Origin of the sequence: Pseudomonas sp. SWRI68 (assembly GCF_014269165.1) — a bacterium.
Lineage (GTDB): Bacteria > Pseudomonadota > Gammaproteobacteria > Pseudomonadales > Pseudomonadaceae > Aquipseudomonas > Aquipseudomonas capeferrum.
The window spans coordinates 285,764-341,640 of the sequence record NZ_JABWRU010000001.1 but is presented as its reverse complement, the minus strand read 5'-3'; the positions used below and the strand labels follow the sequence as shown (position 1 = coordinate 341,640).

Sequence of the window (55,877 nt, the reverse complement as noted above, 5' to 3'; positions counted from 1 at the left end):
CCAGAGCCACAGCCCGATCTGTTCGTCTGCCTGACCGGCGCCAACGGTGGGGCCCCAGGTTATGCCTGTGCGGGGATCAGCTACGGCGATTCCGGCAAGCTGTTCAGCGAGTACTACCTGGACCAGAGCCTGGATGAGCGCTACCACATCGATCGGGCACGCATTGCCGAAGTTGGCGCGTTCGCCTCGTTTCATAGCGGTAGCGGGGCCGGGAAGTACCTGCTCAACAACGTGATCAAGACACTGGCCCTGCGAAATTTCGGCTTGGTGGTGCTGACCGCCACCGAGCAGGTGCGGCAGTTGCTGATCCCCCTCGTAGACACCCTCGAGGACCTGGGCGGTGCCGACCGCAACAGGCTCAGGGACCCTGGCGTCAATTGGGGCAACTACTACGACCACGGACCACGGGTGGTGGCTTCGCGCCTGTCTGCGCCGAGTACCTGGGGCAATGCCCCCGCCCTGGCGCTGAGCCAGCCGCATTTCACCTGCCAGGCATCCGCCTGACCACATCTGGCTCCGGGCATGGCCGTGCCCGGAGCACTGGAGGTAACCATGAACGCAAACAAGCGTTACGAGAATTTCATCGTGTTCCTTGCTCCCCTGATCAATAGCGTCGGGGGGATCGCCATCGATCTGTATGCGCCCAGCATGCCGTCAATCGGCCATGAGCTGGGCGCCAGCCCGTCGCTCATGCAGAACACCATCACCATCACCTTGCTGTTCTACGCCATCGGCCAGCTGTTTTTCGGCATCATGACCGATGCACGCGGGCGCCGGCCGGCGGTAATCCTGGGCCTGGCGCTGTTCCTCAGCGGCAGCCTGCTGGCCACCTTCTCGACCTCCATCGAAATGCTCTTGGTGGCCCGCGCACTGCAAGGTTTTGCGATTGGTGCATGCCAAGTGGTTGCCCGTGCCTTGCTGGTCGATATCGTCAAGGGCCCGCGCTTCTATGTGGCCATTATCTATCTGAGCCTGGCGTTCGGCCTCGGGCCCGTCATCGCACCGTATGTGGGCGGCATGATCGAGGTCTACCTGGGCTGGCGCTACAATTTCGTCCTGTATGCGGTCTATGCCGTGATCGTGATGGCGTTCGTTTTGGCCGGGCTCAAGGAATCGCTGCCCGCCACTGCCCGTCGCAGTGCCATGCAAACCCTGGTTGGCTACCGGTGCATCCTGGCTGACGGGCGCTTTCGCTCGTCGGTAATTGTACTGGGCGCGAGTTTCTCGGCGTTTTTGCTGTGGAACGTGATCGGCCCGCATATCGTCCAGGAGCGGCTGGGCCACGACGCACAATACTTCGGCACTACGGCACTGGCGGTGGGCAGTTGCTATCTGGTTGGGACGCTGGTCAATCGCGCGTTGATCCGCAGGGTCCAGGCGGCCACGTTGATGTGGACGGGCATGCTGCTGTTCCTGCTCGGCGTGTTGAGCATCGCCGCCATGCCTGCTGGGTTGAACCTGGTCAGCATCCTGGGTGGCATCATGCTTGTCGCGTTCGGCCAGGGCTTTATCTTCTCCAACGCCATGGCCCGTTCCATGTCCCTCTTCCCCGACCGCGCAGGGGTGGCGGCCAGCCTGCAGGGCTGCCTGATGCTGGTATTCGGGTCGCTGGCTTCGGGCATCGTCAGTGCACTGCCCTTGGCGTCGAACCTGGCGATCGCGGGCGTGTTCGCGGTGCTCTGGCTGATCTCGCTGTCGGGGATGCTGACGGTGCGCCTGCAACAGCGTCAAGCGTCGCCAGCCTGAGCCTGGTGTAGCCCGACAGGCTTGGATGATGTGACCGTATTGATTTCAATACATCGTATTGAAATCAATACACCCCTACTCCGTTGTGTATCTGCAAGGGTTTGCCACGACTAGCGATTTGGGCCGTGGATGTTCTGTATCGATTTCATTCCACCTTTATTTTCAACAGGCTTTCGAATATTTATCAAGCCATTGATTTATAAGCGTTTTATTTTATTGGCCACATTTTTGCTACAGGAAATCCAACAAGTGCGTGGCTAACCACGCCTACCGCCCTGCTTTCGAGGATTTCCCATGAGCGAGTTGCGTTTCACCGAAGATCACGAATGGCTGCGCGTTGAAGCCGACGGCAGCGTCACCGTGGGCATCACCGCCTTCGCCCAGAACGCCCTCGGCGATGTGGTTTTCGTGCAACTGCCGGAGCTGCAGCATTACGAAAAAGCTACCGAAGCCTCCACCGTCGAATCGGTCAAGGCCGCCAGCGGCGTGTACATGCCACTGACCGGTGAAGTAGTCGCCGTCAACCAAGGGCTCGAGGACAGCCCTGAGCTGGTCAACGAAGACCCGATGGGCGAAGGCTGGTTCTTCCGCTTCATCCCGGCCGACATGAGCGAAGTGACCGCCCTGCTCGACCAGGACGCCTACGACCGCCTGATCAAAGCCAACGACGACGCCTGAGGAACCACACCATGACCATCAACCTCGGCACCGCCAACGAATTCATCGCCCGCCACATCGGCCCACGCGCCGCTGACGAACAGGCCATGCTCGCCACCCTGGGCTTCGACTCGCTGGACGCCATGACCGCTGCGGTCATCCCCGACAGCATCAAGGGCACCAGCGTGCTCGGCGCAGAAGATGGCCAGAGCGAAGCCGACGCCCTCGCGGCGCTGAAAGCCATCGCCGGCACCAACCAGCTGTTCAAGAGCTACATCGGCCAGGGTTACTACAACACCCACACCCCGGCACCGATCCTGCGCAACCTGCTGGAAAACCCCGCCTGGTACACCGCCTACACCCCTTACCAGCCCGAGATTTCCCAAGGCCGCCTGGAAGCGCTGCTGAACTTCCAGACCCTGATCAGCGACCTGACCGGCCTGCCGATCGCCAACGCCTCGCTGCTCGACGAAGCCACCGCCGCTGCCGAGGCCATGACCTTCTGCAAACGCCTGTCGAAGAACAAGGGCAGCCATGCCTTCTTTGCGTCGGTGCACTGCCACCCGCAAACCCTTGACGTGCTGCGCACCCGTGCCGAGCCGCTGGGCATCGACGTGGTGGTCGGCGACGAACGCGAGCTGACCGATGTCAGCGCCTTCTTCGGCGCACTGCTGCAGTACCCGGCCAGCAACGGTGAAGTGTTCGACTACCGCGAACTGGTCCAGCGCCTGCACGCGGCCAACGCCCTGGTGGCCGTGGCGGCCGACCTGCTGGCCCTGACCCTGCTGACCCCGCCGGGCGAGTTCGAGGCCGACGTGGCCATCGGCAGCGCCCAGCGCTTCGGCGTGCCCCTGGGCTTCGGTGGCCCGCACGCGGCCTACTTCGCCACCCGTGATGCCTTCAAGCGCGACATGCCGGGCCGCCTGGTAGGCGTGTCGATCGACCGCTTCGGCAAGACCGCCCTGCGCCTGGCTATGCAAACCCGCGAGCAGCACATCCGCCGCGAAAAGGCCACCAGCAACATCTGCACCGCCCAGGTGCTGCTGGCCAACATCGCCAGCATGTTCGCCGTGTACCACGGCCCGGACGGCCTCAAGCGCATCGCCCAACGCACCCACGCACTGACCGCCATCCTCGCCGCCGGCCTCAAGGCCATGGGCATCCAGGTCGTCGGCCAGAGCGCGTTCGATACCCTGACCCTGGCAACCGGCGAAGCCACCGCCAGCCTGCACGCGAAGGCCCGTGCCCAGCGCATCAACCTGCGCCAGGTCGATGCGGGCCATGTCGGCCTGTCGCTCGACGAAACCACCGCCCAGGCGGACGTTGAAGCGCTGTGGCAACTGCTGGCCGGCGACCAGCCGCAACCCGATTTCGCCACCCTCGCCGCCAGCACCGGCTCGCTGCTGCCTGCCGGCCTGCTGCGCCAGTCGGCAATCCTCGAACACCCGGTGTTCAACCGCTACCACAGCGAAACCGAGCTGATGCGTTACCTGCGCCGCCTGGCCGACAAGGACCTGGCGCTGGACCGCAGCATGATCCCCCTGGGCTCGTGCACCATGAAGCTCAACGCTGCCAGTGAAATGATCCCGGTCACCTGGGCCGAGTTCGGCAACCTGCACCCGTTCGCCCCGGCCGAACAGAGCCAGGGTTACCTGCAGATGACCACCGAGCTGGAAGCCATGCTGTGCGCCGCCACCGGCTACGACGCGGTGTCGCTGCAACCCAACGCCGGCTCCCAGGGCGAGTACGCAGGCCTGCTGGCCATCCGCGCCTACCACCGCAGCCGCGGCGAGGCCCATCGCGACATCTGCCTGATCCCGTCCTCGGCCCACGGCACCAACCCGGCGACCGCCAACATGGCGGGCATGCGTGTGGTAGTCACCGCCTGTGATGCCCGTGGCAACGTCGATGTCGAGGACCTGCGGGCCAAGGCCATCGAACACCGCGAGCGCCTGGCCGCTATCATGATCACCTACCCGTCGACCCACGGCGTGTTCGAGGAAGCGATTGGCGAAATCTGCGCGATCATCCACGACAACGGCGGCCAGGTTTACATCGACGGCGCCAACATGAACGCCATGGTCGGCCTGTGCGCGCCGGGCAAGTTCGGCGGCGACGTTTCGCACCTGAACCTGCACAAGACCTTCTGCATCCCCCACGGCGGTGGCGGCCCGGGCGTCGGCCCGATCGGCGTCAAGTCGCACCTGGCGCCCTTCCTGCCGGGCCATGCGCAGCTGGAGAACCCGCAGGGCGCGGTGTGCGCCGCGCCGTTCGGCAGCGCCAGCATCCTGCCGATCACCTGGATGTACATCCGCATGATGGGCGGTGCCGGCCTCAAGCGCGCCTCGCAAATGGCGATCCTCAACGCCAATTACATCGCCCGCCGCCTGGAAGAGCACTATCCTGTTCTGTACACCGGTGGTAATGGCCTGGTCGCCCACGAGTGCATCCTCGACCTGCGCCCGCTCAAGGACACCAGCGGCATCAGCGTCGACGACGTGGCCAAGCGCCTGATCGACTTTGGCTTCCACGCCCCGACCATGTCCTTCCCGGTAGCCGGCACGCTGATGATCGAGCCGACCGAAAGCGAGGCCAAGGAAGAGCTGGACCGCTTCTGCGACGCGATGATCCAGATCCGCGAAGAAATTCGCGCCGTGGAAAACGGCAGCCTGGACAAGGACGACAACCCGCTGAAAAACGCCCCGCACACCGCAGCGGAACTGGTTGGCGATTGGGCCCATGGCTACAGCCGCGAGCAGGCTGTGTACCCGCTGCCGAGCCTGGTGCAAAGCAAGTACTGGCCACCGGTCGGCCGGGTCGACAACGTGTTCGGCGACCGTAACCTGGTCTGCGCCTGCCCGTCGATCGAGAGCTATCAGGACGCCTGAGGCGGTCTGTAGAACTTTGGGGCCGCCGCGCGGCCCCAAAAAGTTCAAATGGAGGCACCACCATGTCACTGAGCGTCTTCGACCTGTTCAAGATCGGCATCGGACCCTCCAGCTCCCACACGGTCGGCCCCATGCGCGCCGCTGCACGCTTCGCCGAAGGCCTGCGCCGCGACGGCCTGCTGGCCGACACGGTCAGCGTCAAGGCCGAGCTGTATGGCTCACTCGGCGCCACCGGCAAGGGCCACGGCAGCGACAAGGCGGTATTGCTTGGCCTGGAAGGCGAGCACCCCGATACCGTCGACACCGAATCCATCCCCGCCCGCCTGCAGGCGATCCGTGACAGCGGCCGCCTGCGCCTGCTCGGCGAGCACGAAATCGACTTCATCGAAAAACAGCACCTGGCGATGATCCGCAAGCCACTGGCCTATCACCCCAACGGCATGATCTTCCGCGCCTTGGACAGTGCCGGTTTGCAAATTCGCAGCCGCGAGTACTACTCGGTGGGCGGCGGTTTCGTGGTCGACGAAGAGGCTGCGGGGCACGACCGCATCGTCGAGGACAGCACGGTACTCACCTACCCGTTCACAACCGCCAAGCAATTGCTCGGGCACTGCACTGCACACCATCTGTCGGTGAGCCAGGTGATGCTGGCCAATGAGGCGGCCTGGCGCCCCGAGGCCGAAACCCGCGCCGGCCTGCTGCGGATCTGGCAGGTGATGCAGGATTGCGTCGAGGCCGGTTACCGGCATGAGGGCATTCTGCCAGGCGGGCTCAAGGTCAAGCGCCGGGCCCCGGCGTTGTACCGCCAGCTCAGCCAACACCCGGAAGCCAGCCTGCGCGATGCCCTGTCGGTGCTGGACTGGGTGAACCTCTATGCCCTGGCGGTCAACGAGGAAAATGCCTACGGCGGGCGCGTGGTCACTGCGCCCACCAACGGTGCAGCGGGCATCGTCCCGGCGGTACTGCACTACTACATGCGCTTCGTCCCAGGCGCCAGCGAAGACGGCGTGGTGCGCTTTCTGCTCACGGCGGCGGCAATCGGCATCCTCTACAAGGAAAACGCCTCCATCTCGGGTGCCGAAGTCGGCTGCCAGGGCGAGGTCGGCGTGGCCTGCTCGATGGCTGCCGGGGCCCTGTGCGAAGTCATGGGCGGTACCGTGCAACAGGTGGAGAACGCCGCCGAGATCGGCATGGAACACAACCTGGGCCTGACCTGCGACCCAATCGGCGGGCTGGTCCAGGTGCCCTGCATCGAGCGCAACGCGATGGGCTCGGTGAAGGCGATCAATGCCGTGCGCATGGCCTTGCGCGGCGACGGGCAGCACTTCGTGTCGCTCGACAAGGTCATCCGCACCATGCGCCAGACCGGCGCCGACATGAAAAGCAAATACAAGGAGACCGCCCGCGGCGGTCTGGCCGTCAACATCATCGAATGTTGACCCGATAACAACACCAAGGAGTCACCGATGTCCGAAACACTGCTCAAGACCCCGCTGCACGCCCTGCACCTGGAGCTGGGTGCGCGCATGGTGCCGTTTGCCGGCTATGACATGCCGGTGCAGTACCCGCTGGGCGTGCTCAAAGAGCACCTGCACACCCGTGAGCAGGCCGGCCTGTTCGACGTCTCGCACATGGGCCAGATCATCCTGCGTGGCAGCGATGCGGCCCAGGCACTGGAAAGCCTGGTGCCGGTGGATATCGTCGACCTGCCAGTGGGCACGCAGCGCTATGCCATGTTCACCAACGAGCAAGGCGGCATCCTCGACGACCTGATGGTCGCCAACCTCGGTGACGACGTGCTGTTCCTGGTGGTCAACGCCGCCTGCAAGGACCAGGACCTGGCCCACCTGCAAAAACACATCGGCAGTCGCTGCGAGATTGAGCCGCTGTTCGAGGCCCGCGCCCTGCTGGCCCTGCAAGGGCCGGCTGCGGTCAAGGTGCTGGAGCGCCTGGCCCCGGAAGTGGCCGGCATGACTTTCATGCAGTTCCGCCCGGTGACCTTGCTGGGTGAAGCCTGCTACGTCAGCCGCTCGGGCTATACCGGTGAGGACGGTTACGAGATCTCGGTGCCGGCCAATGCCGCCGATGCGCTGGCCAGACGCCTGCTGGCCGAGCCAGAGGTGCAACCGATCGGCCTGGGGGCGCGTGACTCGCTGCGCCTGGAAGCCGGCCTGTGCCTGTACGGCCACGACATGAATACCGCGACCACGCCGATCGAGGCCAGCCTGCTGTGGGCCATCTCGAAAGTGCGCCGCGCCGACGGTGCCCGCGCCGGTGGTTTCCCGGGTGCCGAGGCGATCTTCGCGCAACAGCAACAGGGCGTGGCACGCAAGCGCGTCGGCCTGCTGCCGCAGGAACGCACGCCGGTACGTGAAGGTGCACCGATCGTCGATGCAGCCGACCAGCCAGTGGGCGAAGTATGCAGCGGTGGCTTTGGCCCAACACTCGGCGCCCCTGTCGCAATGGGCTATATCGACAGCGAACATACCGCACTAGACACACCACTGTTTGCACTTGTACGCGGCAAGAAGGTGGCCTTGAAAGTCAGCAAAATGCCTTTCGTGGCACAACGTTACTACCGCGGCTGAAAGCAAGACGTGAAGTGTTTGAACAGGTTTGTCATATTCGATTTCGAACCTGTTCAATAACGAATGAACATGGCGCCAGCCCAGGCGCCATGCCGTTTCCGACAAATCGTTCGGCTATCGGCGAACGCCCGTTTTTGCAGACGAGCAAGGGCTTGTTTTTTTCTCGGGAGTTGGCGTAGAGTCACTGCACTGTGTTTGCATGGGTCGCAACAGTTCGTGACCTGGGCCAGTAGCCGCGATCTGCTACAACCCGTTCGACGTCTCTTACTTTCCAGCAACCCAGCCCAGTAAGCTTTCATGCCAATACGACATGAAAGTCACTGTTATCAAATTAATAGATTCATAGGAAATAAGAAAATGGCACAGCGTCAGAACGGTACCGTCAAGTGGTTCAATGACGAGAAAGGTTACGGTTTCATCACCCCAGAGAGCGGTCCGGATCTGTTCGTGCACTTCCGTGCCATTCAGGGCAACGGCTTCAAAAGCCTGAAAGAAGGCCAGAAGGTTACCTTCGTAGCCGTTCAGGGCCAAAAAGGCATGCAGGCTGACGAAGTCCAGCCAGAAGCCTGATAATCCATAAAAAAGAGCCCTTGCGTTGACGCGCAGGGGCTTTTTTTTGCCTGCAGTTCCCTAGAATGAGCCTTTGCCTTCTGGAGCTGCTGCGCAATGTCCAAGCCCCCCCTCATGCCTCAGGGTAACTTTCCACCTGCCGGGCTAGGCCGCCGCCTGGCGGCGATGTTCTATGACTTCCTGCTGTGCACTGCCCTGCTGATCGTGACGGCGGGCGCGTACAAGATGATCCAGATGGCAATCATCGGTGAGGCCCGCATGCGTGCGCTGACCGACGCCGGTGCGCTGGATGGCGACCCGCTGTTGTCGACGATCCTGCTGTTCGCGCTGTTCGGTTTCTTTGCCAAGTTCTGGACCCATGGCGGGCAGACACTGGGCATGCAGGTATGGGGCGTGCGCGTGCAGAACGCCGATGGCAGTGCCATCAGCCTGTGGCAGGCGCTGTTGCGCTTCGTGGTCTCGATCGCTTCGTGGCTGTGCCTGGGCCTGGGGTTTTTCTGGGCGTTGATCGACAAGCGCAAACGCGGCTGGCATGACATCTATTCCGAGACCCAGCTGGTGCGGGTACCCAAGCAGAAGAAATGAAAAAGCCGACCCTGAGGTCGGCTTTTGTGCATCGTTCAGGTCATCAACCCGCTCGGCGTAGTAACCACACCCCTGCCAGTGCACACACCGCGGCCGGTATCACCACTGCCAGCAGCGGCGGGAAGCCGAACACCTGGCTTGAAGGGCCAAGCAAGTCCTGGGCGATGCGGAACACGAAGCCCACCAGCACGCCGGTGAACACCCGCTGGCCCAAGGTTACAGAACGCAGTGGGCCGAAGATGAAGGAAATCGCCATCAACACCAGCGCTGCGGTTACCGCAGGCTGCAGCACCTTGGTCCAGAACGCCAGCCAGTAGCGGGCGTTGTTCAAGCCCTGGTCCGACAGGTAGTGGATGTAATCCCAAAGCCCGGTGATCGACAGCGACTCCGGGGCCAGGATCACGGTGTTGAGCAATTGCGGCGTGACCGAAACGTCCCAGCGCTCTTGCGGCGTCGTCACCACTTCGGTGTGGTCGCCACGGAAATACGTGGTGCGCACATCGCTTAGCAGCCAGTGGTCGTCGTTGTACTGCGCCCGACGGGCAAAGCTGGAAGTGACGATCTTGCGCTCGTCGTCGAAGCGGTAGCGGGTCACGCCCAGCAACAGGCCATTGGGTTGCACGGCGTTGATGTGCACGAACTCCTCGCCCTGGCGGTGCCACATACCCCGCTTGGAGCTCTGCGCTTCACCACCGCCCTGAGCCAGCGAACGGTCTGCCTGGGCCTTGTTTTCGGTAACCGGCGCCACGTACTCGCCAATCAGCACACCCACCAGCATCAGCACCAGCATCGGCTTCATCACCGCCCAGACGATGCGGCCGATGGAAACCCCCGCCGCACGCATGATGGTCAGTTCGCTGCTGCTGGCCAGGCTGCCCAGGCCGATCAGGCAACCGATCAGCGCCGCCATCGGCAGCATTTCATACAAGCGCCGGGGTGCGGTCAGCAGCACGAAGTTGCCCGCTTCCATGACCGTGTAGGTGTCGCTCAGGTCGCTCATCTCATCGATGAAGGCGAACAGCGAGGCCAGGCCGAGGATGATCCCCAGCACGGCCAGAATGGCCATCAGCACGCTTTGGCCGATGTAACGATCCAGCTTACCCATGGGCCACCTCCGCACGACGTGCGGCGCGCTTCAGGCGCAGCGGCTCCCAGTACATCAGCCCAAGGCCGATCAGCAGGAACAGCCCGTGCACCCACCACATGCCCAGGGCGATCGGCAGTTTGCCCTTCTCGAGGGCGCCGCGTACGGAAATCAGCATTGTCAGGTAGGCCATGTACAGAAGAATCGCCGGCAGCAATTTGAGGAAGCGGCCCTGGCGCGGGTTGACCCGCGACAGCGGCACCGCCAGCAGGGTCACGACGAAGACCAGAATCGGCAACGACAGCCGCCATTGCAGCTCGGCACGTTCGCGCAAGCCCTTCTGGCCGATCAGCTGCGAAGTGGGGATGGCCTCACGCTCGGTCACTTCTTCGCTGACTTCAGGCTTGGGCAGCAGTACACCGTAGGTGTCGTACTTGATCGCACGGTAATCGGCCTGGCCCGGGTTGCCGTCGTAGCGGTAGCCGTTTTCGAGAATCAGGTAGCGGTTGCCGTCGGCCTGGATTTCCTGGTGGCCTTTTTCGGCAACCAGCACGGACGGCGCCCGGTCCTTGGTCTTGTCCTGGTTGAAGCGCTTTTCGGAGATGAACACCCCGGCCAGGTTGACGCGATCGTCCGACAGCTCTTCGGTGTAGGTCACCCGCGAGCCATCGCGCAGGGTCTGGAAGCGCCCCGGCACCAGGGTATCGAACTCGGTCAGGGCATCCTGCTGGCTGATGATCTGCTGCACCTGGGCAACGCCCAGCGGCGCCAGGCTCAGGCTCAGCCAGGCGACCAGCAAGGCGACCAGGGCAGCCGGCGCCATGGTCATGCCAAGCAGGCGCTGCTGGCTCATGCCCGTGGCCGAAAGCACGGTCATTTCGCTTTCCAGGTACAAGCGGCCATACGCCAGGAGGATGCCGAGAAACAGCCCCAACGGCAGGATCAGCTGCAAGAAGCCCGGCAGGCGGAAGCCCATGATCAGGAACAGCACGCTCGGGTCGAGCACGCCCTGGGCGGCCTGGGCCAGGTACTTGATGAAGCGCCCGCTCATGATGATCACCAGCAGCACTGCGCTGACGGCGCTCAAGGTCACCAGGACCTCGCGGGAGAGATAACGAAAGACGATCAAACCAGACACTCCTGGGTTGTCAGGGCGGACTGCCAAACAATGGCGCCAAACAATGACTTAGTACAGCCAAGACCAATGCCGGTTCGCCATAGGCGAACCTCCATGTAAAGTGCGCGCATTATCCTGTGATTGACCGCCCCTGTCACTTGGCCGCGCATGAAGCCGCAAAACAGGGTTGTCAGCGGCCTTGCCGCAGGCTCAAACTGGCAGCTTTTCCACGGGTACGCGACCACGCGGCCTGGCCCGCCCAGAGCGCTGGAACACAAAGCGCCAACTGTATCGATCATTCGGGGACCCTGACATGGAACTGGTTGTAAAAAGCGTAGCTGCTGCATCGGTAAAAACCGCCACTCTGGTCGTACCGGTTGGTGAAGGCCGCAAGCTCGGCGCTGTTGCCAAGGCCGTCGACCAAGCCTGCGAAGGTGCCATCAGCGCCGTGCTCAAGCGTGGCGACCTGGCCGGCAAGCCGGGCCAGACCCTGCTGCTGCAGAGCCTGCCGGGCCTGAAGGCCGAGCGTGTGCTGCTGGTTGGCAGCGGCAAGGACGAAGCCCTGGGCGATCGCGCCTGGCGCAAGCTGGTCGGCAGTGTCGCCGGCGTGCTCAAAGGCCTGAACGGTGGTGACGCCGTACTTGCCCTGGACGATGTCGCCGTCAGCAACCGCGACGCCCACTACGGCAAATACCGCCTGCTGGCCGAGACCCTGCTCGACGGCGAGTACGTGTTCGACCGTTTCAAAAGCCAGAAGGCCGAGCCACGTGCCCTGAAAAAGGTCACCCTGCTAGCCGACAAGGCGGGCCTGGCCGAGGTCGAGCGCGCCGTCAAGCACGCCACTGCCATCGCCACCGGCATGGCCTTCACCCGCGACCTGGGCAACCTGCCGCCCAACCTGTGCCACCCAAGCTTCCTCGCCGAGCAGGCCAAGGAACTGGGCAAGGCGCACAAAGGCCTCAAGGTCGAAGTGCTCGACGAGAAGAAGATCAAGGACCTGGGCATGGGCGCGTTCTACGCCGTGGGCCAGGGCAGCGACCAGCCGCCACGCCTGATCGTGCTCAACTACCAGGGCGCCAAGAAGGCTGACAAGCCGTTCGTGCTGGTGGGCAAGGGCATCACCTTCGACACCGGCGGCATCAGCCTCAAGCCAGGCGCCGGCATGGACGAGATGAAGTACGACATGTGCGGCGCCGCCAGTGTGTTCGGCACCCTGCGTGCGGTACTCGAACTGCAACTGCCGATCAACCTGGTGTGCCTGCTGGCCTGCGCCGAAAACATGCCGAGCGGCGGTGCTACCCGCCCAGGTGACATCGTCACCACCATGAGCGGCCAGACCGTCGAAATCCTCAACACCGATGCCGAAGGCCGTCTGGTGCTGTGCGATACCCTGACCTACGCCGAACGCTTCAAGCCCCAGGCGGTGATCGACATCGCCACCCTGACCGGCGCCTGCATCGTTGCCCTGGGCAGCCACACCACGGGCCTGATGGGCAACAACGACGACCTGGTCGGCCAGTTGCTCGATGCCGGCAAGCGCGCCGACGACCGCGCCTGGCAGCTGCCGCTGTTCGACGAGTACCAGGAGCAACTGGACAGCCCGTTCGCCGACATGGGTAACATCGGTGGGCCGAAGGCCGGCACCATCACGGCGGGCTGCTTCCTGTCGCGCTTCGCCAAGGCCTACAACTGGGCGCACATGGACATCGCCGGCACCGCCTGGATCAGCGGTGGCAAGGACAAGGGCGCCACTGGCCGCCCGGTCCCGCTGCTGACCCAGTACCTGCTCGATCGCGCTGGCGCCTGATGCCGTGAGACCGGTGGCGCCATGCGCGCCACCGGCCGGCAGAACCCACCATGAGCAAAGTCGATTTCTACATCCTGCCCACCGATTCCTTGTCGGCGCGGCTCGATTTCGCCTGCAAGTTGTGCGACAAAGCCTGGCGCCTCGGCCACCGGGTCTACTTGCATTGCCAGGACGCCGAGCAGCGCAGCGAACTGGACCAACGTCTATGGCACTTCAAAGGCGAGGCTTTCGTGCCCCACGACCTGGCGGAGCTGCACGCTGATGCCACCGTGGCCTTAGGGCTTGGCGAGGATGCCGGGCAACACCGCGACCTGCTGATCAACCTGGGTGCTGGCGTACCCGCGTTCGTAGGGCAGTTCGAACGGGTTGCCGAAATCGTCGTCGAGGAACCGAGCATCCGCCAATCGGCCCGTGAGCGGTTCCGTTTCTACCGTGAACAGGGCTATGCTCTGCAAGACCACCGCTTACAGCGACTTTGACGACGATGGACAAGCCCTCCCCTTTGCCCGACTCCGCCCACCTGCTCGATGACCTCGAGTCGATCCGCCAACTGCTGGGCGACGCTGACCTGCAACCGCCGCTGCTGACCGAGACGGTAGAACAGATCCCGTTGTTGCTCGACGAGCCTGGCGGCAATGCCGCACCTGCCGTCGCGCCTGCCGTCGCTGAACCTGAGGAAGATTCGCAAACCCGCCGCCAGGACACCCTGTTGCACCTGGAAAGCGAGTTGCGCGCGGCAGCGCAGGCGATCATGCAAGACGTGATCAATGATTTCACCCCGCACATCGAGAACGAGATCAAGCGTCGACTGGATGCGCGCATCGAACGATTGATCAAGCGCTCCGAGTAAACCGGCCCCGCGCACGCCCCTCTTCGCGGTTTTACCGCGAAGTAACCACCGCCCGCCTGCAGATGACAGCCGCGTGTCGCCTGCGGCCCCCACCTTGGTTATACTTCCCGGCTTTCCCGAATAAATGCACAGGGTCCCGCCGCGCATGGATAAGACCTACCAGCCGCACGCCATCGAAACTTCCTGGTACAACACCTGGGAGTCCGAGAACTATTTCGCTCCACAAGGTGCAGGCGAGTCCTACACCATCATGATCCCACCGCCGAACGTGACCGGCAGCCTGCACATGGGCCATGGGTTCAACAACGCGATCATGGACGCCCTGATCCGCTTCCGCCGCATGCAGGGTCGCGACACCCTGTGGCAGCCGGGTACCGACCACGCCGGTATCGCCACGCAGATGCTGGTCGAGCGTCAGCTCGAAGCCAAAGGCCAGAGCCGTCATGACCTGGGCCGCGAACAGTTCCTGGAAAAAGTCTGGGAATGGAAGGATCAGTCCGGCGGCAACATCAGCCGTCAGATCCGCCGCCTGGGCTCGTCGGTCGATTGGAGCCGTGAGCGCTTCACCATGGACGATGGCCTGTCCGAAGCGGTCAAGGAAGCCTTCGTGCGCCTGCACGAAGACGGCCTGATCTACCGCGGCAAGCGCCTGGTCAACTGGGACACCAAGCTGCACACGGCAATCTCCGACCTCGAAGTGGAAAACCACGACGAGAAGGGCCACCTGTGGAACCTGCGCTACCCGCTGGCCGACGGCGCCAAGACCGCCGAGGGCAAGGACTACCTGGTGGTTGCCACCACGCGTCCGGAAACCCTGCTGGGTGATGCGGCTGTCGCGGTCAACCCGACCGACGAACGCTACCAGGCCCTGATCGGCAAGTTCGTCGAGCTGCCGCTGGTCGGCCGCCGCATCCCGATCATCGCCGACGATTATTGCGACCCTGAATTCGGCACCGGCTGTGTGAAAATCACCCCGGCTCACGACTTCAACGACTACGAAGTCGGCAAGCGCCACAACCTGCCGCTGCTGAACATCTTCGACAAGAACGCGATGGTCCTGGCCAGTGCCCAGGCCTTCAACCTCGACGGCAGCGTCAACGAGCAGGTCGACACCACCCTGCCCGCCCAGTACGCCACCCTCGACCGCTTTGTCGCGCGCAAGCAGATCGTCGCCGACCTGGACGCCCAGGGCCTGTTGGTCAGCATCGACGACCACGCCCTGAAAGTGCCGAAAGGCGACCGTTCGGGCACCGTCATCGAACCGTGGCTGACCGACCAGTGGTACGTCTCCACCAAGCCGCTGGCAGAGCCTGCCATCGCTGCCGTGGAAGATGGCCGCATCCAGTTCGTGCCCAAACAGTATGAAAACATGTACTTCTCCTGGATGCGCGACATCCAGGACTGGTGCATCAGCCGCCAGCTGTGGTGGGGCCACCGCATCCCTGCCTGGTACGACGAGGCCGGCCAGGTCTATGTCGGCCGCGACGAGGCTGAAGTACGTGCCAAGCACAACCTGGGCGCCGACGTTGCCCTGCGTCAGGACGATGACGTGCTGGACACCTGGTTCAGCTCGGGCCTGTGGACCTTCTCCACGCTGGGCTGGCCGGAACAGACTGAGTTCCTCAAGAAGTTCCACTCCACCGATGTGCTGGTGACCGGCTTCGACATCATCTTCTTCTGGGTTGCGCGCATGATCATGCTGACCATGCACCTGATCAAGAACGAGGACGGCACCCCGCAGGTTCCGTTCAAGACCGTGTACGTACACGGCCTGGTGCGGGACGGCCAGGGCCAGAAGATGTCCAAGTCCAAGGGCAACGTCCTTGACCCGCTGGACATCGTCGACGGCATCACCCTCGACGCCCTGCTGGAAAAACGCACCAGCGGCATGATGCAGCCCAAGCTTGCCGAGAAGATCGCCAAGCAGACCAAGGCCGAGTTCCCTGAAGGCATCGCCAGCTACGGTACCGACGCCCTGCGCTTCACCTTCTGCTCGCTGGCCTCCACCGGCCGTGACATCAAGTTCGACATGGGCCGCGTCGAAGGCTACCGCAACTTCTGCAACAAGATCTGGAACGCCGCCCGCTACGTGCTGGACAAGGGCGAGGACTGCGGACAGAACGGTGAAGCCTGCGAGCTTTCGCTGGCCGACCGCTGGATCATCTCGCAGTTGCAGCGTACCGAAGCCGAAGTGACCCGCCAGCTCGAGCAGTTCCGCTTCGACCTGGCCAGCCAGGCCCTGTACGAATTCATCTGGAACCAGTACTGCGACTGGTACCTGGAGCTGTCCAAGCCGGTACTGTGGGACGAGAACGCCCCCGTCGAGCGCGCCCGCGGCACCCGTCGCACCCTGGTGCGTGTGCTGGAAGTGGCACTGCGCCTGGCACACCCGTTCATGCCGTTCATCACCGAAGAAATCTGGCAGCGCATCGCGCCGCTGGCCGGCGTCCAGGGCAAGACCATCATGCTGCAGCCGTGGCCGGTGGCCAACGAAAGCCGCATCGATGCTGCCGCCGAAGGCGACATCGAGTGGCTCAAGGAACTGATGGTCGGCCTGCGCAACATCCGCGCCGAAATGAACATCGGCCCGGGCAAGCCGCTGCCACTGTTCCTGAAGAACGCCAATGCCGATGACCAGCGTCGCCTGCAGGAAAACGAAGCCCTGCTGAAGAAACTGGCCAAAGTCGAGTCGTTCACCGTGCTCGGCGATGCCGACGAAGCGCCACTGTCGGCCACCGCGCTGGTGGGCGATCTGCAGGTGCTGGTGCCCATGGCCGGCCTGATCGACAAGGACGCCGAACTGGCTCGCCTGAACAAGGAGATCCAGCGTCTGCAGGGTGAAGTCCAGCGCGTCGGCGGCAAGCTGTCCAACGCGGCGTTCGTCGACAAGGCACCGCCTGCGGTGATCGAAAAGGAACGCGCCAAGCTGGCCGAGTCCGAACAGGCCCTGGCCAACTTCACCGAGCAGCATGCGCGTATTGCTGCGCTGTAACAATCTGATAGACCGCTGGGGCCGCTTTGCGGCCCTTTCGCGACACAAGGCCGCTCCTACAGGGACGGCGCCGGTTTGAAGGGCGCCGCTATCCTGTAGGAGCGGCCTTGTGTCGCGAAAGGGCTGTAAAGCAGCCCCACGGCCTGCAACACCGGATCCGACCATGACCGAAAAACCCACCCTGCACCCGCGCAACCGCCACCAGGGTCGCTATGACTTCCCCAGCCTGATCAAGGCCCACCCCGACCTGGCCCGCTTCACCATCACCAACCCGCACGGCAAGCCCAGCATCGACTTTGCCAACCCCGAAGCGGTACGGGTGTTCAACCGCGCTCTGCTCAAGGCCCAATACGGCATCCAGCACTGGGACATCCCCGCCGACTACCTGTGCCCACCCATCCCCGGGCGCGCCGACTACATCCACGTGCTCGCCGACCTGCTGGGCGATGACAACGCCGGCGAGATCCCCAAAGGCGCCCAGATACGCGTACTGGATATCGGCGTGGGGGCCAACTGCATCTACCCGCTGATCGGCCACAGCGACTACCGCTGGCGCTTCCTGGGCTCGGACATCGACCCCGTGGCATTGGCTTCGGCCAAGGCCATCGTCCAGGCCAACGGCCTGAACAAAGCCATCAGCTTGCGCCAACAGGCCAACCGCACGCACATCCTCAGCGGCTTGCTGCAGGACGACGAGCGCTTCGACCTGACCCTGTGCAACCCGCCCTTCCATGCTTCACGCGAGGAGGCCACCCGCGGCAGCCAGCGCAAGTGGAAGAACCTGGGCAAGCAGGACCCCAAGCGCAAACTGCCCGTGCTCAATTTCGGCGGCCAGAACAACGAACTGTGGTGCGAGGGCGGCGAGATCCGCTTCGTGACCCAATTGGTCGGGGAAAGCGCGCAGTACGGCGCAAGCGTGCTGTGGTTCACCAGCCTGGTGTCCAAGGCCAGCAACCTGCCAGGCATCGAAGCGGCGCTGAAAAAGGCCGGCGCCAAGGCTGTGCGCATTGTCGATATGGGCCAAGGGCAAAAGCAGAGCCGCATGGTCGCCTGGAGCTTCCAGGACGACAACGCTCGCCAGGCCTGGCACGCGCGACGCAAAACGCAAGGATGAAAAAAAACCGCGTTCGGGCAAGCCGGACGCGGTTTGGTCAACGCTTCAACAATTACTTGTTGATGGCATCGGTCAGCACTTTGGCTGGGACGAACTTGACGACTTTCTTGGCAGCGATTTCGATGGCAGCGCCAGTCGAAGGGTTGCGGCCGGTACGGGCAGGACGCTCGGAGACTTTCAGCTTGCCGATGCCTGGCAGGGTGATTTCAGCGCCGTTTTCCAGTTGGTCAGCAACGATCTGGCCCAGTTGCTCCAGTGCGTTCTTGGCGGTGGCTTTTGGCGCGGCGATCGACTCGGCGATGTCGGCAATCAGTTGGTCTTTGGTCAATGCCATGGTGATGTTCCTTCCCTATCAAATTCAGTAGTTATGCAGCGAGCTACGACGTGATCGGGCCAGCCCCTGAATTCTGGAGGGCCGCGCCAATTCGGGTATGTAGATACGTAAATCGGCGTTTGGTTCGACACGACGCTAGCGTGCTGCCAGCAATGCGCCACACGAGGGGCGCAAGACCGCGCAAAGCTACCACAGGAATAGATAAATATCCGCTGCGCACATCGATTTAATGCAGGTTTTTCAGGGGTTTTGGCTTAAAACGCAAAAAACTGAACAAAAAACGAACAACCGGCATTTCTGCCAACATCCGGCCACTGCATCGCCTTGTCTCTGGGGTAAACTGGACGACTTTTGCAGCGCGGCCGTGCACCGCCCCAGACTCGCCGAGGACTTCATGCCAATTCGTCATTGCATCGTTCACCTGATCGACAAGAAGCCCGATGGCAGCCCCGCCGTGCTGCATGCACGCGACACCGAGCTTGGCGCCTCCGATGCCATCGAAAACCTGCTGGCCGACCTCAACGACAGTTACAACGCCAAGCAAGGCAAAGCGTGGGGCTTCTTCCACAGTGAGTCGGGCGCCTACCCACTCAGTGGCTGGCTGAAGCAGTACCTGGATGCGGAAAAAGACTTCGCCGCGTTCAGCCGTGTTGCCGTCGAACACCTGCAAAAGCTGATGGAAGAGTCCAACCTCTCCACCGGTGGGCACATTCTGTTTGCCCATTATCAGCAAGGCATGACCGACTACCTGGCCATCGCCCTGCTGCATCACAGCGAAGGCGTGGCAGTGAACGCCGAACTCGATGTGACGCCCTCGCGCCACCTGGACCTCGGCCAGTTGCACCTGGCAGCGCGCATCAACCTGTCCGAGTGGAAGAACAACCAGAATTCCAAGCAGTACATCTCGTTCATCAAGGGCAAGAACGGCAAGAAAGTCTCCGACTACTTCCGTGACTTCATCGGCTGCCAGGAAGGCGTCGACGGCCCCGGCGAAACCCGCACCCTGCTCAAGGCGTTCAGCGACTTTGTCGAGAGCGAGGACCTGCCCGAAGCGTCGGCCCGCGAGAAGACCCAGACCCTGGTCGACTACGCCACCAGCCAGACCAAGCTGGGCGAGCCGGTTGCCCTGGACGAGCTGTCCAGCCTGATCGATGAGGACCGCCCCAAGGCGTTCTACGATCACATTCGCAACAAGGACTACGGCCTGTCGCCGGAAATCCCTGCGGATAAACGCACCCTCAACCAGTTCCGCCGCTTCACCGGGCGTGCCGAAGGGCTGTCGATCAGCTTCGAGGCGCATTTGCTGGGGGACAAGGTGGAGTATGACGAAGTGGCGGGCACCTTGATCATCAAGGGGCTGCCGACGCAGTTGGTGGACCAGTTGAAGCGGCGTAAGGACTGATATCGCCGGGGGCGCACTCTAAACCTGATAAGACGCCACCAGCGCCTCCTTGGCCGACTTGCGCAGCCGCTTCACCAGGCGCTCCTGGCGCAACGCTTCGCCTTTGTCCGGCCACTGCTCGACATACACCAGCGCCTGCGCCGGGCTGGTCTTGAAGTAACGCGCGCCCTGCCCCTTTTGATGCGCCAGAAAGCGCCGCTGCGGGTCGTCACTGATCCCGCAGTACAGCGACCCATTGGCCGCACGCACCAGGTAGACATACCAGGGTTTGACGGCCTGATTCGGTACTTCTTCGCTCACGACAGCTGCTCTTTGCGTCACGGAGTGGGTACGTTGCCCTGCTGGTGCTGGTAAGCCCGCAGCCCCTTGAACGCCTGCTGGCGTACCTTGTTCTGCAACAGCGGCGTCCAGCCGAGCAGCACACCTGGCGCGCCCAGTGCCTGACGCGACCAGCGCCAGAGGTCGAAACTGTCGTCATGCTGACAGATCAACCCGTCACGGATGACAAACCGCGCCTGGATATCGTTGACCACGGTGCGGCCGGTCTGGCTGAACAGGTAGCTCGCGACCCAGTGCGCGCTACCACTGTGCGCATCCGCGCGAACGTTGTCGAACTTCAGGGTGAAGCCCTTGGCGCGCGTGGTCAGCATCCGCCACATGTCGCCGGCATCCTGACCGCGCAGGGTGCCGAAGACCGGGTCGCTGAACACGATGTCGTCGCTGTAGCAGGCCACCATAGCCTCGGCGTCCAGGCGCTGGAAGGCCTGGTAGAAGCGGGTGATCAGGTCGCGGTTGGCATCGCTCATGAGGGCAGGTCCATCCTGGGAATAGAAGGATGCAAGATAATCTGCCCGCTGCGCTTGCGCCAGTGCTGGCCCTTTCGCGGGGCAAGCATGGACAGAATCAGCATCAGACTTTTTCGCTGGTCACCTGCACATGCAACGCGCGCCCTGCGCCAAGCCCGAAACCAATAGCACCTATGCCCAGCACGGCAAAAATCCACCCCACTGCCGCCCAGCCACCGGTCATATCGTGCACCAGGCCCACTGCAAACGGCCCCATCGACGCCAAGGTGTACCCTACCCCCTGGGCCATGCTCGACAGGTTCGCTGCCACATGTGCATCCTTCGAACGCAGCACGATCAACGTCAGCGCCAGGGCAAAGGTGCCGCCCTGCCCCAGGCCCAGCAGCACAGCCCAGCCCCACAGCCCTGAAATCGGCGCATACAGGCAACCGAACAGGCCGGCCAAGGTAACCAGCATGACGATCACGATAGCCAGGCGCTGATCCTTGCCGCGTGTTGCCAGCCAAGGCGCACTGAGCGAGCTGACCAATTGCACGATTACCGACCCCGACAACACCAGCCCCGCCTCGGTCGGGCTCAGGCCGCGGCCAATCAGAATCGACGGCAACCAGCCGAAGACGATATAGGCCAGCGATGACTGAAGGCCCATGTACAAAGTCACCTGCCAGGCCAAGGGGTCGCGCCAAAGGCCACGCACCCGATAAGCAACCTTGTGCAGGCCGTGCCCCTGGCGCGCCTGCGGTATCCAGACGAGCATGGCCAGCAGTGCCGGCACCGCCCAGAAGCCTAGCCCCAGCGCCCAACTGCCCTCGTAGCGTTGAGCCAGGGGCACCGTGGCGCCGGCTGCCATGGCTGCGCCCAGGCACAGGGCCATGGTGTACACGCCGGTCAACGTCCCGGCGTGCTGCGGGAAATCGCGCTTGACGATGCCCGGCAACAGCACGCCGATGATGCCAATACTGGCGCCGGCCATGAGGCTGCCCAGGAATACCCCGGCCGTCCCAAACGCGCTGCGCACCACAATGCCCAAGGCCAAGGTGAGGAGAATGCCGAAAATCACCCGCTCACTGCCAAAACGCCGCGCCAGGACCGGCGCCAGCGGCGCAAACAAGCCCAGACACAGCACTGGCAAGGTGGTCAGCAGGCCCGCCTGCGACGCGCTCAGGCCCAAGCCCTCGGAAACCAGGCCGAGTACCGGGGCCATGCTCGACAACGCCGGGCGCAGGTTCAGCGCCACCAGCACCAGGCCCAGCAACAACAGCCAGGGCCTGCGCAGTAGCACAGGCTGCTGCTGAACCTGCTCGTCATCGGCTTCGGCGTCGATCAACAGTTCGTCGAGTTCCCGCTCGCCGGTGGGGGTGCTACGGGTGATGGATTCAGCCATGGCCTTCTCTGGGTCAAGATTCGATGAGGGTGCGGCTCAGGCGCTTGGCCCGCTCCGCATCACGTTGCTCGATGGCATCGAGGATTTCCCCGTGCAGATCGAACGTGGACTGGCAGCGTGGGACGGTGGCCATGTTGTGTTGCAGCGCTGCCGCCACCACACCGGAGAAATACCGGTACAACTCGCTCAATGCAGGGTTGTGGGCGGCATCGACCAGGCGCTGGTGGAACACCAGGTCGCAGGTCACGTAGGCATCGATGTCGCCGTGAAAGTGCCCGGCACTGCCTTCAAGGGCTTCACGCAGCGCCTTCAGGTCTGCGTCGGTGCGGCGCAACGCCGCCAGGCCGATGGCCTCGGTCTCGAGGATATGGCGGGTTTCCCGCGCCTGTTCAGGCGTGCAACGCGACATCGCCTGCACAGCCAACAGCGGGTCCTGCACCGCACGCAGATAACTGCCATCGCCCTGCCTGATCTCAACCAGGCCACTGAACGCCAGCACGCGCATGGCCTCACGCACGGTGTTGCGGCTGATGCCCAGCGCCTGGGCCAGCTCAGGCTCGGTCGGCAGTCGCTGCCCTACCTGCCAGTCGCCCTGAAGGATGCGCTCACGCATGCGCTCCACGGCGAGTTCGACCAGGGAACGCTTGGTCAACGCTACGCTCATCACATTCAACCAATCATCCGATGAATTACCGAAGCTTAATGGATGGCGCTCCGGACAGCAAATCACCTGGTATTTCTGCCAGTTGTGAGCAGCGCACTTTATTGCAACGCTCGCTGTAACCTTCCAAGGATGCCTCTCCATGCGACCATCAGCCTTGCTTCTGCTGACGTTGGCCTTGCTGGCAGGTTGCGGCCCGGCGCAAAAAGGGCCTGAACCGAAAACCCTGATCGTCGGCATCCAAGGTGTGCAATTCGAACAGTACGAGGCACTGGGCGATGCCACCCACCTCAAGCAACGTCTGTATTACGCGTACACCTATACCGGCGGCATCACCGGCAAGGCCAGTGAGCAGCCCACCCTCAGCGGCCCAGGCTGGGTCACCTTGCTCACTGGGGTCTGGAGCAACAAGCATGGCGTTGACTCCAATGCCGAGTCGCTGCGAGTCGACCCGGCATTTCCCAGCTTGTTCAAACGGCTGCGTGAGGCACTGCCGACAGCCTACCTCGCCAGTGTGGTGCACAGGTCGCCCATCAACACCGCATTTTTGCTCGAAGATGCCCATGGCAACGATGTGCGCGAAAGCGGCTTGTCCGATGAACAGGTCACCCTGCGAGCACTGCAGATTCTCGGCAGCACGCCTGCCGACTTCACCTTCATTGAGCTGGGCGAACCTGATGAAGCCGGCCACGCTACAGGCTTCGGCGAGCGCTACCAACAGGCACTGCGCAATGCCGATAACCGGCTGGGGAGACTGCTGGACAAGGTCGACGAACGGCGCCGCAATCACCCGCAAGAAGACTGGCTGGTGATTGTCAGTACCGACCATGGCCGCGACTATCGGGGCAAGGGCCATGGTGGCGTCACCGAGCAGGAAAAGACCACCTTCATCGCCAGCAACAAACCGATGAACGAAGAGCTGACCGAGCCCATCCTCCCAGAAGAAAACCCCGGGCCAAACAACCTGTATTGCCTTGCCGCGCAGACCTCGGTGGCGCCCACCGTCCTGCGCCACATGGGCCAGGCGCTGCAAGCCCAGTGGCTACTGGACGGCCCCCCCCTGCTGGGTAAGGCAGGTGCGCGCAAGGCCAGGGCCGATGAAGCCAATGCGCGTCTACGCTGGCACAGCAGCGCCAAGGGCTACCTGACCATCCTCAAGAACGGGCATGTGGTTGCACAAGTACCGGCCGCGGCCGGGCAATGGACCGACCCGGACGGCATGGATACCGTCAACGACTACGTGCTGGTACTTGATGCCACCCCGGTGGCGGTGCGCAACAGGCCTGCCGGCCAACCCTACAACATCGAGGAAGTGGCCTACTGAACGTTGCGCCCTGAGTGAAAAACCCCGCCTGGCAGCCAGTGCCAGGCGGGGTTCGATCAAAGCGGACGGCTGCTTGAGCCGGCCTGATCAGTTCAGCGCATCGAGCAATGCCTGGTTCATTTCCGGGGTACCGATGGTAATGCGCAGGAACTGGGCAATCCGCGCCTGCTTGAAGTGCCGCACGATCACCCCCTGCTCACGCAGGCGCGCCGCCAATTCGGCCGCATCCTGTTGCGGGTGACGGGCGAAGATGAAGTTGGCCGCCGACGGCAGCACCTCGAAGCCCTTGGCAGTCAGTTGCTCGACCAGCACTTCCCGGCTGTCGATCACCTTGCGGCAGGTTTCTTCGAAGTAGGCACGGTCTTCGAACGCTACGGCCGCACCGACGATCGCGGCACGGTCCAGCGGGTAGGAGTTGAAGCTGTTCTTGATCCGCTCCAGCGCCTCGATCAGGTCCGGGTGGCCGACCGCCAGGCCAACGCGCAAACCCGCCAGCGAGCGCGACTTGGACAGGGTCTGGGTGACCAGCAGGTTGTCATAGCGGTCCACCAGGCTGATGGCCGTCTCGCCACCAAAGTCGATGTAGGCTTCATCCACCACCACCACCGAATCACGGTTGGCTTGCAGCAGTTGCTCGACCGCCTGCAGTGGCATCAGGCAGCCGGTGGGCGCGTTCGGGTTGGGGAAGATAATGCCAGCGTTAGGCTTGTTGTAGTCCTCGACACGGATCTGGAACTGCTCGTCCAGCGCCACCTGCTCGAAGGCGATGCCATACAGGCCGCAGTAGACCGGGTAGAAGCTGTAGCTGATGTCCGGGAACAACAGCGGCGCGTCGTGCTGGAACAGGCCGTGGAAGATGTGCGCCAGCACTTCGTCCGAACCGTTGCCGACGAACACCTGGCCAGGGGTTACCCCGTAGTACTCGGCCACCGCCTGCTTGAGCCGGTCACCGTTCGGGTCCGGGTACAGGCGCAGGTTGTCGTTCAGCTCGCCACGCATGGCTTCCAGCGCCTTGGGCGACGGGCCATAAGGGTTTTCATTGGTGTTGAGCTTGACCAGGCGGGCCAGCTTGGGTTGCTCGCCCGGCACGTAAGGCACCAGGTCCTTGACGAAGGGGCTCCAGAATCGACTCATGCTCAGTTCCCCTTGGCTTGGGTCAGGATACGGTATTCGGCGCTGCGGGCGTGGGCCGTCAGCGACTCGCCACGGGCCAGGACCGAGGCGGTGTGGCCCAGCTCGGACGCGCCCTGCTCGGAGCAAAAGATGATCGACGAACGTTTCTGGAAGTCATACACCCCCAGTGGCGAAGAAAAGCGCGCAGTGCCGGACGTCGGCAGCACATGGTTGGGGCCTGCGCAGTAGTCACCCAGCGCTTCGCTGGTGTGGCGGCCCATGAAGATCGCGCCGGCGTGGCGGATCTGCGGCAGCCAGGCTTGCGGGTCTGCAACCGACAGCTCAAGGTGCTCGGGGGCGATCCGGTTGGCCACTTCGATGGCCTGCTGCATGTCACGCACCTGGATCAGCGCGCCGCGGCCATTGACCGACTTCTCGATGATCTCGGCGCGCTCCATGGTCGGCAGCAGCTTGTCGATGCTGGCGGCGACGCGGTCGAGGAACTCGGCATCCGGGCTGACCAGGATGGCCTGGGCGTCTTCATCGTGCTCGGCCTGGGAGAACAGGTCCATGGCGATCCAGTCCGGGTCAGTCTGGCCGTCACACACCACGAGAATTTCCGAAGGGCCGGCGATCATGTCGATACCGACCTGGCCGAACACGTGGCGCTTGGCAGTCGCCACATAAATGTTGCCGGGGCCGACGATCTTGTCCACCTGCGGCACGCTCTCGGTGCCATATGCCAGGGCGGCGACGGCTTGGGCACCGCCGACGGTGAACACGCGGTCGACACCGGCAATGCAGGCTGCAGCCAGCACCAGTTCGTTGACCTCGCCACGCGGGGTCGGTACCACCATCACCACCTCGGTCACACCTGCGACCTTGGCCGGGATGGCGTTCATCAGCACCGAGGACGGGTACGACGCCTTGCCGCCGGGCACATACAGGCCGGCGCGGTCCAGCGGCGTGACCTTCTGGCCCAGCACGGTGCCGTCGGCTTCGGTGTACTGCCACGAGTCCTGCTTCTGCCGCTCGTGGTAGATACGCACGCGGTTGGCGGCCTTTTCCAGGGCCTCACGCTGCGCCGGGGTGATGCGGGTCAGCGCCAGCTCAAGGCGCTCACGGCCCAGGATCAGGTCTTCGATGCGGGTGGCCTGAACACCATCGAAACGCTGGGTGAACTCCACCAGCGCCGCATCGCCACGCTCGCGCACGGCCTTGATGATGTCGAGCACGCGCTGGTTGACCGCGTCATCAGACACACTTTCCCAGCTCAGCAGATGATCCAGATGTCGGGCGAAATCCGGATCAGCGGCGTTGAGACGGGCAATTGCAGTGGACACGGTCATGGCGAGGGCCTCGATTATTAGCGAATGCTCAGGCGCCCTAGGCTACCAGTCCATCCGCGCGGGCACCTGAGAAAAGTGGCTATGACGCGGATAGACGGGCGCGACAGCGGAGGTCGCGCGCAGGAGGTAGAGCGTCTTAGCCGCGGTGTCGCGATTCGACAGCTTTGCGCAGGGTGTCGATCAGGCTCTGGATCCGGGCATGCTGCATCTTCATGGAGGCTTTGTTGACCACCAGGCGCGAACTGATCGTGGCGATCATCTCCTGTGGCTCCAGGCCATTGGCGCGCAGGGTGTTGCCGGTGTCGACCACGTCGATGATCTTGTCGGCGAGGTTGATCAGCGGGGCCAGCTCCATCGAGCCATACAGCTTGATGATATCGACCTGACGGCCTTGCTCGGCGTAGTAACGCTTGGCAACGTTGACGAACTTGGTGGCTACGCGCAGGCGGCCCTTGGGCTCGGGTGCACCAACCACGCCAGCGGTCATCAACTTGCAGCAGGCGATCTGCAGGTCCAGCGGCTCGTACAGGCCCTGGCCGCCGTACTCCATCAGCACGTCCTTGCCAGCCACACCCAGGTCGGCGGCACCATGCTCGACATAGGTCGGCACGTCGGTGGCACGCACGATCAGCAGGCGCACGTCGTCCTGCGTAGTGGGGATGATCAGTTTACGGCTCTTGTCCGGGTTCTCGGTCGGCACGATACCGGCCTCGGCCAGCAATGGCAGGGTATCGTCGAGAATTCGGCCTTTGGATAGCGCGATGGTCAACATGGGAAACGTCGGTCCTTAAGCGGCTACTGCCGACCGGGCGTTAAGCCCGGTCGCATACAATTCGTGTGTGGGAGCGGGCTCGCCCCGCGAACACCGGCAAAGCCGGTGCCATAACCGCGGTGGCTGCTTCGCGGGGCAAGCCCGCTCCCACACCCTGCCCCTGCAGACTCTTAACCCGGTACGCGACGGATCTTCGCGCCCAGCATCTGCAGTTTTTCTTCGATGCACTCGTAACCACGGTCGATGTGGTAGATGCGATCGATCAGGGTATCGCCATCGGCAACCAGTGCCGACAGCACCAAGCTGGCCGAAGCACGCAGGTCGGTGGCCATTACCGGTGCACCTTTGAGCGCCTTGACGCCCGTGACGATGGCCGTGTTGCCTTCGACCTGGATCTGCGCGCCCATGCGGTGCATTTCGTAGACGTGCATGAAGCGGTTTTCGAAGATCGTCTCGATCACCGCGCCAGTGCCTTCGGCGATGGCGTTGAGCGAGATGAACTGCGCCTGCATGTCGGTCGGGAACGCCGGGTAAGGCGCGGTACGCAGGTTCACAGCCTTGGGCCGCTTGCCGTGCATGTCCAGCTCGATCCAGTCTTCGCCGGTGTTGATGTCGGCGCCCGCTTCCTTGAGTTTTTCCAGTACTGCTTCAAGGATGGTCGGGTCGGTGTCCTTGACCTTGACGCGGCCACCGGTGACGGCGGCGGCGACCAGGTAGGTACCGGTCTCGATACGGTCTGGCATGACCCGGTAGGTGGCCGAGTGCAGGCGCTCGACGCCATCGATGGTGATGGTGTCGGTGCCGGCGCCCTGAATCTTGCCACCCATGGCGTTGATGAAGTTGGCCAGGTCGACCACTTCAGGCTCGCGCGCAGCGTTTTGCAGTACGCTGCGACCCTTGGCCAGGGCTGCGGCCATCATGATGTTCTCGGTACCGGTCACACTGACGGTATCGAAGAAGAAGTGCGCACCGCGCAAGCCACCTTCAGGGGCCTTGGCCTTGATGTAGCCGGCTTCGACTTCGATCTTCGCACCCATGGCTTCCAGGCCACGGATGTGCAGGTCGACAGGGCGCGAACCGATGGCGCAACCGCCAGGCAGAGCCACTTCGGCCTCGCCGAAGCGCGCGACCATAGGGCCCAGCACCAGGATCGAGGCGCGCATGGTCTTGACCAGTTCGTACGGCGCGACCAGCGTCTTGATGGTACGCGGGTCGATTTCCACCGACAGCTTCTCGTCGATCACAGGCTCGATGCCCATGCGCCCGAACAGCTCGATCATAGTGGTGATGTCGTGCAGGTGCGGCAGGTTGCCCACGGTGACCGGGCCGTCAGCCAGCAGGGTCGCCGCCAGAATCGGCAGGGCCGCGTTCTTCGCGCCCGAAATGCGGATCTCGCCGTCAAGGCGAGCGCCGCCAGTAATAATCAGTTTGTCCATTGGAGTCTCGCCGCCAAGTTGGCTCAGGTGCGCTCAGCCCAGGCTGCGCTGCTGAAAAATTTCATGGTTACCGCATGGATGCTGCCATTGGCGATCCAGGGATTAAGGTGAGCATAGATCGCCTGTTGACGCTTGACCGGGCTCAGGCCAGCCAACTCGTCGCTGATCACGTTCAACTGGAAGTTGCAGCCTTCGCCTTCAACTTCGACCCGGGATCCCGGCAATTTTTCTTCAAGGAAGCTTTTAACTTCTACGGCCTGCATGCTCAACCTCAATCGGCGCCCGATGCGCACGGGTCGGCCATCATACAAAAAAGCCCCTCGCCTGCGAAGCCCACTGAAGGTTTGCGCTGACCGAGGGGCCATCCATCCGTGTCAGGCCATCAGCTGGCCAGCACTTCATCGAGGTCGTAGACCTCGGCAATCTCCCGCATGTCTTCGGGCATTCCACGCACTTCGCAGACCTTGCCAGTGGCCTGGCCATCGCGGATGAACGCCAGCAGCAGCGACAGGCCGACGCTCGACGACTTGTCCACCGCCGAGCAATCGAGGATCAGGCGCGGCTCTTTGGAAGCCTCGACCAGCGCCTTGCCTTGCTTGCGCAAGGCCGGGCCACTGCGATAGTCCAGCACGCCTGCCAGGCGCAGTACGCCCGGCTCGGCCATGCTTACGCCGGTTTCACTCATTTCACGACCTTATCGGACGATTGATCGGCTTCCTGCTTGGCCTTGGCCACTTCGCCTGCCCAGCCGTCGATAGTCTTGTCCAGGTTGTTGCCGTTGCGCTGCATGGCGTCGGAGAACTGGTCACGGAACAGCTTGCCGATGTTGATGCCGTTGACGATGACGTTACGCACCTTCCACTCGCCGGCGATGTTCTCCAGGGTGTACTGCACCGGATACACGGCACCGTTGTTGCCCGTCACCTTCATGCCGACGCTGGCACGCTTGCCGTCATCGACCTTGGCAGGATCGACGACGATGCCCTGGTTGTTGTATTCCAGCAGGGCGTTGCCATAGAACTGCATCAGGCTGCGCTTGAAGTTTTCCTGGAAGCGCTGCATCTGCTCAGGCGTGGCCTTGCGCGAGTACTTGACGGTCATGATGCTGCGCGAAATACCGTCAGCGTCCACCACCGGGCCGAGGATGCGGTTGAGCGCATCGTAGAAGGCGCTGGGGTTGGACTTGTACTGCTCCTTGTTGGCCTTGAGGTCACCCAGCAGTTCGTTGGTCGTGCCTTGAACCACCTCGTGGGGCGTCTGTGCCGCCAGGGTCAGCAGGGGGAAGGCCGCCAGCAGGACCAGCAGGCCACGTCGCAGTATCGAAATCATGGAAACTCCTTAATTAGCCGGTTGCGCTTCTTTCGGTTCCTTGCCAACGGAGTTGAGCAGGAACTTGCCAATCAGATCTTCCAGCACCAGGGCCGACTGGGTGTCGTGGATGGTCGCGCCATCCTTGAGCACCTGATCTTCGCCGCCCACGCTGATGCCGATGTACTTCTCGCCCAGCAACCCGGCGGTCAGGATCGAGGCAGTGGAGTCGGTCGGCAGGTTGTCGACGGTCTTGTCCAGCTGCAGCGTCACCCGACCGGTGTAGGAATCACGGTCCAGATCGATGGCGGTGACCTTGCCGATCGTCACACCGGCCATGGTCACTTTAGCTCTGACCGTCAAACCGGCGATATTGTCGAAGTACGCATAAACTTTGTAGGTATCACTGCTCGGGCTGGCCGACAGCCCGCTGACACGCAGGGCCAGCAGCAGCAGCGCCAGGATCCCGGCCAGGAGGAACAGGCCGACACCGATTTCCAGGGTGCGGTTTTGCATCAGAAATCTCCAAACATCAAGGCGGTCAGAATAAAGTCCAGACCCAGGACTGCCAACGAGGCATAGACCACGGTCTTGGTGGTGGCGCGGCTGATCCCTTCTGAGGTGGGCTCACAGTCGTACCCCTGGAACACGGCAATCCAGGTGGTGACGAAGGCGAACACCAGGCTCTTGATCAAGCCGTTCAGCACGTCGTCGGTAAAGGAAACACTGTTCTGCATGTTGGCCCAGAACGAGCCCTCGTACACGCCCAGCCAGTCGACTGCGACCCACGAACCACCCCAGATGCCGACCACGCTGAAAATCAGCGCCAGCAGCGGCAGCGAGATGAAACCGGCCCACAATCGCGGCGCGATGATGTACTTGAGCGGGTCGACGCCAATCATCTCGAGGCTAGACAACTGCTCGGTGGACTTCATGTTGCCGATCTCGGCGGTCAGCGCGGAGCCCGCACGGCCAGCGAACAGCAAGGCGGTCACCACCGGCCCGAGCTCACGCAGCAGGGTCAAGGCAACCATCTGCCCGACCGCCTGCTCCGAACCGTACTTGGTCAGGATGCTGTAACCCTGCAGCGCCAGGACCATGCCGATGAACACGCCGGACACGGCAACGATCGCCAGCGACAGCACGCCCACCGAATACAGCTGCTTGGTCAGCAGCTGGAAACCACCGCCAATGCCGCCACGCCCGACCAGCGCGTGAAACAGGAACAGGCAGGAACGCCCGAGCACCGCCACCACGTCGATCGCCGAGCGACCGAACAGGCGAACACGTTCGAGTAAGGATTTTCTGCGCATCAACGCGCCCCCAGCAGGTCGGCGCGGTAATCAGGCGCGGGAAAGTGGAAGGGTACCGGACCGTCCGGATCGCCCTTCATGAACTGGCGAATACGCGGGTTGTCCGAGCCCATCAGTTCGTCGGGCGTGCCCTGCCCCAGCACCTGACCATCACCGACCACGTAGATATAGTCGGCAATGCTGGCGGTTTCGGCCAGGTCGTGGGAAACGACAATGCTGGTGATGCCCAGTGCATCGTTGAGCAGGCGGATCAGGCGCACCAATACGCCCATGGCGATCGGGTCCTGGCCGACGAACGGCTCGTCATACATGAGAATCTGCGGGTCCAGGGCAATCGCACGGGCCAACGCCACCCGGCGCTTCATGCCACCGGACAGCTCGTCTGGCATCAGGTCGATGGCTCCGCGCAGGCCCACGGCCTGCAGCTTCATCAGCACGATGTCACGGATCATTTCTTCCGACAGCTGGGTATGCACGCGCAGCGGGAAGGCGACGTTCTCGAACACATCGAGGTCAGTGAACAGCGCGCCACTCTGAAACAGCACGCCCATCTGCTTGCGCGCGTCGAACAGGTCGCTGCGCGACAGCGTCGGCAGATTCTGCCCCGCTACCCACACCTCGCCACCGGACGGGCGCAACTGCGCGCCCATCAGGCGTAGCAACGTGGTCTTGCCGCAACCCGATGGCCCCATGATGCCGGTGACCTTGCCGCGCGGGATGCGGATGTCGACATTGCTGAAAATGCTGCGCGAACCGCGCTTGAAGGATACCCCCTTCAACTCGACCGCGTAGGCGCTATCCACACTCATCTAGACTCCTTGCTAGTGCAGCCTCGTCCTAATGGACGCCGGCCCTCTTCTTGAAGGCACACGCGCCCGTGGCAGGCCGAATAGCGGCGAACTATAGCACCGCTGACAGCGCCGCCCCAAGGCCGGGGAGCGAGTCGTTCAGCCCTGAGACAGGCTTTGATGACATTCGTCACAGCAATCGAAAGGGTGAGGGTTTCTTTCATTGCGGCTATAATCGCCGCCTTTTCATCAGGCATTGCTTTTTCGACATGAGCCAATCCAGCGAGCTGATCCAATCCGCCCAACGCACCTTGCGCCTGGAACTCGAGGCCGTAGAGGCCCTGTTGGCGCGCATCGACGACAATTTCGTCAAGGCCTGCGAACTGATCCTGGCAAGCACGGGCCGGGTCGTCGTGGTCGGCATGGGCAAGTCCGGGCACATCGGCAACAAGATCGCCGCCACCCTGGCCAGCACTGGCACGCCTGCGTTTTTCGTGCATCCGGCCGAGGCCAGCCATGGCGACATGGGCATGATCACCCGCGACGATGTCATCCTGGCCCTGTCGAACTCCGGCAGCACCGCCGAAATCGTCACGCTGCTGCCCTTGATCAAGCGCCTGGGTATCAAGCTGATCAGCCTCACCGGCAACCCTGATTCGCCCCTGGCCCAGGCCGCCGAGGTCAACCTCGACGCCCGTGTTGCCCAGGAGGCCTGCCCGCTGAACCTGGCGCCGACCTCCTCCACCACGGCATCGCTGGTACTGGGCGATGCCCTGGCGATCGCCCTGCTCGAAGCCCGCGGCTTCACTGCCGAGGACTTCGCCTTCTCGCACCCCGGTGGCGCGCTGGGCCGTCGCCTGCTGCTCAAGGTCGAGAATGTCATGCACACCGGCGACGAACTGCCCCAGGTGGCACGCGGCACCCTGCTCAAGGACGCACTCCTTGAAATGTCCCGCAAAGGCCTGGGCATGACCGTGATCGTCGAAGCCAATGGCACCCTGGCCGGGGTGTTCACCGACGGCGACCTGCGCCGCAGCCTCGATCGCAATATCGACGTGCACACCACGCTGATCGACGACGTGATGACCGTGCACGGCAAGACTGCCCGCGCCGAGATGCTCGCTGCCGAAGCCCTGAAGATCATGGAAGACCACAAGATCGGCGCCCTGGTGGTCGTGGACCGCGACGACCGGCCGACCGGTGCCCTCAACATGCACGATCTGCTGCGCGCCGGAGTGATGTAAATGAACCAGAACCTCATGCAACGGGGCAAGGCCATCAAGCTGGCGGTGTTCGACGTCGACGGCGTGCTCACCGACGGTCGCCTGTATTTCCTCGAAGATGGCAGCGAATTCAAGACCTTCAACACCCTCGATGGCCAGGGCATCAAGATGCTCATGGCCTCGGGCGTAACCACCGCAATCATCAGCGGGCGCAAGACCCCGGTGGTCGAGCGCCGCGCGAAGAACCTCGGTATTCCTCACCTTTTCCAGGGCCGCGAGGACAAATTGGTGGTTCTTGACGGCCTGCTCGCCGAACTGGGCCTAAGCTATGATCAGGTCGCCTATCTGGGCGACGACCTGCCAGACTTGCCGGTGATTCGCCGCGTGGGCCTGGGCATGGCGGTAGCCAACGCCGCGCCGTTCGTTCGCCAGCACGCCCAGGGCGTGACCCAGGCGCGCGGCGGCGAAGGGGCCGCCCGTGAATTCTGCGAACTGATCATGCAGGCCCAGGGCACCCTGGACGCTGCCAACGCCAACTACCTGTAAGGCTGCCCATGTTCAGCAAGAAAGTCCGCAACTTTGCGCTGCTCGGGGTCATCGCCGCCCTGCTGGTGGCGATCGGCTACTGGAACGTCAGCCCGGAAAGCTTCCTCGACAAGCCGGTGAGCCAGGTCGACGATAGCGCTATCGACTACTACGCGACCAACGCCCACAGCCTGCAATTCTTGCCCGACGGCAAACTGCAGTATGAAATGACCGCTGACAAGGTCGAGCACCTCAAGGCCAGCGAAATCACCCTGCTGACCACGCCCGACCTGCATATGTACCGCGGCACCGAGTACCCGTGGCACGTGCAGAGCGCCCGCGCCGAGGTCAACCCGGACGGTACCGAGGTCGAGCTGATCGACCAGGTACGCGTTGCCCGCACCGACGAAAAGCAGCGTGAGACCATCATTACCAGCTCACGCATGACCGTGTTCCCGCAGAAGCAATATGCGCAGACCGAGCAAGCCGTTAGAATCGACGGCGCCGGTGGCACAACTACGGGCAAAGGAATGAAAGCGTATTTGAAAGAAGGCAGGATGGACCTGCTCTCTAACGTAAGAGGACAGTATGAGGCTCGTTAAAACCCTCCCCCTTTTGCTCAGCCTGAGCGCAGCACTGGGAAGCGCGAGCGCCTTCGCACTGCCGAACGACCGTGATCAGCCGATCCGCATCCAGGCCGACAATGCCCATCTGGACGACAAGCAGGGTGTGGCCACCTACACCGGCGATGTGATCATCACCCAGGGCTCGATGAAAATCACTGGCAACACCGTGACCATCACCCGCTCCGCCACCGGCGATATCGACGTGGTGACCTCGGTGGGCAACCTGGCCTACTTCGAGCAGCAACAGAGCGCCGCCAAGCCGGACAAGATGAAGGGCTGGGGTGTGACTATCCAGTACCAGTCGCAGAAGGACCTGGTGATCCTCACCGACCGCGCCAAGGTCGAAAACGAAGGCAACACCACCGAAGGCGAGAAAATCGTCTACAACACCCAGACCCAGGTGGCGACCGCCGGTCGTGGTGGCAACGTGACTACACCGCGTCAGCGTATCGACATGGTGATCCAGCCCAAGAAGAAGGCCGAGTAAATGGCAACCCTTAAAGCCCAGCACCTGGCCAAGAGCTACAAGGGTCGGCAGGTCGTGCGCGATGTCAGCCTGTCGATCGACAGTGGCCAGATCGTCGGCCTGCTCGGCCCCAACGGCGCCGGCAAGACCACCTGCTTCTACATGATCGTCGGCCTGGTCCAGGCTGAGCAAGGGCGCGTGCTGATCGACAACCTCGATGTCAGCCACCAGCCCATGCACGGTCGCGCCCGCGCCGGTATCGGCTACCTGCCGCAGGAAGCTTCGATCTTCCGCAAGCTGTCGGTGGCCGACAACATCATGGCGATCCTCGAGACCCGCAAGGAACTCGACCGCGACGGCCGCCGCAAGGAGCTGGAAAGCCTGCTGCAGGAGTTCCATATCAGCCACATCCGCGACAACCTCGGCATGAGCCTCTCGGGTGGCGAACGCCGCCGCGTCGAGATCGCCCGGGCCTTGGCAACCGCACCGAAGTTCATCCTGCTGGACGAACCCTTCGCGGGTGTCGACCCGATTTCGGTCGGCGACATCAAGCAGATCATCCACCATCTCAAGGCCAAGGGCATCGGTGTACTGATCACCGACCACAACGTGCGCGAGACCTTGGATATCTGCGAAACCGCTTATATCGTCAATGATGGCCGACTGATCGCCGAAGGCGATGCCGAGACCATCCTGGCCAACGACCTGGTCAAAGAGGTTTACCTGGGTCACGAGTTCCGACTCTGACCCCGGGACGCACCTGGAGCACCGGCAAATAACCCTTGACGGGGTTTAAGTTGTTACGGTGCTCTAGGCAAACGCTACAATTTAAGGCATAAAACTTGCTTGAATTTGGCGCTCCGGCGCCCTCGTGTAGTGGATGGCGCATGCGCGCCGGCGAACAAGGTATTAAGCCCCTGCCATGAAACCATCGCTCGTCCTAAAAATGGGCCAGCAACTGACGATGACTCCTCAGTTGCAACAGGCCATCCGCCTCCTCCAGCTGTCCACCCTGGACCTCCAACAGGAAATCCAGGAAGCGCTGGAGTCGAACCCGATGCTCGAACGTCAGGAAGACGGCGAGGACTTCGACAATAGCGACCCGATGGCCGATAACGCCGAGAGCAAACCGGCCGCCGAAGCCCAGGACAACAGCTTCCAGGAAAGCACCGCCAGTGCCGAAAACCTGGAAGACGGTGAGTGGAGCGAGCGCATCCCCAACGAGCTGCCGGTCGACACCGCCTGGGAAGACATCTACCAGACCAGCGCCAGCAGCCTGCCAAGCAACGATGACGACGAGTGGGACTTCACCACCCGCACATCGGCCGGCGAGAGCCTGCAAAGCCACCTGCTGTGGCAGCTGAACCTGGCCCCGATGTCCGATACCGATCGCCTGATCGCCGTCACTCTGATCGACAGCATCAATGGCCAGGGCTACCTGGAAGACACCCTGGAGGAGATCTGCGCCGGTTTCGACCCTGAACTGGATATCGAGCTGGACGAGGTCGAAGCGGTCTTGCACCGCATCCAGCAGTTCGAGCCTGCCGGCGTCGGTGCACGCAACCTCGGCGAATGCCTGCTGTTGCAACTGCGTCAGCTGCCAGTCAGCACCCCTTGGATGGCCGAGGCCAAGCGCCTGGTCACCGACTTCATCGACCTGCTGGGTGGCCGCGACTACAGCCAGCTGATGCGGCGCATGAAGATCAAGGAAGACGAACTGCGCCAGGTCATCGAACTGGTGCAAAGCCTCAACCCGCGCCCCGGTTCACAGATCGAATCGAGCGAGCCCGAGTACGTCGTGCCCGACGTCATCGTGCGCAAGGACAGTGAGCGCTGGCTGGTCGAGCTGAACCAGGAGGCGATCCCGCGGCTGCGCGTCAACCCGCAGTACGCAGGCTTTGTCAGACGCGCCGACACCAGCGCCGACAACACCTTCATGCGCAACCAGCTGCAGGAAGCGCGCTGGTTCATCAAGAGCCTGCAGAGCCGCAACGAAACGCTGATGAAGGTCGCCACGCAGATCGTCGAGCATCAGCGCGGTTTTCTCGACCATGGCGACGAAGCGATGAAGCCCTTGGTGCTGCATGACATTGCCGAAGCGGTGGGCATGCACGAGTCGACCATTTCGCGGGTCACCACGCAGAAATACATGCACACGCCCCGCGGTATCTACGAACTGAAATACTTTTTCTCAAGCCATGTGAGCACCGCCGAAGGCGGAGAATGCTCGTCCACGGCGATCCGCGCGATCATCAAGAAACTGGTTGCGGCGGAAAATCAGAAAAAGCCATTGAGTGACAGCAAGATCGCTGGTTTACTGGAGGCACAAGGCATCCAGGTAGCCCGTCGCACCGTCGCCAAGTACCGCGAGTCTCTCGGCATCGCACCGTCGAGCGAGCGCAAGCGACTGATGTAGCCCCTGGTATGTGCCACAGCATTTGCGGGGCAGGTGCAAGACCTGCCTCTTTATGATGCACGGGCAACAAAGGAGAAGCTGTATGCAAGTCAACATCAGTGGACACCATGTAGAAGTCACCCCGCCGCTGCGCGACTATATCGAGCAGAAACTCAAGCGCCTGGAGGGTCACTTCGACAAGATTACCAACGTGCAGGTCATCATGAAGGTCGAGAAGCTGCAGCAGAAGGTCGAAGCGACCCTGCAGATTCCTGGCGGTGAAGTGGTCGCCAACGCGGAACACGAAGACATGTATGCAGCGATCGACGCCTTGGCCGACAAGCTCGACCGCCAACTGAAAAAACACAAGGAAAAACAGCAAAGCCTGCTGCAAGGCACGGCTGCCCGCTGATCCCCCTCATCCATGATCCGACTTGAAACCATCCTGACCCCCGGCCGTTCCCTCGTGAACGTGCCGGGCGGCAGTAAGAAGCGCGCCCTCGAAAAGGTCGCCACTGTCATCGCCGACCAAGTGCCAGAACTGGAGATGCAAGACGTCTTCGAGAAACTGGTCGCCCGTGAAAAACTCGGCTCGACCGGGTTCGGCAACGGCATCGCCATCCCCCACTGCCGGCTCGAAGGATGCACCGCCCCCGTCAGCGCCTTGCTGCACCTGGAGGCACCGATCGACTACGACGCCATCGATGGCGCACCCGTGGACCTGCTGTTCGTCCTGCTGGTGCCCGAAGCTGCCACCGATGCGCACCTGGAACTGCTGCGCCAGATTGCCAGCATGCTCGATCGCAAAGAGGTTCGTGATCGTCTGCGTGCAGCCAGCAGTAACGAGGCCCTGTACCAGGTTGTCCTGGACGTCCAGAGCGAGCCCTGAACATGCGTCTGATCATCGTTAGCGGCCGGTCCGGCTCCGGCAAGAGCACCGCCCTCGATGTGCTGGAAGACAACGGTTTCTATTGCATCGACAACCTGCCCGCCGGCCTGCTACCGCAGCTGGCGGAAAACGCGTTGATCAATACCGAGTTGCTGCAACCCAAGGTCGCCGTGTCGATTGACGCGCGCAACCTGCCCAGCCACCTGTCGCGTTTCCCCGAACTGCTCGAAGAGGCCCGAGCGCGGCACATCCAATGCGACGTGCTGTACCTGGACGCCGACGAAGATACGCTGCTCAAACGCTTCTCCGAGACGCGCCGGCGCCACCCGCTGACCAATGCCAACCGTTCCCTGGCAGAGGCAATACGGGTCGAGAGCGACATGCTGGGGCCGATCTCCGATCTGGCTGACCTGAAAATCGACACTACCAGCCTAAACCTTTACCAACTGCGCGACTCGATCAAGCTACGCCTGCTCAACCAGCCAGAGCCTGGCACTGCGTTTCTGGTCGAATCGTTCGGCTTCAAGCGCGGCATGCCGGTCGATGCCGACCTGGTGTTCGATGTGCGCTGCCTGCCCAACCCCTATTGGAAGCCCGAGCTGCGTGAGCACTCCGGCCTCGATCAGCCGGTGATCGACTACCTCGCCGCCCAGCCGGATGTCGAAGAGATGTTCAACGACATTTCCAGCTACCTGCTCAAATGGCTGCCCCGCTTCGCCGCCAGCAACCGCGCCTACGTCACTATCGCCATCGGCTGCACCGGCGGCCATCACCGCTCGGTGTACCTGACCGAACGCCTCGGCGAGTTGCTGCAGCAATCACTGAAAAACGTCCAGGTCCGCCACCGCGACCTCTAGCCCACAGGATCCACCCCACGATGCCCGCCTGCGAAATCACCATCATCAACAAGCTGGGCCTGCATGCCCGGGCGGCAGCCAAGTTCGTCGGCGTGGCCGGGCGCTTCCCCTGCCAGGTGCGCGTGGGCCGCGCGCCCGACAAGCTGGTGGACGGCAAAAGCATCATGGCAGTGATGATGCTCGCGGCAGGTAAAGGCACCCAGGTGCACCTGCTGACCGAAGGCGAACAGGACAACGAAGCGCTGGAAGCCTTGATCGAGCTGATCAACAACTACTTCGACGAAGGCGAGTAAACCGCTCAGGACATCGCGGTGTCCATCACCATCATCAGGCAGAAACCGATACACAGCCCCAGGCTGGCCAAGCGGTGATGCCCATTGCTGCGCGACTCAGGGATGATTTCCTGGGTCACCACCAACAGCATCGCTCCCGCCGCACACGCCAACCCCAACGGCAGCAGCAGTTCGGCTACGTTGACCAGCCAGGCACAGATCACCGCAGCCACGGGTTCGACCAGGCCTGAAGCGGCTCCGATCAGAAACGCCTTGAACCGCGGCATGCCCGCCCCCGCCAGCACCAGCGCTATCACCAGGCCCTCAGGCACATCCTGCAAGGCGATGCCCATGGCCAGGCTGTCGGCATCCGCCATACCGCCACCCGCCGACACGCCGATGGCCATGCCTTCAGGAATGTTGTGGGCAATGATGGCAATCACGAACAGCCAGATTCGCGCGGCGATCACTGGCTGGTTATCCGTGCCGACCAAGGCTTCCGGCGAGGCCCCGGAAACCTTGAGGTCGACCAGAAACAGGCACAAGGCGCCGAACATCAAGCCAAAGCTGATCAGGCCGCCCGCGCCCCAGGGGCTGAAGCCGATACCTTGAGCCGCTTCCAGCCCCGGAATGATCAGGGAAAACGCGGTGGCCGCCAGCATCACGCCGGCGCCGAAGCCCAGCAGTGTGTCGGCCAGGGCCACCGGCATATTACGTATCACCAACACCGGTACCGCGCCCAGCGCCGTCCCCAACGCGCACAGTGCGCCCCCCTCGAGGGCGCGCAACATGCGCGGTTCCAGGCCCAGCCAGGCAATGCCCTGCGCCAGCAACAGCGCAGTGCCGACCAGCAACAGCAAGGTTCCTATCGCCAGGCGAAACAGACGCACGCTGCTGACGGACAACACCTGTGAACGCATACCGGATCGACTCACTTCAAGGCTTCGAGATAACGACGTTCTACTTCCGCCCAGTCGACGACGTTGTAGAAGGCACCGATGTATTCAGGGCGACGGTTCTGGTACTTGAGGTAGTAAGCGTGTTCCCACACGTCCAACCCCAGGATCGGCGTATTACCGTGCATCAGCGGGCTGTCCTGGTTGCCGCTGCTTTCAACCACCAGCTTGTTTTCCGGGGTGACGCTGAGCCAGGCCCAACCACTGCCGAAGCGGCTCAGTGCCGCTTTGGTGAACGCGTCCTTGAAGGCGTCGAAACCACCCAGCTCGGCTTCGATTGCCTTGGCCACCTGACCGTGCGGCTGGCCGCCACCCTGTGGCGCCATCACGGTCCAGAACAGCGTGTGGTTGGCGTGGCCACCCCCTTGGTTGATCACCGCAGCCTGCAGCTTCTCTGGCAACTGCTTGACCGCGCCGACCAACTGCTCCACCGGCCACTCGGCCCATTCGGTGCCTTCGATAGCGGCGTTGAGGTTGTTGATATAGGTCTGGTGATGCTTGCTGTGGTGAATCTCCATGGTCTGGGCATCGATGTGCGGTTCCAGCGCATCGTAGGCATAGGGCAACGCAGGCAAGGTGTGTGGCATGTCAGTGGATTCCGTAAGCGTGGGGTCTGGGTGTCACGTCGGCCTTCGCGGCCAGCGCGCTGGCCGCGGGTGCGTGACGGTTGAGCAGGCGCTCGGTGCGCGGGTACTGGCCGTACTCGGCGATGAAATTCAGCAACTCGGTGTAGGTGCGCCCACTGTGGCGCAGCGCGGCATCGCGCAGCGCCTGGGGCAAGCGGGCCTCCTGGCTGGCCTGCAGCAGGCGCTGATGCGCAGAGCACAGGTAGTCGGCGCTCTCGTGCGGCTGGTTCAGCCGCAGGTGCAGGTCGGCCAGGTTGTGGTGAGCGATGACGAACACCGCCACCGCTTCGTCGACGTCATGCCAGCGCTCGAACAGCACCTGGGCCAGTGCCAGGGCTTGCAGGTAGTGTTCCCGTGCATCGACCCACTCACCTTGCTCGAACAGGTGGTTGGCCATTTCGGTGGTGCGTTTCCAGTGCTGCATGGCGTGTCTCCTGCGCCGGGGTCAGATCCCGCCGGCGGTGAGTTTTTCCGGGTCGAGCAGCGCTTCCAGCTGGTCGCGCGACAAGTCGGTATGCTCCAGCGCCACATCGATGATCGGGCGGCCTTGCTGGTAGGCGGTCTTGGCGATTTCGGCGGCCTTGAGATAGCCGATGATCGGGTTCAGCGCCGTGACCAGGATCGGGTTGCGCGCCAGCGCCTCCTTGAGCTTGCCTTCATTGACCTTGAACGTGGCGATGGCCTTGTCGGCCAGCAAGCGGCTGACGTTGGCCATCAGTTCGATGCTTTCCAGCAGGTTGCGGGCGATCACCGGCAGCATCACGTTCAGCTCGAAGTTGCCCGACTGTCCGGCGATGGCGATGGTCGCGTCATTGCCGATGACCTGCGCAGCCACCATGGCAGTGGCTTCCGGGATCACTGGGTTGACCTTGCCCGGCATGATCGAAGAGCCAGGCTGCAGGCCTTGCAGTTCAATCTCGCCAAGGCCGGCCAACGGGCCGGAGTTCATCCAGCGCAGGTCGTTGGCGATTTTCATCAGCGCCACCGCAGCAGTCTTGAGCTGCCCGGAAAGAGCTACGGCGGTGTCCTGCGAGCCGATCAGGGCAAACAGGTTCTGCCCAGGGGTGAACTCGACCTGGGTCAGGGCACTGAGCTGGCGCGCGAAGCCGGCAGCGAACTGTGGGTGGGCGTTGATACCCGTTCCCACCGCCGTGCCGCCCTGGGCCAGCGCCTGCAGGCTCGGCAGGGTCGCCTCGATGTGCGCCTGCGCGCCTTTGATTTGTGCTGCCCAGCCGTCGAGCACCTGGCTCATGCGCACGGGCATGGCGTCCATCAGGTGGGTACGGCCGGTTTTGACGAATGGGTGTACCTGCTGCGATTTGGCCTCGATCACCTGTACCAGGTGACGCAACGCTGGCAGCAGTTGCTCGTGCAGCGCCAGGGCGGCACTGACATGGATGGTGGTCGGGATGATGTCGTTGCTGCTCTGGCCGCAGTTCACATGGTCGTTGGCATTGACCGCATTACCCAGCACGCGAGTCGCCAGGGTGGCGATCACCTCGTTGGCGTTCATATTCGAACTGGTGCCGGAACCGGTCTGGAACACATCCACCGGGAAATGCTGGATGAAATCTTCCGCCAGCAGTTGTTCGACTGCCTTGACGATGGCCTGACCTTGCTCGGCGCTCACCTGCTCCAGCTCGATGTTGGCCTTGGCCGCTGCGGCCTTGGCCAGCAGCAATGCGCGAATGAACTGGGCCGGCATGCGCTGGCCGCTGACCGGGAAGTTGTCGACCGCGCGCTGGGTCTGGGCGCCATACAGGGCCTCGGCAGGCACCTGCAGCTCACCCATGCTGTCACGCTCGATACGGGTATTACTCATCGTCTAATCCTTGCATCAGTTCATCGGGAGAAATCGAAGGCAGCAGCACGCAATTGGCCAATTGCAGGGCGTAGGGCTGCCAGCGCTGGTTCTGTTCGCGGCGGTCGAGGTTGCGCAGGTCGAGCAAGGGTCGCCAGGCCTGGTCCAGGCACAGGCAGCGCCAATGCCAGGGCAGCATGCGGTCGCAAGCGGTATCCAGGAGCAGGCGAAAGGAGGTCAGGGCCACCGTCCATGGCAAGGTTTCGGTGCAGCACACCAGGTAGCGGCCTTCGGCCAGGTAGTGCTCGATCAGGCGCGGCTCATCGGGCTCGAGCGCGCAGCGAATGCGCCGGCTGAGCCAGCGCCAGTTTTCCAGGTAGGGCAACTCGTGGAGGACGGATTTCATGAACACCATCGCCAAGCAACTGGGTAATGATATTCATTATTAAGTGATAAATAGAATCACTTCAAGAGGGCATCGACCAAAGCAGGGAGTAAGCAGGTATAAAAAACCCGGCGCGCAGGCCGGGTTTTGTAGATCAGGCGGCCACTCAGCTGCCGGCAACGGTCATCCGTTCGATCAGCACCGAGCCCGTGTGAATATTGCTGCGGGTCTCAAGATCGCTACCGATCGCCACGATTTGCTGGAACATGTCCTTCATGTTCCCGGCGATGGTCACTTCCTGGACCGCATGCTGGATCTCGCCGTTCTCGACCCAGAAGCCTGCAGCCCCACGCGAATAGTCGCCCGTGACCATGTTCAGGCCATGCCCCATCAACTCGGTCACCAGCAAGCCACGCCCCATCCGGCGGATCAGGGCCGCCTGGTCCTCGACGCCGTGGGTCACATACAGGTTGTGCACCCCCCCGGAGTTGGCCGTGCTGGGCAGGCCGAGCTTGCGCCCGGAATAGGTCCCCAGCAGGTACGACACCAGCTCACCCTTGTCGACGAACGGTTTGGCGTAGGTCGCCAGGCCGTCACCGTCGAACGCAGCACTGCCCAAGGCCCGGGCAATATGCGGGCGCTCATCGAGGGTCAGCCAGCTTGGGAACAGCCGCTGCCCGATAGTGCCTTCAAGGAACGACGACTTGCGGTACAGGTTGCCGCCGGAAATGGCCGACAGGAAGCTGCCAAACAGGCCGCCGGCGAGCTCTGCCGAGAACAGCACCGGCACTTCGCACGTCGGCACCGGGCGGGCGCCGAGGCGGCTGGCCGCACGCTGGGCCGCACGCTGGCCGATGCTGCGCGGGTCGGCCAACAAATTGCCCTGGCGGTTTACGTCATACCAGTAGTCACGCTGCATCTGGCCATCACCCTCGGCGATCATCACGCAGCTCAGGCTGTGTCGGGTCGAGGCGTAGCTGCCGATGAAGCCGTGGCTGTTGCCATACACTCGGCACCCTTGGTGAGTGTTGAGCGTGGTGCCATCGGCGTTGAGAATGCGTGAATCGGCGTCGAACGCCGCGGCCTCGCAAGCCAGGGCCATCTCGATCGCCTTCTCGGGTTCGATGTCCCAGTCGTGGTAAAGGTCCAGGTCCGGGATATCGCGGGCCATCAGGGCGGCGTCGGCCAAGCCGGAGCATTCGTCTTCGGACGTATGCTTGGCGATCGCCAGCGCGGCGGCTACGGTTTCGCGGATCGCCTCGGGGCCACTTGCCGAGGTACTGGCCGAACCTTTGCGCTGGCCGACATAGAGGGTGATGCCAAAGCCCTGGTCACGGTTGAACTCGACCGTTTCGACCTCGCGCTGACGCACCGTGGTGGACAGGCCTTGCTCCAGCGAGACCGCCACTTCGCAGGCACTGGCGCCCTGGCGACGCGCTTCGGCGATGATCGCTTCGACCTGCTCCTGCAAGGCTGGCAGGTCTTTCGGACCTACGCTCTGGACTGCACTCATGGTTCTCTCCACTCAAATTCTGCGTTCGGCGAGGGTCATTCTACGACCGGGCCGGACAAGCGGCCCCCGACTGGTTATCATGGCGGCGATTTCTAGCGGACTGCCACCATGGTTGATTCAAACGACGACGCCTTCGACGGCGAAAAAAGCAAAACCCAGATCAAGCGCGAACTGCATGCACTGGTCGAACTCGGCGAGCGCCTCACTACGCTCAAGGCCGACACCCTGGCACGCCTGCCGTTGACCGACGAGCTGCGCAAGGCGCTGGCCGAGGCCAGCAAGCACACCGCTCACGGTGCCCGCAAACGCCACATGTCGTTTGTCGGCAAGCTGATGCGTGTGCAGGACCTGGATGCCATCCATGCCTTGCTCGAACAGATGGACAGCTCGACCCGCCAGTACAACGAGCGTTTCCACGGCCTGGAGCGCTGGCGCGACCGGTTGATCGACGGCAATGACGAAGACCTCGAACGCTTCGTCAACGAGTACCCCGATACCGATCGCCAGCAAATGCGCTCGCTGATCCGCCATGCCCAGCACGAGAAGGCGCGTAACAAACCGCCTGCCGCCGCGCGCAAGGTGTTCAAGTACATCCGCGACCTCGACGAGCTGCAGCGCGGATTGCGCTGATTGCCCAGGGGCTGCTGCGCAGCCCCCACACCTGTCACGCCCCGGTCCCGCCGACGGTAATCGCATCGAGTTTCAACGTCGGCTGCCCGACCCCTACCGGCACCGACTGCCCATCCTTGCCGCACGTGCCGACGCCACTGTCCAGCGCCAGGTCATTGCCGACCATCGACACCCGGCTCATCGCCTCCGGCCCGTTGCCAATCAGCGTTGCACCCTTGACCGGCGCGGTGATCTTGCCGTCTTCGATCAGGTAAGCCTCACTGGTGGAAAAGACGAACTTGCCGCTGGTGATATCCACCTGGCCACCGCCCAGGTTGGCGCAATAGATGCCTCTCTTCACCGAAGCGATGATTTCCTGCGGGTCGCTTTCGCCCGCGCGCATGTAGGTGTTGGTCATGCGCGGCATCGGCAGATGGGCGTAGGATTCGCGGCGGCCATTGCCGGTCACGGCCATGCCCATCAGGCGGGCGTTCAGTTTGTCCTGCATGTAGCCTTTGAGCACACCGTTCTCGATCAGCGTGGTGCACTCGGTCGGGGTGCCTTCGTCATCCACGCTCAACGAACCGCGGCGGCCTTCAAGGGTGCCGTCGTCGACGATGGTGCACAGTTTCGACGCCACCTGCTCACCGATCCGGCCGCTGAACGCCGAGCTGCCCTTGCGGTTGAAGTCGCCTTCCAGGCCATGGCCCACCGCTTCATGCAACAGTACGCCCGACCAGCCCGGCCCCAGCACCACGGGCAAGGTACCCGCCGGGGCAGGAATCGCCTCCAGGTTCACCAGGGCCTGACGCAACGCCTCACGGGCATAACCCATGACTTTCTCTTCGGTGAAGAAGCGGTAGTCGGTACGCCCGCCGCCACCCTGGCCACCGCGCTCGCGGCGGCCATTGTGTTCGACGATGACGCTGACGTTGAAGCGCACCAGCGGGCGCACGTCGGCGGCCAGGCTGCCATCGGCCGCCGCGATGAGAATGCGCTCCCAGACCCCGGCCATGCTCACGCTGACCTGCTGGATACGCGGGTCCAGCGCCCGGGTGGCGGCATCGACACGCTTGAGCAGGTCGACCTTTTCGGCGCGACTGAGCACATCCAGGGGGTTGTCCGGCGCATACAGGGCCGTCACATCCTGGCTGCGGAAAGCCTGGACCGTACCATTCTGCCCGGCACGGGAGATCGAACGCGCGGCACGGGCCGCCGAGGTCAGTGCCTCCAGGTTGATGGCGTTGCTGTAGGCGAAGCCGGTCTTTTCACCGGACTGGGCACGCACGCCCACGCCTTGGTCGAGGTTGAAGCTGCCCTCTTTGACGATGCCGTCCTCCAGCGCCCAGGTTTCCGAGATCTGGCCCTGGAAATACAAGTCGGCGGCATCGATGCCCGGGCCGGCCAACTCACCCAGCACAGCCTGCAGGCTGTCCAGGGTCAACCCGCCTGGGGCCAGGAGCTGCTCGCTGACGGTGGATAACATCTGGCTCATAGTCACTCCGAGGTGTGCGCAGGCCGCAAGGCGTCCTGCGAGAAAAAGCGCCGGTGCGAAACCACCGGCATGCGCGCCCGAATGGACGCTTGTTCATCAGTGTCGCGCTCGGCGAGCAATACCGCTTCGCCCTGCGCCTGCTGCGCAACGATCCGCCCCCAAGGGTCGACGATCGCTGCATGCCCATGGGTTTCCCGTGGGCCTGGATGGGTGCCGCCCTGCGCTGCGGCCAACAGGTAGCATTGGGTCTCGATGGCACGCGCGCGAATCAGCACGTCCCAGTGCGCCGCGCCCGTCACCGCAGTGAAGGCGGCTGGCGCGCAGATCAGCTCGGCCCCGGCAGCGCGCAAGGCACTGTACAACTCGGGGAAGCGCAGGTCATAGCATACGCTCAGGCCCAGGCGCCCCACCGGGGTATCGGCCACCACCACCTGCGCGCCATGGGCATAGTCGTCGGACTCACGGTAACGGCCGCGGTTGTCGGCGACGTCCACGTCGAACAGGTGCAACTTGTCGTAGCGTGCCGCCACTTCACCGTGCTCGTCGATCAGCAGTGAGCAGGCATGGGCCTTGGCATCAGGCTGGCCGACCGGTGGCAACGGCAAGGTGCCGGCAACAATCCATAACTTGAGGTCGCGCGCGGTGCGTTTCAACCATGGCAGGATCGGCCCTTCGTTCAAGGCTTCGGCGCGGCCGATCACTGCAGCATCCTTGCGCCCCATGGCGGCGAAGTTTTCTGGCAGCACGGCCAGGCGTGCGCCACCGAGCGCGGCCTGTTCAAGCAGGGCGCCGGCACGCTGCAGGTTGGCCAGCACGTCGTCCTGACTGACCATCTGGATCACCGCTGCCTTCATGAAGACTCCTAGCGCGATTTCTCGAAAGGTTTCACAAATGTGATTCTAGGCTCTTTCCACGGCCCCTCGACGCGGTAATGCACGCTGGCAAAGCGTGATACCCGGTCGCCGATCAAGCGATCGACCAGGAACAGCGCGCCCCCCACCGCAGGCGCCCCGATAATCAGGGCGGCCAGCGGCAGGTTATTGGTCACCGGCAGGCTCACCTGCAGGTTGGCATCCACCCGGTCACGGACCAGGTCGAGGGTACCGTCGAGCTCGAAGTTGCTCGACGGGCCGGTAACGGTAATCGGCTCGCGGGTCACGTAGACGCCATTGCTGGCCACCAGCAGGCCCTTGACCCGATCATAGGCCAGGCCTTTGTCGAACAGGTCGGAGAAGTCCAGGCGCAAGCGGCGGCCGATGGAGTTGAAATTGAGCAGGCCGAACACGCGCAGGGCCTGGGCACTGCCTTCGACTTCGACGAACTGGCCGGTGCGCAGGGCGGCATCCATGCTCCCGGAGAAGCGGTTCAAGCCCACCCAGGCAGGTGAGCCCGGCCAGCGACCGTCGACATCCAGGCGGAAATCGCGGCTGGTCACGGTGGGGGCAAACCCCCACGCCTTGAGCACATCGGCCAGGTTCTTGCCGTCCAGGCGCCCTTTGTACCAGCTACTGCTGCTGCCCGGCGGGCCTTCCCAGCCACCGCCGCCATCGATGCGCAGGCCCTTGAAGTCAAGGTCGATATCGTCTGCCGATACGCCACGCGCGGTCGGGCGCAACTTGATCGATGCGCTGCCATAGAGGTCGTCGCCACGGTAGAGCTTGTCGATGCTCAGGTCCAGGGCAGGCACCTTGCGCGGGTCGAATGAGGCCAACGGGTCGGGCCCCTCCTCGGCCTGCGCCTGGGCCGGGTCCGCCGCTGGCAGGCGCAAGGTCTGCAGGCGCACCGACATGGGCGCGGCCTTGGCGTCGGGTACGCGCGCGTTGCCGATGACTTCCTTGCTGTCCAGGCGCAGGTCCCACGCCGGGCCACCACGGGCCAGACGCACCACCGCCTGATTCAGGTCCATGCCGAAGGCTTTGAGCTGGCCGATGCTCAGGTCGACGCTTTGCAGGCTCTGCCGGGCACTGCCACCGGGGTCGTCACCGCCCAGGCTAGCCATCTGCGCTTGCCACGGCGCCAGGTCCAGTGTTTCCAGGTGCCCGCGTACCCGCAGCCCCTGGCCGCTTGGCACTTGCGCCTGGCCTGTGCCCAGCAGCAGCTCACCGCGGCCCTGGGCCAGTTTGTCGCCGGGCGCGGCATAGGCAAAGCGTGCAAGGTCGGCATAGCTGGCGTCGAAGCGCCGCTCCTGGCCCTGCAGGTTCATGCTGAAGCGGCTGTCGCGGGTATCCGCCGCTGCCTTGCCGAAGGGGGCCGGCAAATTGATCGCCAACCCCTTGAGCGACGAGTTGACGTTCAGGCTGTTGTCCCGGCTACCCAGGTTGACCTGCAACTGATAGGGCAGCTCGCCCGAGGCAGGCAGCGCCTGGTTGAACTGCAGCCACTCGGTCAGCGCTTTCAGCGAAACCTGGCCGCTGGCGTTGATGCGGGTCTGCATCTGCCCTGGCTCGCCCTCGGCGACGATCTGCGCAGTCACCGGTTTGCCGAATGCCTGCAGGCTGATGTCCTTGCCGCTCAGGCCCTTGTCGAAGTCGAAACTGAAGTCGCCCTTCAGGCGGTTCAGCTCCAGGCTTGGCGGGGCCACCTTGAGGCGGGCATCAGCGGTGGCGAAGTCCACCTTGACCTTGGGCCGCTGCCCATGTGCCAGGGGGATATCGAGCTTGACCTTGCCCTTGAGCGGGCCCTCGCCTTCCCACCCGGCGAAGATCTCACCCGTGCCGATCGGGGCTTCCTTGAGAATTTTCAGGCCGTCACCCAGGCTGCCGTCGAAATCGCCATCCAGGTACAGATGGCTGTGCTGGTCGCCTTCGACGTGGGGGATGTCGACACTGACGTCACTGACCTTGGTATCGAGCAGCAGGCCATGGTGGGCCTTGATGCGCACACCACTGTCTTCGATCAGCACGTCACCATCGACCTGCTGCACTTGAGGCCAGCCGGGCTGGAAGTCCAGCGCCGCGTCACGCACCTTGAAGAACAGGCTGATACTGCGAGCCTCCGGGGCGGCGCCGTGGTTCAGCGATCCCTGGTACTGGAAGTAGCCCTCATCCACGGTGCCCTTGACGATCGCACTGCGCAGCCATTCGTCGAGGGCCGGGCTGAGCACTTCCGGCAAGTATTTGGCGGTGTATCGGCCATCGCCCTCGGTCAACCCGACCCGCAGGTCCATGTAGTCCTCGCGGCCCTCTTCGAACAGCAGGCGGATCAGGAAGTCACCGGCGATCTTGCCCTCCTCGCCCAGCACCTTGAGGTACGGCGCGACGAGGGTGAAGCCTTGCTTGTCGAGGGCCCAGGTCAGGCGGGCATTGGCCTGCTGGTAATGCCAAGGTTTGGCGAAGATCGGGTACAAGTGCAGCATGAAGGCCTCAGTGTCGAGCCGCAGCTCGCCATGGCCCAGGTCGCCGCTGATGCTGCCACTGACGTTGCCGGCCGCCGGGGCACCGTGGTAGGCGTTGAAACCGACCTGCTCCAGGTTGGCGGCAAATTGCAGCCGCTGGTCGCCCTCAGCCTTGGGCCGCGCCTCCAGGCGCAGGTTGCGCAGCGCGCCGGTGACCTTCAGGCCATCGACCACGGCCATGAGGTTATCCGGCAGCGGTGCCAAGGCATCGATCAATGGGGTCAGCGGAGTGAGGTCAAGGCGGTCGGCCTGCACTTCCCAGCGCTCGTCGGCGGGTGCCTGCCCAGGGCGCTGGCGTAACTGCAGATGGGTTTCCCAACGGGTCTTGCCGATGCTCATGGCCAGGGAATCGACACTCACATCGAAGCCTTGCGGGCTGCGCTGGAACCAGGCGGCGAGCGCCAGGTTGTCCAGGGTTGCGGCCTTGCGCCCGGCATACGCACCTTGCAGCGTTGGCGCATTGAGACGGACCACCGCGTGTTGCAACTGGCCTTGGCGCCAGTCGACCCAGAACTCGCCCCCGGCGCGCAATGCGTCAGCCTGCCACTGGCCCAGCAGACGCGGCGGCAACCAGCGCGCCCAATCGCTCTGCGGCAGGCTCAGGTATGCCGTAACCTCAGCGTCTTGCCAGGCTTTGGCCGACGCGCGGCTGCGCAGGTTCAGCGCCAGGGGCTGGCCGTCCGGCAGGGTTGCGCGCACGTCGAGGGCCTGGCGCGAGGCACCGGCCTGCAGGCCGGCACTCACATACGTCAAGGTCAGGGGGTCGCGCTGCCAGGGCTGCAAGGTAACCTGGCTGTCGAATACATCGATACGCCCCAGTTGGCGCAAGCGCTGCAGCAATTCGACGGGGTCGAGGGCGGCATCGTCTTTTTTCGGCAGCCCTTCGAGGTTCCAGGCGCCTTGCTCATCTTCGCGCAGGATCAGTTGCAAGCCGCCTAACTGAATACGCGCCAGGCGTACCTCGCGGGAGGTCAGGCTGGCCCACAAGTCCGGCACCAGCTTGACGTCGTCCAGGCGCAACGCGGTGGCGCCTTCGCCCAATTGCAGGTCGCGAACGCGCAGCACAGGCGCCAGCCCGCTCCAGCGCCCCTCAAGGGCGCCGACATGCACTGGCAGGCCCAACGCCTGTTCGGCCTTGCTCTCGACATCGGCTCGGTACTCGGCCACCAACGGCACCAATTGCCGGCCGAGGCTGACATACAACGCCACCAGCACCGCCAGCAGCGCACACAAGCCCAGCCCCCAGCGAGTCAAGGCGACAAGAACGCGGTTCAGACGTCCCATGGCCATGGCCCTCCAGGTCGTTTATCCATGATGGCCCCAAGTACCGGTTTTGCCAGCCCGGCCATCCTGTGCTGCGTTTTGGTAAGCCTCAGAGCAGCACCACATCGTATTGTTCCTGCGAGTACATCGACTCGACCTGGAAGCGAATAGTTCTGCCGATGAAGGTTTCAAGCTCCGCCACGTTGCCCGACTCTTCGTCCAGCAGGCGGTCGACCACTTTCTGGTTGGCCAGTACGCGGTAGCCCTCGGCCTGGTAGGCACGGGCTTCGCGAAGGATCTCACGGAAGATCTCGTAACAAATGGTCTCGGGGGTTTTCAGCTTGCCACGGCCCTGGCACGCCAGGCAGGGTTCGCAAAGCACCTGCTCGAGGCTCTCACGCGTGCGCTTGCGGGTCATCTGCACCAGGCCCAGCTCGGTAATGCCGATGATGTTGGTCTTGGCGTGATCACGCTCGAGCTGCTTTTCCAGGGTGCGCAGCACTTGGCGCTGATGCTCTTCATCTTCCATGTCGATGAAGTCGATGATGATGATGCCGCCTATGTTGCGCAGGCGCAGTTGCCGGGCAATGGCGGTAGCGGCTTCAAGGTTGGTCTTGAAGATAGTTTCTTCAAGGTTGCGATGGCCGACGAAGGCACCGGTGTTGACGTCGATGGTGGTCATTGCCTCAGCGGGGTCGACCACCAGATAGCCACCGGACTTGAGCGGCACCTTGCGCTCCAGGGCACGCTGAATCTCGTCTTCGACACCGTACAGGTCAAAGATCGGCCGCTCGCCAGGGTAATGCTCGAGCCGATCGGCAATCTCCGGCATCAATTCGCCGACGAACTGCGTGGTTTTCTGGAACGTTTCCCGCGAGTCGATGCGGATTTTCTCGATCTTCGGGTTGACCAGGTCGCGCAGGGTACGCAGGGCCAGGCCGAGGTCTTCGTAGATTACCGTGGGCGCGCCGCAGGTCTGGATCTGGCTGCCGATCTGTTCCCACAGGCGGCGCAGGTAGCGAATGTCCTGCAGGATCTCTTCGGCGCGGGCGCCTTCGGCGGCAGTGCGCAGGATGAAGCCGCCGGCGTCCTTGATGTTCTCGCTGTCCATGCAGCTGCTGACCACCTGCTTGAGGCGATCACGCTCGGCTTCGTCTTCGATCTTGAGGGAAATACCAACATGGCTGCTGCGCGGCATGTACACCAGGTAGCGCGAAGGGATCGACAACTGCGTGGTCAGGCGGGCGCCCTTGGTGCCGATCGGGTCCTTGGTCACCTGTACCACCAGCGCCTGGCCTTCATGCACCAGCGCGGTGATGTTTTCTACCGCCGAGCCTTCGCGCTGGGAAATTTCCGAGGCATGGATGAAGGCAGCCCGCTCCAGGCCGATGTCGACGAACGCCGCCTGCATGCCGGGCAGCACGCGTACCACCTTGCCCTTGTAGATATTGCCGACGATGCCGCGGCGCTGGGTGCGCTCGACGTGCACTTCCTGCAGCACCCCGTTTTCCACCACCGCCACACGTGACTCCATCGGGGTGATGTTGATCAGGATCTCTTCACTCATGGCAGGCTCTCGTCAAAGGTCTTGGATAATGATGGATCGCGCAGGCAGCGCTGGCTACTGCGGCTTTGTTACCTCTGGAGAAAGCGCAGGCAGTTGCCAGCAGGCGATGCCGAACCCGGCGAGCAGCTCGGCGGTCTCGCTCAGCGGCAAACCCACCACCGCAGAGTAACTGCCTGCAAGGCCGGTGACGAACACTGCGCCCAGCCCCTGGATGGCATAACCGCCGGCTTTGTCGGCAGGCTCACCGCTGGCCCAGTAGCGCGCTGCTTCATCGGCGCTGATGGCACGAAAGCGCACACTGCTGGTGACGCACAGGCTCAGGGTGCGTGCGCCATCGCTCAGGGCGACAGCGGTCAATACCTGATGTTCGCGGCCAGACAGGTCGGCCAGCATGGCCAAGGCATGTTCACGGTTTTCCGGTTTGCCGAGAATACGCCCATCGAGGACCACTGCGGTGTCTGCGCCCAGCACCACCGCCGGGCCCTTCAGGCTGGCAAGGCCAGCTTCGGCCTTGGCTCGGGCGAGGCGCTCGACATAGGCCTGGGCACCTTCATTGGCCAGCGGGGTTTCATCGATGGGGGCGCTTACTGTAGTGAACGGTACGCCGATCTGGGTCAGCAGTTCACGACGACGGGGCGAGCCAGAGGCCAGGTAAAACGGGTTCATGTAGACATCTCCCTGTCAGTCGCGGCAACGCCGTCAATTTATGTGCAAGCGTCGGCGCAGGTCGCGCAGGGCAAAGCTGATCCATGGCCAGAGCAAGGCGCTGATGACCGCCGACCACACCAGCGCCAGGGTCGGCAGGCGGTTGCCGGTCAGCGCGCTGAGCCATAGCTGTATCAGCTGGGCGATGCCGAAGATCACCAGGATCACCAGGCTCTGCTGCCACATGGGGAACATGCGCAAGCGCTGCTGCAGCGACAGCACCAGGAAGGTGATCAGGGTCAGGATCAGCGCGTTCTGCCCAAGCAACGTGCCATACAGCACATCCTCGGCCAGGCCCAGCACGAAGGCCGTGGTCATGCCGACCTTGCTCGGCACGGCAAGGGTCCAGAACGATACCAGCAGCGCCAGCCACATGGGCCGGAACACTTCCATGAACTGAGGCATGGGCGAGACGCTGAGCAGCAAGCCAACGGCGAATGTCAGCCAGATGACCCAGCCGTTGTTGCGGCGTGATGCAGCCATCATTGCCTCCGGGGTTGAGCGGGCGCTGCCGCTGGCACGGCGGGTGCCGCAGGCGCTACAGGCACAGCAGCGGGCTGCGTGGCAGGGGCTGCCTGGGTTGCGGGCGCGGTTGCGGTTGCGGTACCGGCAGGTGCAGCCTGCTCGCCATTGGCGCCAGGCTGAACACCCACCGCGGTGCCCTTGCGGTCGGCCTCTTCCTGCGCAATCGCCGCGTCAGTGGCGCGCTGTTCCGGGGTACGCCGGTCACTGAACACCAGCAGCATGTAGCGGCTGCGGTTGAGTGCGGCGGTAGGGATGGCGCGGACAATGGCAAACGGCTGGCCGGAGTCGTGAATCACCTCGTTGACCGTGGCCACCGGGTAGCCGGCCGGGAAGCGCTGGCCCATACCGGAGCTGACCAACAGGTCGCCTTCCTTGATGTCGGCGGTATCGGCCACATGGCGCAGCTCCAGGCGCTCCGGGTTGCCGGTACCGCTGGCGATGGCGCGCAGGCCATTGCGGTTGACCTGCACCGGAATGCTATGGGTGGTATCGGTCAGCAACAGCACCCGCGAGGTGTAAGGCATCAACTCGACCACCTGGCCCATCAGGCCGCGGGCATCGAGCACCGGCTGGCCGAGGAACACACCATCGCGCTCACCCTTGTTGATCAGGATGCGGTGGGTGAACGGGTTGGGGTCGACGCCGATCAGCTCGGCCACTTCGACCTTTTCGTTGACCAGGGCCGAAGAATTGAGCAACTCACGCAAGCGCACGTTCTGCTCGGTCAGGGCCGCCAGCTTCTGCAGGCGCCCCTGCAACAGCAGGGCCTCGGTCTTGAGCTTTTCGTTTTCCGCGATCAGTTCGGTACGGCTGCCGAACTGGCCCGCCACGCCTTGCCACAAGCGCTGCGGCAAATCGGTGATCCAGTACGATTCCATCAACACCATGCCCATCTGGCTGCGCACAGGCTTGAGCACGGCAAAGCGCGCATCGACCACCATCAACGCGATCGACAGCACCACCAATACGAGTAGACGAACGCCCAGCGAAGGGCCCTTGGAGAAAAGCGGTTTAATGGGCCGTTCCTCGTGGACGACTCAGGAGGTCATTGGACATGGGACAACGCACCAGCCTGGTTGCGGGTTGACGGAAACGACGCCCAAACGGACGCCAGCCCAGCGCATACAGGTAGCACTGTGCGTGCTACCTGTAAACCGGGCGCTCATGAGCCGCGAGCAGGATCACTCGCTGGAGAGCAGGTCCATCGCGTGCTTGTCCATCATCTCCAGGGCGCGACCGCCGCCACGGGCGACACAGGTCAGCGGGTCCTCGGCGACGATCACCGGCAGGCCGGTTTCCTGGGCCAGCAGCTTGTCGAGGTCGCGCAGCAGTGCGCCACCACCGGTCAACACCAGGCCGCGCTCGGCGATGTCGGAGGCCAGCTCCGGCGGCGACTGCTCCAGGGCGCTCTTGACCGCCTGAACGATGGTCGCCAGCGACTCCTGCAGCGCTTCGAGCACTTCGTTGGAGTTCAGGGTGAAGGCACGCGGTACGCCCTCGGCCAGGTTACGACCACGGACATCGACTTCGCGCACTTCGCCGCCCGGGTAGGCGGTGCCGATTTCCTGTTTGATACGCTCGGCGGTGGACTCGCCAATCAGGCTGCCGTAGTTGCGGCGCACGTAGGTGACGATGGCTTCGTCGAAGCGATCGCCGCCAACCCGCACGGATTCGGCATAGACCACACCGTTGAGGGAGATCAGCGCGATTTCGGTGGTACCACCGCCGATATCGACGACCATCGAGCCACGGGCCTCTTCAACCGGCAGGCCGGCACCGATGGCGGCGGCCATGGGC

The 55,877-nt window shown here is 63.3% G+C and carries 57 protein-coding genes (2 of these 57 running past the window's edge); 26 read left to right on the top strand and 31 right to left on the bottom strand.

What is annotated here, in order from left to right; genetic code table 11:
• From HU770_RS01515 to HU770_RS01480, 8 genes are all read left to right on the top strand, one after another.
• Positions 1-504 carry the 3' portion of a thermostable hemolysin gene (locus tag HU770_RS01515; protein WP_050506133.1) on the top strand. Its footprint begins 96 nt before the window's first position, so only the last 504 of its 600 coding nucleotides appear in the window; its start codon lies beyond the left edge, outside the window; its stop codon occupies positions 502-504.
• Positions 505-552: 48 nt separating this feature from the next.
• A complete protein-coding gene (locus tag HU770_RS01510; protein WP_186657108.1) occupies positions 553-1,746 on the top strand; it encodes a multidrug effflux MFS transporter in 1,194 nt (397 codons plus the stop codon).
• A gap of 294 nt (positions 1,747-2,040) precedes the next feature.
• On the top strand, positions 2,041-2,424 hold the full coding sequence (gene gcvH, locus HU770_RS01505) for a glycine cleavage system protein GcvH (RefSeq protein WP_033701056.1): 384 nt from the start codon (positions 2,041-2,043) through the stop codon (positions 2,422-2,424).
• An 11-nt stretch (positions 2,425-2,435) separates the two neighbouring features.
• Positions 2,436-5,291, top strand: a complete 2,856-nt coding sequence (gene gcvP / locus HU770_RS01500) for an aminomethyl-transferring glycine dehydrogenase (RefSeq protein ID WP_186657102.1) — start codon at positions 2,436-2,438, stop codon at positions 5,289-5,291.
• A gap of 62 nt (positions 5,292-5,353) precedes the next feature.
• Positions 5,354-6,730, top strand: a complete 1,377-nt coding sequence (locus tag HU770_RS01495) for an L-serine ammonia-lyase (RefSeq protein WP_033701059.1) — start codon at positions 5,354-5,356, stop codon at positions 6,728-6,730.
• A 27-nt stretch (positions 6,731-6,757) separates the two neighbouring features.
• The gene (gene gcvT / locus HU770_RS01490) at positions 6,758-7,879 is read left to right on the top strand and encodes a glycine cleavage system aminomethyltransferase GcvT (protein WP_047581437.1); all 1,122 of its coding nucleotides are present in this window, start codon (positions 6,758-6,760) and stop codon (positions 7,877-7,879) included.
• A gap of 357 nt (positions 7,880-8,236) precedes the next feature.
• Positions 8,237-8,449: a cold-shock protein gene (locus HU770_RS01485; RefSeq protein WP_033701061.1), complete on the top strand. Its 213-nt coding sequence runs from the start codon at positions 8,237-8,239 to the stop codon at positions 8,447-8,449.
• Positions 8,450-8,545: 96 nt separating this feature from the next.
• On the top strand, positions 8,546-9,034 hold the full coding sequence (locus tag HU770_RS01480) for an RDD family protein (RefSeq protein WP_033701063.1): 489 nt from the start codon (positions 8,546-8,548) through the stop codon (positions 9,032-9,034).
• A gap of 43 nt (positions 9,035-9,077) precedes the next feature.
• On the opposite strand, the gene lptG is transcribed toward HU770_RS01480, so the two are convergent.
• Both lptG and lptF read right to left on the bottom strand, forming a co-directional pair.
• On the bottom strand, positions 9,078-10,139 hold the full coding sequence (lptG, locus tag HU770_RS01475) for an LPS export ABC transporter permease LptG (RefSeq protein WP_033701064.1): 1,062 nt from the start codon (positions 10,137-10,139) through the stop codon (positions 9,078-9,080).
• Positions 10,132-11,247, bottom strand: a complete 1,116-nt coding sequence (gene lptF / locus HU770_RS01470) for an LPS export ABC transporter permease LptF (protein WP_033701066.1) — start codon at positions 11,245-11,247, stop codon at positions 10,132-10,134. Before lptF ends, lptG begins: the two co-directional genes overlap by 8 nt.
• Before the next feature lie 301 nt (positions 11,248-11,548).
• Between lptF and HU770_RS01465 the strand changes: the two genes are divergently transcribed.
• From HU770_RS01465 to rlmF, 5 genes are all read left to right on the top strand, one after another.
• Positions 11,549-13,042 carry a leucyl aminopeptidase gene (locus tag HU770_RS01465; RefSeq protein ID WP_186662929.1) on the top strand — a complete coding sequence of 498 codons (1,494 nt, stop codon included), beginning with the start codon at positions 11,549-11,551 and terminating at the stop codon, positions 13,040-13,042.
• A gap of 50 nt (positions 13,043-13,092) precedes the next feature.
• Positions 13,093-13,521, top strand: coding sequence for a DNA polymerase III subunit chi (locus HU770_RS01460; protein WP_047581428.1), 429 nt, complete (start codon positions 13,093-13,095; stop codon positions 13,519-13,521).
• Positions 13,522-13,526: 5 nt separating this feature from the next.
• Entirely contained in the window at positions 13,527-13,892 is a 366-nt protein-coding gene (locus HU770_RS01455) for a hypothetical protein (protein WP_033701069.1), read from the top strand.
• 145 nt (positions 13,893-14,037) lie between these two features.
• Complete coding sequence (locus HU770_RS01450; protein ID WP_033701070.1) at positions 14,038-16,884, top strand: valine--tRNA ligase; 2,847 nt, start codon at positions 14,038-14,040, stop codon at positions 16,882-16,884.
• A gap of 163 nt (positions 16,885-17,047) precedes the next feature.
• Positions 17,048-17,998, top strand: coding sequence for a 23S rRNA (adenine(1618)-N(6))-methyltransferase RlmF (gene rlmF, locus HU770_RS01445; RefSeq protein WP_186657089.1), 951 nt, complete (start codon positions 17,048-17,050; stop codon positions 17,996-17,998).
• Positions 17,999-18,050: 52 nt separating this feature from the next.
• Here rlmF and HU770_RS01440 read toward each other — a convergent pair whose 3' ends face one another.
• Positions 18,051-18,332: an HU family DNA-binding protein gene (locus HU770_RS01440; protein WP_003255106.1), complete on the bottom strand. Its 282-nt coding sequence runs from the start codon at positions 18,330-18,332 to the stop codon at positions 18,051-18,053.
• A 394-nt stretch (positions 18,333-18,726) separates the two neighbouring features.
• Here HU770_RS01440 and yejK point away from each other — a divergent pair, with 394 nt between their 5' ends.
• The gene (gene yejK / locus HU770_RS01435) at positions 18,727-19,734 is read left to right on the top strand and encodes a nucleoid-associated protein YejK (RefSeq protein WP_033701074.1); all 1,008 of its coding nucleotides are present in this window, start codon (positions 18,727-18,729) and stop codon (positions 19,732-19,734) included.
• Between the two features lie 18 nt (positions 19,735-19,752).
• On the opposite strand, the gene HU770_RS01430 is transcribed toward yejK, so the two are convergent.
• From HU770_RS01430 to HU770_RS01415, 4 genes are all read right to left on the bottom strand, one after another.
• Complete coding sequence (locus tag HU770_RS01430) at positions 19,753-20,034, bottom strand: GIY-YIG nuclease family protein (protein WP_095064052.1); 282 nt, start codon at positions 20,032-20,034, stop codon at positions 19,753-19,755.
• A 17-nt stretch (positions 20,035-20,051) separates the two neighbouring features.
• Entirely contained in the window at positions 20,052-20,540 is a 489-nt protein-coding gene (locus HU770_RS01425) for a nuclear transport factor 2 family protein (protein WP_186662928.1), read from the bottom strand.
• Between the two features lie 103 nt (positions 20,541-20,643).
• Positions 20,644-21,924, bottom strand: coding sequence for a CynX/NimT family MFS transporter (locus tag HU770_RS01420; protein WP_186657084.1), 1,281 nt, complete (start codon positions 21,922-21,924; stop codon positions 20,644-20,646).
• A 13-nt stretch (positions 21,925-21,937) separates the two neighbouring features.
• Positions 21,938-22,588: a FadR/GntR family transcriptional regulator gene (locus HU770_RS01415; RefSeq protein ID WP_186662927.1), complete on the bottom strand. Its 651-nt coding sequence runs from the start codon at positions 22,586-22,588 to the stop codon at positions 21,938-21,940.
• Positions 22,589-22,727: 139 nt separating this feature from the next.
• On the opposite strand from HU770_RS01415, the gene HU770_RS01410 reads away from it, so the two are divergent.
• Complete coding sequence (locus HU770_RS01410) at positions 22,728-23,909, top strand: alkaline phosphatase family protein (RefSeq protein ID WP_186662926.1); 1,182 nt, start codon at positions 22,728-22,730, stop codon at positions 23,907-23,909.
• 87 nt (positions 23,910-23,996) lie between these two features.
• Here HU770_RS01410 and hisC read toward each other — a convergent pair whose 3' ends face one another.
• The 10 genes from hisC to HU770_RS01360 form a co-directional block, all read right to left on the bottom strand.
• A complete protein-coding gene (gene hisC / locus HU770_RS01405) occupies positions 23,997-25,043 on the bottom strand; it encodes a histidinol-phosphate transaminase (protein WP_156310381.1) in 1,047 nt (348 codons plus the stop codon).
• Between the two features lie 2 nt (positions 25,044-25,045).
• Positions 25,046-26,371 (bottom strand): histidinol dehydrogenase, encoded by a 1,326-nt coding sequence (hisD, locus tag HU770_RS01400; RefSeq protein WP_033701083.1) that lies wholly within the window; start codon positions 26,369-26,371, stop codon positions 25,046-25,048.
• Positions 26,372-26,507: 136 nt separating this feature from the next.
• Positions 26,508-27,143, bottom strand: a complete 636-nt coding sequence (hisG, locus tag HU770_RS01395; RefSeq protein ID WP_033701084.1) for an ATP phosphoribosyltransferase — start codon at positions 27,141-27,143, stop codon at positions 26,508-26,510.
• Positions 27,144-27,313: 170 nt separating this feature from the next.
• Complete coding sequence (gene murA, locus HU770_RS01390; RefSeq protein ID WP_033701085.1) at positions 27,314-28,579, bottom strand: UDP-N-acetylglucosamine 1-carboxyvinyltransferase; 1,266 nt, start codon at positions 28,577-28,579, stop codon at positions 27,314-27,316.
• Between the two features lie 23 nt (positions 28,580-28,602).
• Positions 28,603-28,842: a BolA family protein gene (locus HU770_RS01385; protein ID WP_003255121.1), complete on the bottom strand. Its 240-nt coding sequence runs from the start codon at positions 28,840-28,842 to the stop codon at positions 28,603-28,605.
• A 119-nt stretch (positions 28,843-28,961) separates the two neighbouring features.
• Positions 28,962-29,264, bottom strand: coding sequence for an STAS domain-containing protein (locus tag HU770_RS01380; protein WP_033701086.1), 303 nt, complete (start codon positions 29,262-29,264; stop codon positions 28,962-28,964).
• Positions 29,261-29,908 carry an ABC transporter substrate-binding protein gene (locus tag HU770_RS01375; RefSeq protein WP_186657063.1) on the bottom strand — a complete coding sequence of 216 codons (648 nt, stop codon included), beginning with the start codon at positions 29,906-29,908 and terminating at the stop codon, positions 29,261-29,263. The genes HU770_RS01380 and HU770_RS01375 overlap by 4 nt, the downstream gene beginning before the upstream one ends.
• Before the next feature lie 9 nt (positions 29,909-29,917).
• Positions 29,918-30,403, bottom strand: a complete 486-nt coding sequence (gene mlaD, locus HU770_RS01370; protein WP_016501327.1) for an outer membrane lipid asymmetry maintenance protein MlaD — start codon at positions 30,401-30,403, stop codon at positions 29,918-29,920.
• Complete coding sequence (gene mlaE, locus HU770_RS01365; RefSeq protein ID WP_033701089.1) at positions 30,403-31,200, bottom strand: lipid asymmetry maintenance ABC transporter permease subunit MlaE; 798 nt, start codon at positions 31,198-31,200, stop codon at positions 30,403-30,405. Before mlaE ends, mlaD begins: the two co-directional genes overlap by 1 nt.
• A complete protein-coding gene (locus tag HU770_RS01360) occupies positions 31,200-32,009 on the bottom strand; it encodes an ATP-binding cassette domain-containing protein (protein ID WP_033701092.1) in 810 nt (269 codons plus the stop codon). Before HU770_RS01360 ends, mlaE begins: the two co-directional genes overlap by 1 nt.
• A gap of 248 nt (positions 32,010-32,257) precedes the next feature.
• On the opposite strand from HU770_RS01360, the gene HU770_RS01355 reads away from it, so the two are divergent.
• The 10 genes from HU770_RS01355 (at position 32,258) to HU770_RS01310 (ending at position 39,262) form a co-directional block, all read left to right on the top strand.
• On the top strand, positions 32,258-33,232 hold the full coding sequence (locus tag HU770_RS01355) for a KpsF/GutQ family sugar-phosphate isomerase (RefSeq protein ID WP_033701093.1): 975 nt from the start codon (positions 32,258-32,260) through the stop codon (positions 33,230-33,232).
• A complete protein-coding gene (locus HU770_RS01350) occupies positions 33,233-33,757 on the top strand; it encodes an HAD family hydrolase (RefSeq protein ID WP_033701094.1) in 525 nt (174 codons plus the stop codon).
• 8 nt (positions 33,758-33,765) lie between these two features.
• Positions 33,766-34,338 (top strand): LPS export ABC transporter periplasmic protein LptC, encoded by a 573-nt coding sequence (lptC, locus tag HU770_RS01345; RefSeq protein ID WP_033701095.1) that lies wholly within the window; start codon positions 33,766-33,768, stop codon positions 34,336-34,338.
• Positions 34,325-34,849 carry a lipopolysaccharide transport periplasmic protein LptA gene (gene lptA, locus HU770_RS01340; protein WP_033701097.1) on the top strand — a complete coding sequence of 175 codons (525 nt, stop codon included), beginning with the start codon at positions 34,325-34,327 and terminating at the stop codon, positions 34,847-34,849. Before lptC ends, lptA begins: the two co-directional genes overlap by 14 nt.
• Complete coding sequence (gene lptB, locus HU770_RS01335; protein ID WP_033701098.1) at positions 34,850-35,575, top strand: LPS export ABC transporter ATP-binding protein; 726 nt, start codon at positions 34,850-34,852, stop codon at positions 35,573-35,575. It begins immediately after the preceding gene.
• A gap of 175 nt (positions 35,576-35,750) precedes the next feature.
• Positions 35,751-37,244 carry an RNA polymerase factor sigma-54 gene (locus tag HU770_RS01330; RefSeq protein ID WP_186657060.1) on the top strand — a complete coding sequence of 498 codons (1,494 nt, stop codon included), beginning with the start codon at positions 35,751-35,753 and terminating at the stop codon, positions 37,242-37,244.
• 82 nt (positions 37,245-37,326) lie between these two features.
• A complete protein-coding gene (raiA, locus tag HU770_RS01325; protein ID WP_033701100.1) occupies positions 37,327-37,635 on the top strand; it encodes a ribosome-associated translation inhibitor RaiA in 309 nt (102 codons plus the stop codon).
• Between the two features lie 12 nt (positions 37,636-37,647).
• Complete coding sequence (ptsN, locus tag HU770_RS01320; protein ID WP_033701102.1) at positions 37,648-38,112, top strand: PTS IIA-like nitrogen regulatory protein PtsN; 465 nt, start codon at positions 37,648-37,650, stop codon at positions 38,110-38,112.
• 2 nt (positions 38,113-38,114) lie between these two features.
• Positions 38,115-38,969, top strand: coding sequence for an RNase adapter RapZ (gene rapZ / locus HU770_RS01315; protein ID WP_033701103.1), 855 nt, complete (start codon positions 38,115-38,117; stop codon positions 38,967-38,969).
• Positions 38,970-38,989: 20 nt separating this feature from the next.
• Entirely contained in the window at positions 38,990-39,262 is a 273-nt protein-coding gene (locus tag HU770_RS01310) for an HPr family phosphocarrier protein (RefSeq protein ID WP_033701105.1), read from the top strand.
• A gap of 5 nt (positions 39,263-39,267) precedes the next feature.
• Here the strand turns inward: HU770_RS01310 and HU770_RS01305 are convergent, their stop codons facing one another.
• The 6 genes from HU770_RS01305 to pmbA all read right to left on the bottom strand — a co-directional run bounded on the left by HU770_RS01305 (position 39,268) and on the right by pmbA (position 44,522).
• Entirely contained in the window at positions 39,268-40,161 is an 894-nt protein-coding gene (locus HU770_RS01305) for a ZIP family metal transporter (RefSeq protein WP_099452996.1), read from the bottom strand.
• 11 nt (positions 40,162-40,172) lie between these two features.
• A complete protein-coding gene (locus HU770_RS01300; protein ID WP_156310384.1) occupies positions 40,173-40,784 on the bottom strand; it encodes a superoxide dismutase in 612 nt (203 codons plus the stop codon).
• 1 nt (position 40,785) lies between these two features.
• Entirely contained in the window at positions 40,786-41,247 is a 462-nt protein-coding gene (locus HU770_RS01295; RefSeq protein WP_186662925.1) for a hypothetical protein, read from the bottom strand.
• Between the two features lie 21 nt (positions 41,248-41,268).
• Complete coding sequence (locus tag HU770_RS01290) at positions 41,269-42,645, bottom strand: class II fumarate hydratase (RefSeq protein WP_156310390.1); 1,377 nt, start codon at positions 42,643-42,645, stop codon at positions 41,269-41,271.
• Entirely contained in the window at positions 42,638-43,039 is a 402-nt protein-coding gene (locus HU770_RS01285; protein WP_033701111.1) for a hypothetical protein, read from the bottom strand. Before HU770_RS01285 ends, HU770_RS01290 begins: the two co-directional genes overlap by 8 nt.
• A gap of 136 nt (positions 43,040-43,175) precedes the next feature.
• On the bottom strand, positions 43,176-44,522 hold the full coding sequence (gene pmbA / locus HU770_RS01280; RefSeq protein ID WP_186662924.1) for a metalloprotease PmbA: 1,347 nt from the start codon (positions 44,520-44,522) through the stop codon (positions 43,176-43,178).
• A gap of 108 nt (positions 44,523-44,630) precedes the next feature.
• Here pmbA and yjgA point away from each other — a divergent pair, with 108 nt between their 5' ends.
• Complete coding sequence (gene yjgA / locus HU770_RS01275) at positions 44,631-45,152, top strand: ribosome biogenesis factor YjgA (RefSeq protein WP_033701114.1); 522 nt, start codon at positions 44,631-44,633, stop codon at positions 45,150-45,152.
• Positions 45,153-45,186: 34 nt separating this feature from the next.
• Here yjgA and tldD read toward each other — a convergent pair whose 3' ends face one another.
• The 8 genes from tldD to mreB form a co-directional block, all read right to left on the bottom strand.
• Positions 45,187-46,626: a metalloprotease TldD gene (gene tldD, locus HU770_RS01270; RefSeq protein ID WP_033701116.1), complete on the bottom strand. Its 1,440-nt coding sequence runs from the start codon at positions 46,624-46,626 to the stop codon at positions 45,187-45,189.
• A gap of 2 nt (positions 46,627-46,628) precedes the next feature.
• Positions 46,629-47,480: a carbon-nitrogen hydrolase family protein gene (locus HU770_RS01265; protein ID WP_186662923.1), complete on the bottom strand. Its 852-nt coding sequence runs from the start codon at positions 47,478-47,480 to the stop codon at positions 46,629-46,631.
• 8 nt (positions 47,481-47,488) lie between these two features.
• Positions 47,489-51,310 (bottom strand): YhdP family protein, encoded by a 3,822-nt coding sequence (locus HU770_RS01260; protein WP_186662922.1) that lies wholly within the window; start codon positions 51,308-51,310, stop codon positions 47,489-47,491.
• An 82-nt stretch (positions 51,311-51,392) separates the two neighbouring features.
• Entirely contained in the window at positions 51,393-52,850 is a 1,458-nt protein-coding gene (gene rng / locus HU770_RS01255; protein ID WP_033701120.1) for a ribonuclease G, read from the bottom strand.
• Between the two features lie 54 nt (positions 52,851-52,904).
• Complete coding sequence (locus tag HU770_RS01250) at positions 52,905-53,516, bottom strand: Maf family protein (protein WP_186662921.1); 612 nt, start codon at positions 53,514-53,516, stop codon at positions 52,905-52,907.
• A 33-nt stretch (positions 53,517-53,549) separates the two neighbouring features.
• Positions 53,550-54,038 (bottom strand): rod shape-determining protein MreD, encoded by a 489-nt coding sequence (gene mreD / locus HU770_RS01245; protein WP_186657045.1) that lies wholly within the window; start codon positions 54,036-54,038, stop codon positions 53,550-53,552.
• Entirely contained in the window at positions 54,038-55,096 is a 1,059-nt protein-coding gene (mreC, locus tag HU770_RS01240; protein WP_186663047.1) for a rod shape-determining protein MreC, read from the bottom strand. Before mreC ends, mreD begins: the two co-directional genes overlap by 1 nt.
• 165 nt (positions 55,097-55,261) lie before the next feature.
• A protein-coding gene (mreB, locus tag HU770_RS01235; protein ID WP_003255163.1) for a rod shape-determining protein MreB crosses the window boundary here: on the bottom strand, positions 55,262-55,877 show its 3' portion. 422 nt of this gene lie beyond the right edge of the window; the window shows 616 of its 1,038 coding nt (coding positions 423-1,038); its start codon lies beyond the right edge, outside the window — the gene reads right to left on this strand; its stop codon occupies positions 55,262-55,264.

Excerpts from the sequence above, each read along its gene's own strand:
- HU770_RS01510 (WP_186657108.1), top strand. The coding sequence starts at position 553 with ATGAACGCAAACAAGCGTTACGAGAATTTCATCGTGTTCCTTGCTCCC.
- gcvH (WP_033701056.1), top strand. The coding sequence starts at position 2,041 with ATGAGCGAGTTGCGTTTCACCGAAGATCACGAATGGCTGCGCGTTGAA.
- gcvP (WP_186657102.1), top strand. The coding sequence starts at position 2,436 with ATGACCATCAACCTCGGCACCGCCAACGAATTCATCGCCCGCCACATC.
- HU770_RS01495 (WP_033701059.1), top strand. The coding sequence starts at position 5,354 with ATGTCACTGAGCGTCTTCGACCTGTTCAAGATCGGCATCGGACCCTCC.
- gcvT (WP_047581437.1), top strand. The coding sequence starts at position 6,758 with ATGTCCGAAACACTGCTCAAGACCCCGCTGCACGCCCTGCACCTGGAG.
- HU770_RS01485 (WP_033701061.1), top strand. The coding sequence starts at position 8,237 with ATGGCACAGCGTCAGAACGGTACCGTCAAGTGGTTCAATGACGAGAAA.
- HU770_RS01480 (WP_033701063.1), top strand. The coding sequence starts at position 8,546 with ATGTCCAAGCCCCCCCTCATGCCTCAGGGTAACTTTCCACCTGCCGGG.
- lptG (WP_033701064.1), bottom strand. The coding sequence starts at position 10,139 with ATGGGTAAGCTGGATCGTTACATCGGCCAAAGCGTGCTGATGGCCATT.
- HU770_RS01465 (WP_186662929.1), top strand. The coding sequence starts at position 11,549 with ATGGAACTGGTTGTAAAAAGCGTAGCTGCTGCATCGGTAAAAACCGCC.
- HU770_RS01460 (WP_047581428.1), top strand. The coding sequence starts at position 13,093 with ATGAGCAAAGTCGATTTCTACATCCTGCCCACCGATTCCTTGTCGGCG.
- HU770_RS01455 (WP_033701069.1), top strand. The coding sequence starts at position 13,527 with ATGGACAAGCCCTCCCCTTTGCCCGACTCCGCCCACCTGCTCGATGAC.
- HU770_RS01450 (WP_033701070.1), top strand. The coding sequence starts at position 14,038 with ATGGATAAGACCTACCAGCCGCACGCCATCGAAACTTCCTGGTACAAC.
- rlmF (WP_186657089.1), top strand. The coding sequence starts at position 17,048 with ATGACCGAAAAACCCACCCTGCACCCGCGCAACCGCCACCAGGGTCGC.
- HU770_RS01440 (WP_003255106.1), bottom strand. The coding sequence starts at position 18,332 with ATGGCATTGACCAAAGACCAACTGATTGCCGACATCGCCGAGTCGATC.
- yejK (WP_033701074.1), top strand. The coding sequence starts at position 18,727 with ATGCCAATTCGTCATTGCATCGTTCACCTGATCGACAAGAAGCCCGAT.
- HU770_RS01425 (WP_186662928.1), bottom strand. The coding sequence starts at position 20,540 with ATGAGCGATGCCAACCGCGACCTGATCACCCGCTTCTACCAGGCCTTC.
- HU770_RS01420 (WP_186657084.1), bottom strand. The coding sequence starts at position 21,924 with ATGGCTGAATCCATCACCCGTAGCACCCCCACCGGCGAGCGGGAACTC.
- HU770_RS01415 (WP_186662927.1), bottom strand. The coding sequence starts at position 22,588 with ATGAGCGTAGCGTTGACCAAGCGTTCCCTGGTCGAACTCGCCGTGGAG.
- HU770_RS01410 (WP_186662926.1), top strand. The coding sequence starts at position 22,728 with ATGCGACCATCAGCCTTGCTTCTGCTGACGTTGGCCTTGCTGGCAGGT.
- hisC (WP_156310381.1), bottom strand. The coding sequence starts at position 25,043 with ATGAGTCGATTCTGGAGCCCCTTCGTCAAGGACCTGGTGCCTTACGTG.
- hisD (WP_033701083.1), bottom strand. The coding sequence starts at position 26,371 with ATGACCGTGTCCACTGCAATTGCCCGTCTCAACGCCGCTGATCCGGAT.
- hisG (WP_033701084.1), bottom strand. The coding sequence starts at position 27,143 with ATGTTGACCATCGCGCTATCCAAAGGCCGAATTCTCGACGATACCCTG.
- murA (WP_033701085.1), bottom strand. The coding sequence starts at position 28,579 with ATGGACAAACTGATTATTACTGGCGGCGCTCGCCTTGACGGCGAGATC.
- HU770_RS01385 (WP_003255121.1), bottom strand. The coding sequence starts at position 28,842 with ATGCAGGCCGTAGAAGTTAAAAGCTTCCTTGAAGAAAAATTGCCGGGA.
- HU770_RS01380 (WP_033701086.1), bottom strand. The coding sequence starts at position 29,264 with ATGAGTGAAACCGGCGTAAGCATGGCCGAGCCGGGCGTACTGCGCCTG.
- HU770_RS01375 (WP_186657063.1), bottom strand. The coding sequence starts at position 29,908 with ATGATTTCGATACTGCGACGTGGCCTGCTGGTCCTGCTGGCGGCCTTC.
- mlaD (WP_016501327.1), bottom strand. The coding sequence starts at position 30,403 with ATGCAAAACCGCACCCTGGAAATCGGTGTCGGCCTGTTCCTCCTGGCC.
- mlaE (WP_033701089.1), bottom strand. The coding sequence starts at position 31,200 with ATGCGCAGAAAATCCTTACTCGAACGTGTTCGCCTGTTCGGTCGCTCG.
- HU770_RS01360 (WP_033701092.1), bottom strand. The coding sequence starts at position 32,009 with ATGAGTGTGGATAGCGCCTACGCGGTCGAGTTGAAGGGGGTATCCTTC.
- HU770_RS01355 (WP_033701093.1), top strand. The coding sequence starts at position 32,258 with ATGAGCCAATCCAGCGAGCTGATCCAATCCGCCCAACGCACCTTGCGC.
- HU770_RS01350 (WP_033701094.1), top strand. The coding sequence starts at position 33,233 with ATGAACCAGAACCTCATGCAACGGGGCAAGGCCATCAAGCTGGCGGTG.
- lptC (WP_033701095.1), top strand. The coding sequence starts at position 33,766 with ATGTTCAGCAAGAAAGTCCGCAACTTTGCGCTGCTCGGGGTCATCGCC.
- lptA (WP_033701097.1), top strand. The coding sequence starts at position 34,325 with ATGAGGCTCGTTAAAACCCTCCCCCTTTTGCTCAGCCTGAGCGCAGCA.
- lptB (WP_033701098.1), top strand. The coding sequence starts at position 34,850 with ATGGCAACCCTTAAAGCCCAGCACCTGGCCAAGAGCTACAAGGGTCGG.
- HU770_RS01330 (WP_186657060.1), top strand. The coding sequence starts at position 35,751 with ATGAAACCATCGCTCGTCCTAAAAATGGGCCAGCAACTGACGATGACT.
- raiA (WP_033701100.1), top strand. The coding sequence starts at position 37,327 with ATGCAAGTCAACATCAGTGGACACCATGTAGAAGTCACCCCGCCGCTG.
- ptsN (WP_033701102.1), top strand. The coding sequence starts at position 37,648 with ATGATCCGACTTGAAACCATCCTGACCCCCGGCCGTTCCCTCGTGAAC.
- rapZ (WP_033701103.1), top strand. The coding sequence starts at position 38,115 with ATGCGTCTGATCATCGTTAGCGGCCGGTCCGGCTCCGGCAAGAGCACC.
- HU770_RS01310 (WP_033701105.1), top strand. The coding sequence starts at position 38,990 with ATGCCCGCCTGCGAAATCACCATCATCAACAAGCTGGGCCTGCATGCC.
- HU770_RS01305 (WP_099452996.1), bottom strand. The coding sequence starts at position 40,161 with ATGCGTTCACAGGTGTTGTCCGTCAGCAGCGTGCGTCTGTTTCGCCTG.
- HU770_RS01300 (WP_156310384.1), bottom strand. The coding sequence starts at position 40,784 with ATGCCACACACCTTGCCTGCGTTGCCCTATGCCTACGATGCGCTGGAA.
- HU770_RS01295 (WP_186662925.1), bottom strand. The coding sequence starts at position 41,247 with ATGCAGCACTGGAAACGCACCACCGAAATGGCCAACCACCTGTTCGAG.
- HU770_RS01290 (WP_156310390.1), bottom strand. The coding sequence starts at position 42,645 with ATGAGTAATACCCGTATCGAGCGTGACAGCATGGGTGAGCTGCAGGTG.
- HU770_RS01285 (WP_033701111.1), bottom strand. The coding sequence starts at position 43,039 with ATGGTGTTCATGAAATCCGTCCTCCACGAGTTGCCCTACCTGGAAAAC.
- pmbA (WP_186662924.1), bottom strand. The coding sequence starts at position 44,522 with ATGAGTGCAGTCCAGAGCGTAGGTCCGAAAGACCTGCCAGCCTTGCAG.
- yjgA (WP_033701114.1), top strand. The coding sequence starts at position 44,631 with ATGGTTGATTCAAACGACGACGCCTTCGACGGCGAAAAAAGCAAAACC.
- tldD (WP_033701116.1), bottom strand. The coding sequence starts at position 46,626 with ATGAGCCAGATGTTATCCACCGTCAGCGAGCAGCTCCTGGCCCCAGGC.
- HU770_RS01265 (WP_186662923.1), bottom strand. The coding sequence starts at position 47,480 with ATGAAGGCAGCGGTGATCCAGATGGTCAGTCAGGACGACGTGCTGGCC.
- HU770_RS01260 (WP_186662922.1), bottom strand. The coding sequence starts at position 51,310 with ATGGCCATGGGACGTCTGAACCGCGTTCTTGTCGCCTTGACTCGCTGG.
- rng (WP_033701120.1), bottom strand. The coding sequence starts at position 52,850 with ATGAGTGAAGAGATCCTGATCAACATCACCCCGATGGAGTCACGTGTG.
- HU770_RS01250 (WP_186662921.1), bottom strand. The coding sequence starts at position 53,516 with ATGAACCCGTTTTACCTGGCCTCTGGCTCGCCCCGTCGTCGTGAACTG.
- mreD (WP_186657045.1), bottom strand. The coding sequence starts at position 54,038 with ATGGCTGCATCACGCCGCAACAACGGCTGGGTCATCTGGCTGACATTC.